The 57,671-nt window shown below is 40.3% G+C and carries 58 protein-coding genes, 3 tRNA genes, 2 riboswitches and 1 other annotated feature (1 of these 64 running past the window's edge); of the genes, 11 read left to right on the top strand and 50 right to left on the bottom strand.

Translation table 11 applies throughout. The features are described from left to right. The 8 genes from infC to murI form a co-directional block, all read right to left on the bottom strand. Nucleotides 1–470 carry the 5' portion of a translation initiation factor IF-3 gene (infC, locus tag HNQ43_RS07260; RefSeq protein WP_183376330.1) on the bottom strand. Its footprint begins 79 nt before the window's first position, so 470 of the gene's 549 nt are visible here — the first part of the coding sequence; it begins with the start codon at nt 468–470; the stop codon falls past the left edge of the window. Nucleotides 471–682: 212 nt separating this feature from the next. Further along, nucleotides 683–1,630 (bottom strand): sugar phosphate nucleotidyltransferase, encoded by a 948-nt coding sequence (locus HNQ43_RS07255; RefSeq protein ID WP_183376328.1) that lies wholly within the window; start codon nt 1,628–1,630, stop codon nt 683–685. 193 nt (nt 1,631–1,823) lie between these two features. Beyond that, a tRNA-Lys gene (locus HNQ43_RS07250) sits at nt 1,824–1,899 on the bottom strand. Nucleotides 1,900–2,031: 132 nt separating this feature from the next. Then, nucleotides 2,032–2,511, bottom strand: coding sequence for a dihydrofolate reductase (locus tag HNQ43_RS07245; protein ID WP_183376326.1), 480 nt, complete (start codon nt 2,509–2,511; stop codon nt 2,032–2,034). Nucleotides 2,512–2,520: 9 nt separating this feature from the next. After that, nucleotides 2,521–3,393, bottom strand: coding sequence for a thymidylate synthase (thyA, locus tag HNQ43_RS07240; protein ID WP_183376324.1), 873 nt, complete (start codon nt 3,391–3,393; stop codon nt 2,521–2,523). Between the two features lie 11 nt (nt 3,394–3,404). After that, nucleotides 3,405–4,217 carry a Cof-type HAD-IIB family hydrolase gene (locus HNQ43_RS07235; protein ID WP_183376322.1) on the bottom strand — a complete coding sequence of 271 codons (813 nt, stop codon included), beginning with the start codon at nt 4,215–4,217 and terminating at the stop codon, nt 3,405–3,407. Further along, nucleotides 4,217–5,593, bottom strand: a complete 1,377-nt coding sequence (locus HNQ43_RS07230; protein WP_183376320.1) for an aminopeptidase — start codon at nt 5,591–5,593, stop codon at nt 4,217–4,219. The genes HNQ43_RS07235 and HNQ43_RS07230 overlap by 1 nt, the downstream gene beginning before the upstream one ends. Continuing rightward, a complete protein-coding gene (gene murI, locus HNQ43_RS07225; protein WP_244957056.1) occupies nt 5,590–6,381 on the bottom strand; it encodes a glutamate racemase in 792 nt (263 codons plus the stop codon). Before murI ends, HNQ43_RS07230 begins: the two co-directional genes overlap by 4 nt. 98 nt (nt 6,382–6,479) lie before the next feature. Between murI and HNQ43_RS07220 the strand changes: the two genes are divergently transcribed. From HNQ43_RS07220 to HNQ43_RS07210, 3 genes are all read left to right on the top strand, one after another. Then, entirely contained in the window at nt 6,480–7,259 is a 780-nt protein-coding gene (locus HNQ43_RS07220) for a ZIP family metal transporter (RefSeq protein WP_183376318.1), read from the top strand. Nucleotides 7,260–7,703: 444 nt separating this feature from the next. Continuing rightward, entirely contained in the window at nt 7,704–8,693 is a 990-nt protein-coding gene (locus tag HNQ43_RS07215) for a nucleoside hydrolase (RefSeq protein WP_183376316.1), read from the top strand. Next, nucleotides 8,686–9,231, top strand: coding sequence for an ECF transporter S component (locus tag HNQ43_RS07210; RefSeq protein ID WP_183376314.1), 546 nt, complete (start codon nt 8,686–8,688; stop codon nt 9,229–9,231). Before HNQ43_RS07215 ends, HNQ43_RS07210 begins: the two co-directional genes overlap by 8 nt. A gap of 267 nt (nt 9,232–9,498) precedes the next feature. Here the strand turns inward: HNQ43_RS07210 and hisE are convergent, their stop codons facing one another. The 22 genes from hisE to HNQ43_RS07100 all read right to left on the bottom strand — a co-directional run bounded on the left by hisE (nt 9,499) and on the right by HNQ43_RS07100 (nt 27,835). Continuing rightward, nucleotides 9,499–9,822 carry a phosphoribosyl-ATP diphosphatase gene (gene hisE, locus HNQ43_RS07205; protein WP_183376312.1) on the bottom strand — a complete coding sequence of 108 codons (324 nt, stop codon included), beginning with the start codon at nt 9,820–9,822 and terminating at the stop codon, nt 9,499–9,501. Then, a complete protein-coding gene (hisI, locus tag HNQ43_RS07200) occupies nt 9,819–10,148 on the bottom strand; it encodes a phosphoribosyl-AMP cyclohydrolase (protein ID WP_183376310.1) in 330 nt (109 codons plus the stop codon). Before hisI ends, hisE begins: the two co-directional genes overlap by 4 nt. Next, nucleotides 10,145–10,906, bottom strand: coding sequence for an imidazole glycerol phosphate synthase subunit HisF (hisF, locus tag HNQ43_RS07195; protein ID WP_183376308.1), 762 nt, complete (start codon nt 10,904–10,906; stop codon nt 10,145–10,147). Before hisF ends, hisI begins: the two co-directional genes overlap by 4 nt. Further along, entirely contained in the window at nt 10,900–11,625 is a 726-nt protein-coding gene (gene hisA / locus HNQ43_RS07190; RefSeq protein ID WP_183376306.1) for a 1-(5-phosphoribosyl)-5-[(5-phosphoribosylamino)methylideneamino]imidazole-4-carboxamide isomerase, read from the bottom strand. The genes hisF and hisA overlap by 7 nt, the downstream gene beginning before the upstream one ends. Then, complete coding sequence (gene hisH / locus HNQ43_RS07185; RefSeq protein WP_183376304.1) at nt 11,626–12,225, bottom strand: imidazole glycerol phosphate synthase subunit HisH; 600 nt, start codon at nt 12,223–12,225, stop codon at nt 11,626–11,628. Next, nucleotides 12,222–12,806, bottom strand: a complete 585-nt coding sequence (gene hisB, locus HNQ43_RS07180) for an imidazoleglycerol-phosphate dehydratase HisB (protein WP_183376302.1) — start codon at nt 12,804–12,806, stop codon at nt 12,222–12,224. The genes hisH and hisB overlap by 4 nt, the downstream gene beginning before the upstream one ends. Continuing rightward, entirely contained in the window at nt 12,803–13,819 is a 1,017-nt protein-coding gene (gene hisC, locus HNQ43_RS07175; protein WP_183376300.1) for a histidinol-phosphate transaminase, read from the bottom strand. Before hisC ends, hisB begins: the two co-directional genes overlap by 4 nt. After that, on the bottom strand, nt 13,816–15,105 hold the full coding sequence (gene hisD, locus HNQ43_RS07170) for a histidinol dehydrogenase (RefSeq protein WP_183376298.1): 1,290 nt from the start codon (nt 15,103–15,105) through the stop codon (nt 13,816–13,818). The genes hisC and hisD overlap by 4 nt, the downstream gene beginning before the upstream one ends. Then, on the bottom strand, nt 15,077–15,733 hold the full coding sequence (gene hisG, locus HNQ43_RS07165) for an ATP phosphoribosyltransferase (protein WP_183376296.1): 657 nt from the start codon (nt 15,731–15,733) through the stop codon (nt 15,077–15,079). The genes hisD and hisG overlap by 29 nt, the downstream gene beginning before the upstream one ends. Further along, on the bottom strand, nt 15,730–16,842 hold the full coding sequence (gene hisZ / locus HNQ43_RS07160; protein ID WP_183376294.1) for an ATP phosphoribosyltransferase regulatory subunit: 1,113 nt from the start codon (nt 16,840–16,842) through the stop codon (nt 15,730–15,732). Before hisZ ends, hisG begins: the two co-directional genes overlap by 4 nt. Before the next feature lie 33 nt (nt 16,843–16,875). Further along, nucleotides 16,876–17,107, bottom strand: a binding site (T-box leader). A 51-nt stretch (nt 17,108–17,158) separates the two neighbouring features. After that, nucleotides 17,159–17,383, bottom strand: coding sequence for a DUF3791 domain-containing protein (locus HNQ43_RS07155; RefSeq protein ID WP_183376292.1), 225 nt, complete (start codon nt 17,381–17,383; stop codon nt 17,159–17,161). A gap of 50 nt (nt 17,384–17,433) precedes the next feature. Beyond that, nucleotides 17,434–18,291 carry a M15 family metallopeptidase gene (locus HNQ43_RS07150; RefSeq protein ID WP_183376291.1) on the bottom strand — a complete coding sequence of 286 codons (858 nt, stop codon included), beginning with the start codon at nt 18,289–18,291 and terminating at the stop codon, nt 17,434–17,436. A 2-nt stretch (nt 18,292–18,293) separates the two neighbouring features. Continuing rightward, nucleotides 18,294–18,932 carry a zinc-ribbon domain-containing protein gene (locus HNQ43_RS07145; protein ID WP_183376289.1) on the bottom strand — a complete coding sequence of 213 codons (639 nt, stop codon included), beginning with the start codon at nt 18,930–18,932 and terminating at the stop codon, nt 18,294–18,296. Between the two features lie 38 nt (nt 18,933–18,970). Continuing rightward, nucleotides 18,971–20,173 (bottom strand): DUF2130 domain-containing protein, encoded by a 1,203-nt coding sequence (locus HNQ43_RS07140; RefSeq protein ID WP_183376287.1) that lies wholly within the window; start codon nt 20,171–20,173, stop codon nt 18,971–18,973. 54 nt (nt 20,174–20,227) lie between these two features. Beyond that, entirely contained in the window at nt 20,228–20,944 is a 717-nt protein-coding gene (locus HNQ43_RS07135) for a hypothetical protein (protein ID WP_183376285.1), read from the bottom strand. A gap of 10 nt (nt 20,945–20,954) precedes the next feature. Further along, a complete protein-coding gene (locus tag HNQ43_RS07130; RefSeq protein WP_183376283.1) occupies nt 20,955–21,812 on the bottom strand; it encodes a YitT family protein in 858 nt (285 codons plus the stop codon). Further along, entirely contained in the window at nt 21,809–23,152 is a 1,344-nt protein-coding gene (locus HNQ43_RS07125) for an RsmB/NOP family class I SAM-dependent RNA methyltransferase (protein WP_183376281.1), read from the bottom strand. The genes HNQ43_RS07130 and HNQ43_RS07125 overlap by 4 nt, the downstream gene beginning before the upstream one ends. 13 nt (nt 23,153–23,165) lie before the next feature. Beyond that, nucleotides 23,166–24,362: a peptidoglycan DD-metalloendopeptidase family protein gene (locus HNQ43_RS07120; RefSeq protein WP_183376279.1), complete on the bottom strand. Its 1,197-nt coding sequence runs from the start codon at nt 24,360–24,362 to the stop codon at nt 23,166–23,168. Between the two features lie 33 nt (nt 24,363–24,395). Next, nucleotides 24,396–25,583, bottom strand: coding sequence for an O-antigen ligase family protein (locus HNQ43_RS07115; protein WP_183376277.1), 1,188 nt, complete (start codon nt 25,581–25,583; stop codon nt 24,396–24,398). Nucleotides 25,584–25,615: 32 nt separating this feature from the next. Next, nucleotides 25,616–26,308, bottom strand: coding sequence for a GDSL-type esterase/lipase family protein (locus HNQ43_RS07110; RefSeq protein ID WP_183376275.1), 693 nt, complete (start codon nt 26,306–26,308; stop codon nt 25,616–25,618). Nucleotides 26,309–26,361: 53 nt separating this feature from the next. Further along, a tRNA-Thr gene (locus HNQ43_RS07105) sits at nt 26,362–26,437 on the bottom strand. A gap of 105 nt (nt 26,438–26,542) precedes the next feature. After that, nucleotides 26,543–27,835: a hypothetical protein gene (locus HNQ43_RS07100; protein ID WP_183376273.1), complete on the bottom strand. Its 1,293-nt coding sequence runs from the start codon at nt 27,833–27,835 to the stop codon at nt 26,543–26,545. A gap of 101 nt (nt 27,836–27,936) precedes the next feature. On the opposite strand from HNQ43_RS07100, the gene HNQ43_RS07095 reads away from it, so the two are divergent. Together HNQ43_RS07095 and HNQ43_RS07090 are read left to right on the top strand one after the other, a co-directional pair. Beyond that, nucleotides 27,937–28,182 (top strand): hypothetical protein, encoded by a 246-nt coding sequence (locus HNQ43_RS07095; protein WP_183376271.1) that lies wholly within the window; start codon nt 27,937–27,939, stop codon nt 28,180–28,182. 39 nt (nt 28,183–28,221) lie between these two features. Continuing rightward, a tRNA-Leu gene (locus tag HNQ43_RS07090) sits at nt 28,222–28,305 on the top strand. Nucleotides 28,306–28,888: 583 nt separating this feature from the next. Here the strand turns inward: HNQ43_RS07090 and HNQ43_RS07085 are convergent. The 10 genes from HNQ43_RS07085 to HNQ43_RS07035 form a co-directional block, all read right to left on the bottom strand. After that, nucleotides 28,889–31,312, bottom strand: coding sequence for an ABC transporter permease family protein (locus HNQ43_RS07085; protein WP_183376269.1), 2,424 nt, complete (start codon nt 31,310–31,312; stop codon nt 28,889–28,891). Further along, complete coding sequence (locus tag HNQ43_RS07080) at nt 31,299–31,979, bottom strand: ABC transporter ATP-binding protein (protein ID WP_183376268.1); 681 nt, start codon at nt 31,977–31,979, stop codon at nt 31,299–31,301. The genes HNQ43_RS07085 and HNQ43_RS07080 overlap by 14 nt, the downstream gene beginning before the upstream one ends. A gap of 72 nt (nt 31,980–32,051) precedes the next feature. Beyond that, nucleotides 32,052–33,176 (bottom strand): ATP-binding protein, encoded by a 1,125-nt coding sequence (locus tag HNQ43_RS09295; protein ID WP_183376266.1) that lies wholly within the window; start codon nt 33,174–33,176, stop codon nt 32,052–32,054. Beyond that, complete coding sequence (locus tag HNQ43_RS07070) at nt 33,173–33,829, bottom strand: response regulator transcription factor (RefSeq protein ID WP_183376264.1); 657 nt, start codon at nt 33,827–33,829, stop codon at nt 33,173–33,175. The genes HNQ43_RS09295 and HNQ43_RS07070 overlap by 4 nt, the downstream gene beginning before the upstream one ends. Before the next feature lie 523 nt (nt 33,830–34,352). Next, nucleotides 34,353–34,883, bottom strand: a complete 531-nt coding sequence (locus HNQ43_RS07060; protein ID WP_183376260.1) for a DUF3991 domain-containing protein — start codon at nt 34,881–34,883, stop codon at nt 34,353–34,355. A 296-nt stretch (nt 34,884–35,179) separates the two neighbouring features. Then, nucleotides 35,180–35,464, bottom strand: a complete 285-nt coding sequence (locus tag HNQ43_RS07055; RefSeq protein WP_183376258.1) for an HU family DNA-binding protein — start codon at nt 35,462–35,464, stop codon at nt 35,180–35,182. A 77-nt stretch (nt 35,465–35,541) separates the two neighbouring features. Next, nucleotides 35,542–35,997: a pyridoxamine 5'-phosphate oxidase family protein gene (locus HNQ43_RS07050; protein ID WP_183376256.1), complete on the bottom strand. Its 456-nt coding sequence runs from the start codon at nt 35,995–35,997 to the stop codon at nt 35,542–35,544. Nucleotides 35,998–36,012: 15 nt separating this feature from the next. Next, nucleotides 36,013–36,660: an ECF transporter S component gene (locus HNQ43_RS07045; RefSeq protein ID WP_183376254.1), complete on the bottom strand. Its 648-nt coding sequence runs from the start codon at nt 36,658–36,660 to the stop codon at nt 36,013–36,015. Between the two features lie 87 nt (nt 36,661–36,747). Beyond that, nucleotides 36,748–36,861, bottom strand: a riboswitch (FMN riboswitch). A 297-nt stretch (nt 36,862–37,158) separates the two neighbouring features. Beyond that, nucleotides 37,159–37,467: a hypothetical protein gene (locus HNQ43_RS07040; RefSeq protein ID WP_183376252.1), complete on the bottom strand. Its 309-nt coding sequence runs from the start codon at nt 37,465–37,467 to the stop codon at nt 37,159–37,161. Between the two features lie 159 nt (nt 37,468–37,626). Continuing rightward, nucleotides 37,627–38,397 carry a Cof-type HAD-IIB family hydrolase gene (locus tag HNQ43_RS07035; RefSeq protein ID WP_183376250.1) on the bottom strand — a complete coding sequence of 257 codons (771 nt, stop codon included), beginning with the start codon at nt 38,395–38,397 and terminating at the stop codon, nt 37,627–37,629. 152 nt (nt 38,398–38,549) lie between these two features. Here HNQ43_RS07035 and HNQ43_RS07030 point away from each other — a divergent pair, with 152 nt between their 5' ends. From HNQ43_RS07030 to HNQ43_RS07010, 5 genes are all read left to right on the top strand, one after another. After that, nucleotides 38,550–39,191 carry an ASKHA domain-containing protein gene (locus tag HNQ43_RS07030; protein ID WP_342353967.1) on the top strand — a complete coding sequence of 214 codons (642 nt, stop codon included), beginning with the start codon at nt 38,550–38,552 and terminating at the stop codon, nt 39,189–39,191. A 13-nt stretch (nt 39,192–39,204) separates the two neighbouring features. Continuing rightward, complete coding sequence (locus HNQ43_RS07025) at nt 39,205–40,044, top strand: helix-turn-helix transcriptional regulator (protein WP_183376240.1); 840 nt, start codon at nt 39,205–39,207, stop codon at nt 40,042–40,044. Nucleotides 40,045–40,046: 2 nt separating this feature from the next. Then, nucleotides 40,047–40,202: riboswitch (cobalamin riboswitch) on the top strand. Nucleotides 40,203–40,275: 73 nt separating this feature from the next. Then, a complete protein-coding gene (locus HNQ43_RS07020) occupies nt 40,276–40,767 on the top strand; it encodes an ATP:cob(I)alamin adenosyltransferase (protein ID WP_244957055.1) in 492 nt (163 codons plus the stop codon). Beyond that, nucleotides 40,764–41,258 carry a cytochrome B gene (locus tag HNQ43_RS07015; RefSeq protein WP_183376236.1) on the top strand — a complete coding sequence of 165 codons (495 nt, stop codon included), beginning with the start codon at nt 40,764–40,766 and terminating at the stop codon, nt 41,256–41,258. Before HNQ43_RS07020 ends, HNQ43_RS07015 begins: the two co-directional genes overlap by 4 nt. Nucleotides 41,259–41,318: 60 nt before the next feature. After that, nucleotides 41,319–41,732: a DUF4430 domain-containing protein gene (locus HNQ43_RS07010; RefSeq protein WP_183376234.1), complete on the top strand. Its 414-nt coding sequence runs from the start codon at nt 41,319–41,321 to the stop codon at nt 41,730–41,732. 137 nt (nt 41,733–41,869) lie between these two features. Here the strand turns inward: HNQ43_RS07010 and HNQ43_RS07005 are convergent, their stop codons facing one another. The 7 genes from HNQ43_RS07005 to pulA all read right to left on the bottom strand — a co-directional run bounded on the left by HNQ43_RS07005 (nt 41,870) and on the right by pulA (nt 53,274). Beyond that, nucleotides 41,870–42,592, bottom strand: coding sequence for a Fic family protein (locus HNQ43_RS07005; RefSeq protein ID WP_183376232.1), 723 nt, complete (start codon nt 42,590–42,592; stop codon nt 41,870–41,872). Nucleotides 42,593–42,737: 145 nt separating this feature from the next. Beyond that, the gene (locus tag HNQ43_RS07000) at nt 42,738–44,528 is read right to left on the bottom strand and encodes an ABC transporter ATP-binding protein (protein WP_183376230.1); all 1,791 of its coding nucleotides are present in this window, start codon (nt 44,526–44,528) and stop codon (nt 42,738–42,740) included. After that, nucleotides 44,521–46,251: an ABC transporter ATP-binding protein gene (locus HNQ43_RS06995; protein WP_183376228.1), complete on the bottom strand. Its 1,731-nt coding sequence runs from the start codon at nt 46,249–46,251 to the stop codon at nt 44,521–44,523. Before HNQ43_RS06995 ends, HNQ43_RS07000 begins: the two co-directional genes overlap by 8 nt. 96 nt (nt 46,252–46,347) lie before the next feature. Beyond that, nucleotides 46,348–48,366, bottom strand: a complete 2,019-nt coding sequence (locus tag HNQ43_RS06990) for a ribonucleoside triphosphate reductase (protein WP_183376226.1) — start codon at nt 48,364–48,366, stop codon at nt 46,348–46,350. Next, the gene (locus HNQ43_RS06985; protein ID WP_183376224.1) at nt 48,363–49,511 is read right to left on the bottom strand and encodes an anaerobic ribonucleoside-triphosphate reductase activating protein; all 1,149 of its coding nucleotides are present in this window, start codon (nt 49,509–49,511) and stop codon (nt 48,363–48,365) included. The genes HNQ43_RS06990 and HNQ43_RS06985 overlap by 4 nt, the downstream gene beginning before the upstream one ends. A 70-nt stretch (nt 49,512–49,581) precedes the next feature. Further along, the gene (locus HNQ43_RS06980; protein WP_183376222.1) at nt 49,582–51,093 is read right to left on the bottom strand and encodes an IMP dehydrogenase; all 1,512 of its coding nucleotides are present in this window, start codon (nt 51,091–51,093) and stop codon (nt 49,582–49,584) included. A 57-nt stretch (nt 51,094–51,150) separates the two neighbouring features. Further along, complete coding sequence (gene pulA / locus HNQ43_RS06975) at nt 51,151–53,274, bottom strand: type I pullulanase (protein WP_244957054.1); 2,124 nt, start codon at nt 53,272–53,274, stop codon at nt 51,151–51,153. Nucleotides 53,275–53,360: 86 nt separating this feature from the next. Between pulA and fumC the strand changes: the two genes are divergently transcribed. Next, complete coding sequence (fumC, locus tag HNQ43_RS06970) at nt 53,361–54,728, top strand: class II fumarate hydratase (protein WP_183376220.1); 1,368 nt, start codon at nt 53,361–53,363, stop codon at nt 54,726–54,728. Between the two features lie 26 nt (nt 54,729–54,754). Here fumC and cls read toward each other — a convergent pair whose 3' ends face one another. The 3 genes from cls to HNQ43_RS06955 all read right to left on the bottom strand — a co-directional run bounded on the left by cls (nt 54,755) and on the right by HNQ43_RS06955 (nt 57,493). Then, nucleotides 54,755–56,287 carry a cardiolipin synthase gene (gene cls / locus HNQ43_RS06965; protein ID WP_183376218.1) on the bottom strand — a complete coding sequence of 511 codons (1,533 nt, stop codon included), beginning with the start codon at nt 56,285–56,287 and terminating at the stop codon, nt 54,755–54,757. Between the two features lie 62 nt (nt 56,288–56,349). Then, nucleotides 56,350–56,922 (bottom strand): hypothetical protein, encoded by a 573-nt coding sequence (locus HNQ43_RS06960; protein ID WP_183376216.1) that lies wholly within the window; start codon nt 56,920–56,922, stop codon nt 56,350–56,352. Nucleotides 56,923–56,938: 16 nt separating this feature from the next. After that, nucleotides 56,939–57,493, bottom strand: a complete 555-nt coding sequence (locus tag HNQ43_RS06955) for a hypothetical protein (RefSeq protein WP_183376214.1) — start codon at nt 57,491–57,493, stop codon at nt 56,939–56,941. Nucleotides 57,494–57,671: the final 178 nt, after the last annotated feature.

Raw genomic sequence — 57,671 nt, 5'->3', positions numbered from 1 at the left:
CTCATCTTTTCCAGGAACTGATTCATAATCTCTTTTCCCACTTCCTGACGAGAAATCATTCGACCACGGAATCGCATATCAATTTTGACCTTCATTCCAGCATTAATCCACTTCTGAGCATGTTTCAGCTTCGTTTCAAAATCATGCGTATCGATAATAGGCGACAGACGCAAAGCTTTAATTTCCACAACATGTTGTTTGCGTTTTGCTTCCTTAGCTTTCTTCTGTTGCTCAAAATGATAACGTCCATAATCCAGGATCTTGCATACTGCTGGTCTTGCCTTAGGGGCAACACACAACAAGTCTAAATTCTGACTATATGCTTTCTCCAACGCATCCCTTTTTGACATAACACCCAATTGATCACCATTTGCATCAATAACTAAAACTTCTTTGAAGGGGATCTTTTCGTTAAACAAATCCGTATTAACGTTGTTTGGGGCCACTTTCCGATTATTGATATTCGACACCTACCTTTTCTCTATAAAAAAATGGGCACACAAAGTACCCATTTAAAAAGACAAATTCATAACGAACTGGCTCTTGACCTATGCATCCAAATGCATCAGGTGAGAAGGGGTACTTCACTCTTTCCATTTCTTTGCCTATACATGATATCAAACCTTTTTCTGAAAGTAAAGGATTATTTATTGTAATTATAACAATTACAAGATTGAAAAATCTAAACCAAATCTGAATACAAGTCCTTGTTATAGATTCCCTGTTCAATCAAGTTTCTAAAACTATCCATCACAGCCGGTTTGTCTTCTTTATAAGTAACACCAAACCATTTATCATGCGTTTCCAGCACTTTGACAGTGCATTCATTCTCTTCCAACAAATGCCCAATCAATGTAGGAAGTAAATACTCTGCTTTTAATGGATTAGTCACTACATCTTTTTTAAAAAATTCAATAAAGTTTTTTTCTAAAACTTCTATAAAGGCCGGAGACTGTCCTTCTTTAGCCGGAAAGCCCCAAAAATTCATAGAAACATAAGAGTTCGGATCCAATTCCATCCCATCAGCTTCTACCTTGTTTCCATCCACTTTTACAATATTAGAAGTTTCTACTACATCCACGATATGCGTATGTCCCTCTTGCACTTTACATACACCACGAGTCACACCACCATTGTCTGATAATGTGTTTTTTAAAATAAAGCCCGCCATCGCATAGGCATTATCTTCATGGTCTAATACCAACCAATCATGTAATTGTCGAAAAGCCTCTTTGCCATAATAATCATCCGCATTGATGACCGCAAACGGTTCATGAAGAAATTCTTTGGCCGCTAATACCGCCTGCCCTGTTCCCCACGGTTTTGTTCTTCCATTTGGAACCACAAATCCTTCTGGCACATTGTTCAGATCCTGAAACGCATATTCGATAGATACATTTTGTTTTTGTGCCATGGCCTCGATACGATTTCCAATCCGTTCTCTAAAGTCATCCTCAATATCTTTTCGAATCACAAAAACGATTTTATTAAATCCTGCCTGAATAGCATCATGGATCGAATAATCCATAATGATCTCATCTTGAAGCCCTACGGGTTCCAGTTGTTTGATTCCTCCGCCAAATCGACTTCCTATTCCAGCAGCCATAATCACAAGCGTCGTATTTCTCATAAAATCCATTCCTTTCAAAATACTCTTACACACATTAAAAAAGCAGATACTACTGCCTTTTTGATTCTATCACGTTCCATTATAAAAATCATTAGAAATCATGCGATAAAACAGGATACAACCGCCATTATCCGTTTTCTTTCAACCACAAAAAAAGCCTACAAGCATTTCACTTATAGGCTATCTTTCATCATGGTGGACCCCTGGGGATTCGAACCCCAGACCCACTGATTAAGAGTCAGTTGCTCTGCCAGCTGAGCTAGGGGTCCATGACTAAGCTTAGTTATATTAGCACAATTACAAACAAAGTGCAACCAAGATTTAAAAACAGAATTGATCAAAAATACATTTTTTTGCGTTCTCTTTCTTAAGACGATCCAATAGAAATAAAAGGAAGCTGTTTACTTCCTCTTATACTCAATATGGTGATAATGGACGCCTTCTTCTGTAATGTCCGTTAAGATCGTCTTTGTATAATCCTCTTGGTCGAATTTTGGAAAAAAAGCATCGGCATCATAATCCTGGTCGATCTCCGTCAAGAGCAGACGATAAGCACAAGGCAAGAACTCCTTATAGATCATGGCTCCGCCAATCACAAAGATCTCTTCCTCTGTATCCTGATATGCTTCAATAAACGCATCCGGCGAATCAAAGATCTCCACTTCTTTGGGCAAGTCCGGATGGCTTCTCGAAATCACGATATGATGACGATGGGGCAGCAGGCCCGGCAAGGATTCAAATGTCTTCCGCCCCATGATAATGGTATGTCCCTTGGTCTGTTCTCGAAAAAATTTCATATCTTGCGGCAAATGCCAAAGAAGCTTGTTATCCTTTCCCAATTCGTTGTTTTTGCCAATAGCGGCTATCATCGTCAATTTCATCTGATTCTCCTATTGTGCTAATGGGAATTGGATCTTTCCCATATGTTGATAGTTTAGTAATTTGATATCTTTCAATTCCTTGGAATGATCAAAGTCATAAAAATCACGGATTTCCGGATTGAGCCATAACGTAGGGGCCGGAAGGCTTCCGTTTGTATGATAGCGTTCCAGCTGTTCCTTGATTCCATCCACCTGATTCACATAGATATGTGCATCTTTGATCGACCAGTTGATCGTTCCTGGTTTTAGATCCGTAACCTGAGCCAGCATCATCAATAAAACAGCATACTGCGTCACATTAAAAGGAAGACCCAAAGGGACATCGCAGCTTCTTTGATGGACCCACAGATTGAGCTTTCCATTTGTAACATCCCATTCACTCGACCAGACACAGCTTGGCAAGACGGCAGACTCTAAATAATCATCTTGCCAAAGAGAAATTACTCTTCTTCTGTCATTGACATCATTTTTTAAAGAATCGATCAGTTTATCCATCAATCCCATCTTTTTAACGATATAACCATAAGCGGTCCCGATCGTATGGGCAAAAGAAGGATCAAAATGCTTTAAGACCTTCCCTGTCTTTTCATCACACCAGTCTCCCGCTTCATTGATCTCCCATAGATCCCATATGTGTACATTTCTTTCCTGAAGCCAGCGTACATCATTCGATTGCGCCTGATAGATCCACAACATCTCCAAAACAGCTTGACGAATAAAAAGCTGTTTGGTTGTCAGAATCGGAAATTCTTCTTCCAAGTTCAACTCAAAGTGAGCAGCCGGGATCTTGATCGTATCCACTCCCGTTCGGTTGGAGACTCTCGTTCCTTCCTCTAAGATCTTCTGACACAGCTCACAATAAATTGTATCCCATTGAGACATATGCATACCTCCTATAAAAGATTTTCATTCAAATAATTTCCGATGGCACTTTCATCATTCGTGTAAGGACTGATCACATCACAAATGGCCTTGACATCATCGGTCGCATTTTGAACACAGACACCGATGCCCGCCGTGGACAACATCGGTATGTCATTGGTCGCATTGCCAAAAGCCAAGATATGCTCCATCGCAACACCATAGTGCTGACATAGCTTTTTAAGTCCATAGCCCTTATTGATTCTAGGATCCGAAAATTCAAAACGGTTGGGATCCACTAAAAATCCCATACAATCCGGATCTTTAAAAGTGATCATTTTTTCTAGTACCTCCGGCATCCTGTTGGACTCAGCATAAAGCGTAACCTTATTAAAAGACTCCGTTAGGATCAAAGATTCCACATCTGCCAAGACCTCAGTCTCTAAAAAAGAATCTGCCTGATTTCTGGTACGCTGCGTAGACTTGGATACATAACGAACATCCCCTTGATAAAACTGCAGAATGCAGTTGACATCTTGAAAATGATGAAAGATCCGTTGCAGAACATCACCCTTTAATTTATGATATTCTTCTATTTTCTGCGTTTGCGCATCGTATAACGTTCCCCCGTTCATCCCCAGAATAAAACTGGTTGAATCCTCAATTTTCCATTCTCTCAGCTTTTTTCGTGTAGATTCAACAGGGTGCCCGGAAATGACACCAAACAAGATCCCCTTGTCTTTTAACTGCTCAATGGCCCTGCGATCCGTTACTGAGATTTGTTTTTCTTCATTCAACAAAGTCTCATCCAGATCACAAACCACAAGCGTAATCATTGACTCCATTATTCCATAGCGCCTAAGAAAGCTTTATACCCCTTATACGCTTCATAGACATCCGCTTTAGAAGTCACCTCAAACGGTGAATGCATATTCAGTACCGGTACACCAAAGTCCACAACCTGCATTCCATAGTTGGCTAAGATATAGGAGATCGTTCCTCCGCCACCCAAGTCCACTTTTCCCAGTTCCACACATTGTACCTGGACTTTCTCTTTTTCCATGATCCGGCGAAGTTTTGCCAGATACTCTGCATTCGCATCATTGCTGCCAGATTTTCCTCTGGATCCGACATATTTTAAGATTGCCACACCAGCACCCAAATAAGCCTGATTATTTGGGGAACTTGCTTCCGGATAATTTGGATCATGCCCTGCCGTTACATCGCTGGACAACATACAAGAATTCATCAGAGCTCGACGCAACGTTCTCTCTTCCGTTTCTTGCATCGCATACAAAACTTCACGAACAAAGTTTTCAAAGAATTGCGAATGCATACCGGTAGCGCCCTGCGAGCCCACTTCCTCTTTATCCACCAACAAAGTCACACTGGTTCTTTCAACATTTTCACAATCCAGCTGGGCCATCAGCGAAGTATAGGCACAAACACGATCATCTTGTCCATAGCCAATGACCATGCTTTCATCCAGACCACAGCTTCGGGCAGCATCGGCCGGAACAAGCTCCAATTCCGCACTAAAGAAATCTTCTTCTGTAAATCCGTAACGCTTTTCTAAGATCTGTAAACAATTCTTTTTGATCGATTCTTTTTCTTCATTCTGTAAGGGAATATTTCCAAAAGTTAAATTTAAGTTTTCTCCCGGAATCACCTTTTCCGCATTCTCTTTCATACGCTCTTGCGACAGATGGATCAAAAGATCACTGACCACAAACACCGGTTCTCCAGGTTTGGTTCCGATCGAGATTTCCAAAGTCGTTCCATCCTTTAAACAAACCACGCCCAAAAGCGCCAAAGGAACTGTGACCCACTGGTACTTTTTGATTCCCCCGTAATAGTGCAGATCCAGCATAGCCAGATTTCCGTCTTCATAAAGGGGATTGGGTTTGACATCCAGACGCGGCGAATCAATATGCGCCCCCAGAATATTCATTCCCTGTTCGAGCGGTTTTGTTCCAATGTTCATCAAGACAAGCGATTTATTCATCTGATTCATATACACCTTGTCCCCAGGCTTCAAGGTTTTCTGTTGACAGATAACATCCTTAAGATCCTGATAGCCCTTCTGCTTAGCCAAGGCAAGTGCATCTTGGACAAAAAGACGCTCCGTCTTCGCTTTTGTGATCCAGTTCATATAGTCTTCATTGAAAGAAAAGACTTTTTGGACCTGTTCTTGATCATATTGGATCCATGCGTTTTTCATAACATACCTCCTATTTTTTGAAACAATCTCTTGGAAAGTTCGATTTTTTCTTCTAATGTATTTTCAAACAAGATCAAAGAACCCCCATGCTCATTCAAGAGTTCCTTTTCCTTTAACAATTCCTGCAGATGCATCGCTGTGCCCAGATTTCCATCAACCAAAGAGACAGAAGCCGGAAGAATCGACTGAAGCTGTTCTTTGAAAAACACAAAATGGGTACAGCCCAAAACGATACTGTTTAGTGAATCCATCGGCCCCTGTTCAATATAGCCTTGTAAAACTTTCTGGATCGTTTCTTTCTGATCCAGCCGATCCTCTTCCACAAGTTGAACCAGTTTAGGGCAAGCAACCTTGACAATCCGATGTTCCTGATCAAAGCGCTCCATCAAATGCGCAAACTTTTCTTCAACCAATGTAAAGTGCGTGGCCCAGACAGCAACCGTCTGATTTTCACCTAAAGAACAAGCTACTTTTAAGGCCGGCTCCATGCCGATGATATCCACCGGATACCGCTCTCTTAATAGCGGAACACAGGCACTGGTTGCCGTATTGCAGGCGATCACGATAGCCTTGCAGCCTCTTTCCATCAGATGATCACAGATTTCTATGCAACGCTTTGTGATCTCGCTTTTCGTCTTCGTTCCATACGGATTGTATTTAGAATCTCCAAAATAGATCAGATCCTCTTTAGGCATCAGGTTCTGGATCGTATGCAAGACACTGATACCGCCCAAGCCCGAATCGAAGACACCGATGGGATTTTCTTTAAACAAATTCATTTCTTTCATCGATATAGATTATACCACAGCTGTTCTATAGACAAAACGCTAATACAATCGAGAGCTTTCAACAAGCATTTTGAAACAAGATATGATAGATTGGTAATATGGAAACAATTGCGATAGGACTCTTATTGCCGTTTTTAGGAACTCTGCTAGGTTCAGCCATGGTCTTTTTCTTTAAACACCAGATGCATAAACGGCTTGAAAAATTATTATTAGGGTTTGCCTCCGGTGTCATGATAGCGGCATCGATCTGGTCTTTGATCGTTCCTTCCTTAGAAATGGCAAAGACCCAATCGGTCATCGCCTGGATTCCGGCAGCCGTCGGCTTTTTAGGCGGAATCTTCTTTTTATTGCTTTTAGATACCCTGATCCCTCACCTGCATTTGAACACCGATCAGCCCGAAGGTTTGCCCTCTTCTCTCAAAAACTCCACCAAGATGGTCTTGGCCATCACCTTGCACAACATCCCCGAAGGGATGGCAGTCGGGGTGGTCTTTGCGGGCATGCTTTCGCAAGAAGGCATCGTCACGCTGGCCGGAGCATTTGCGTTGTCTATTGGGATCATGATTCAAAACTTCCCGGAAGGAGCGATTGTCTCTTTACCATTAAAAACCCAAGGATGTTCCCGCCTGCGCGCTTTTGCGTATGGAACACTTTCGGGCATCGTGGAACCTTTAGGGGCCTTGTTGACGATGCGGCTGACAGCGGTCCTGACGCCGATTCTTCCCTATCTTTTATCCTTTGCGGCCGGAGCCATGATCTATGTCGTTGTCGAAGAACTGATCCCGGAGGCCCAAAGCGGTCAACATTCGAACATTTCCACAATCGGGGTCGGAATTGGCTTTGTGTTGATGATGATCTTGGATGTTGCCTTAGGATAAGCCAAAAGAAAAGAGCTCATCTTAATCGATCCCTTTCTAACCTTCTTTATTGTTTGCTTAGCGGGTCTTGATGAACTCTTTTCTTTTTCTGTTCCATAAGACCTTTTTTCTTCACCCTTTCCTCTAGGATGTCTTCTTTGTTTTTTTGATTTGCCTTCTTTGGTCTTATGGCTTTCTATCTAACTTAGATCTTCTCTAAGTTATCATCCCTTTGTTCGTTTACAGTATATCATAATATTTTTCAAAGGTTGGCTTCTGTGGAAAAAGCGGAAAGATATTTGGAAAAAATCGTCTATTGTCAAGATCTTCTTTCTATGTTATAACATGAACAACTGGTTTCTTGCTCTCCCAGTATAATAATAGGCAATGGATAACTTTTTTCTTTTATCGTGCTTTGTCTATGATCGGGCAAGGCACTTTTTTTATAGAAAGGAAAAGAAAGTTATGTCTCAAAAAATCATCATCGATTGTGATCCGGGGATTGACGATAGTCTGGCCATCCTCTTTTCTCTATTATCTTCCAAGATCGAAGTTTTAGGCATCACAATTGTGGCCGGCAATTCACCCGTAGAGATGGGTTTTGAAAACGCAAAAAAGATATTAGCTCATATTCATCGTCTAGATATCCCTGTCTATTGCGGAGCTTCTCAACCGCTAAAAAAAGAATTTGTCAATGCCCTCGATACCCATGGAAGCGACGGTTTAGGAGAAAGTTTTTTAGAGCCGATCCCCGACTACTTTCAAGAAGAAAGTGCTCTTTCTTTTCTATCACGAACCCTCAAAAAAGAAAAATGCTCGGTGATTGCGATTGGCCCTTTAACAAATCTTGCCCAGCTGATCCAACAAGATTTGGAGGCCTTTCGATCCATTGATCAGCTCATTTCCATGGGCGGCAGCTACAAAGCCCAAGGCAACTGTTCACCGGTTGCCGAATACAATTACTGGGAAGATCCCGAAGCCGCCAGGCTTGTCTTTGAGACTTGTGATCAAACCAATCGAATTCTTCATATGGTCGGCTTGGATGTCACCCGCAAAATCGTTCTGACTCCTGAAATACTAGCCTACATCACAGAATTAGATCCAAAAGAAGGAGATTTCATCGAAAAGATCACAAAGTTTTATTTTGAGTTCCATCTCAAACAAGAAAATCTGATCGGATGCGTCATCAACGATCCTTTGGCGATTGCTTATTTATTGAAACCCGATCTCTGTGAAGGATTTTTATCGTATGTCCAAATAGAGACAGATGGGCTGTGTCGCGGTCAAAGTGTGGTCGATGCCTATGATTTTTATCGCCACAAACCCAATGCCTATATCTTAACAAAAGTGAATGTTTTAGGATTCTTTGAACTCTTTCTTTCGACGATCCTAAACAAAAAAACGGAAGAACTACTGCGTTTACCGGCACTTCTCAAGGAGGATTCCCATGACTAAATTTCGCCCTTTTTCTATCTGCATGGTTGCACTGGCGATCGTGATCAATATCGTAGGAGCCAATATTGCCTTATGGCTACATCTTCCCCTCTATTTCGACAGCATCGGCACTTTCTTAACTGCCAGTTTATGCGGCCCGGTCTACGGAATGTTGCCCAATCTTCTCAGCGGATTGATCCTTGGAATGACAAGCGACATCTATGCTTTGTACTATGCTCCTGTTGGTATTTTATTGGGTCTGATCACTGGTCTGATCTTTGAAAAAAAGCCGCGCATGAACTTATTCTTATTTGCTCTTCTTGTTTCTTTGCCGACCTCGCTTGTCAGCGCCTGCATCACGGCTTTTCTTTTTGGAGGATTGACTTCTTCAGGAATGACGATTTTCGTACAGATCCTCGCCAAGACACCTTTAGGACTGATGCTGAGTTGTTTTATTGTACAGGGGATCACCGATTATGCCGACCGCTTGCTGGGGCTATGGATCACTCAACGCGTGACAGAACGTTTGCCATCCTCTTTCAAAAACCGTCTGCTTTAAGCACAAAAAAAGAATCCAATCTCCGAACCTTTCGCTTTTTCATTATTGTTTTTTCCAAGGTTCATCTTTGGATTCCTTTTTACCATAGCTTTTTCGATCTGCTTTTTTTCTTCTTTTATTTTCCTTTTTTTTCAGATCACCATGGATTTTCTATCAAACTTAGACCATCTCTAAGTTATCAACCCTTTGTTCACTTGTATCATAACACAAGATCTCACTTATACAAGCCATCTGGATTGTTCGGTCATGATACTGGCTTTTTTGGTTTTAATAGTTTGTGATTGGCTTTCTTTCTGCCTTTAAATTATGTTTTTTCTGCGAACGACGCGCCAATTCTTCCTGCACTTCGGAAAGTGTGACCCCTTTTTCCACCATCAAGACAAAGAGATGATAAAAAAGATCGCCCAGTTCATTGATGAGATCTTCATTCTTTTGGGATAAGGCCGCGATGATAACTTCTGTGTTTTCTTCCCCGACCTTTTTCAAGATCTTCTCCAGCCCTTTTTCATAAAGATAGCTGGTATAGCTTCCTTCTTCCGGATGTTCTTTACGCTCTAGTACTGTCTGGTAGAGCTGTTCAAATTCATTCATAGGATCTCCTTTCCCTGGATCGTGCGATAAAAACAAGAATGTTTTCCCGTATGGCAGGCGGCCCCTTCTTGTCGGACCTTGATCAAAAGCGTATCCTGATCACAATCCACCAAGATCTGACTTACGTGCTGGACGTGTCCGCTGGTTTCTCCTTTGACCCAGAGTTCATTTCGGGAACGAGACCAATATGTCGCCAACCCGGTCTCGATTGTTTTTTCCAGGCTTTCTTCATTCATATACGCCAACATTAAGACCTCATTGGTCTTTTCTTCTTGAACGATACAAGGAATTAAGCCTCCTTGTTTTAAAAAATCAAGTTTGATCATAAACGCACCGGGATCCCTTTCTGTTTTAAATACATCTTCACATCTTGTACGCGCAATTCTCCATAATGGAAAAGGCTGGCGGCAAGGGCTGCATCCGCACAATCTTTTTCAAAGACTTGGGCAAAATGGTCTAAGGAGCCGCAACCGCCCGAAGCGATGATAGGCACATTGACCACCTGGCGGACCGCCTCCAACATCTCCAGATCATAGCCTTGTTTCACCCCATCGGTATCCATCGATGTCAACAGGATTTCGCCAGCTCCCAGTTCTACTCCTTTTTGGACCCATTCTAACAGATCCATTCCGGTATCGATACGGCCACCGTGGATCACGACATTCCAGCCGGAGCCATCGTCGCGTTTTTTGGCATCAACCGCTAAAACAATACATTGATTTCCAAAGATCTGGGCTCCCTGGGCAATCAGATCGGGATCTTTGACGGCCGCCGAATTTAAACTGACTTTATCGGCTCCCGCCCGAAGCATCCGTTTGATATCTTCAATGGAGCGAAGTCCGCCGCCGACCGTAAAAGGCATATAGATCTCAGAGGCCACCTCCTGGACAACCTGGACCATCGTATCTCTTTGTTCATGCGTTGCCGTGATATCCAAAAAGACAAGTTCATCGGCTCCTTGTTCATAATACTCTTTGGCTAATGTGACTGGATCGCCCACTTCTTTGAGTCCGACAAAATTGATTCCTTTGACAACCTTGCCATCTTTGACATCTAAACAAGGAATGATTCGTTTGGTCAACATGAAGCTCGCTTCCCTTCTTGTATTGCCTCTTTGAGATCCAGTGTATGTGCATACATGGCCTTGCCGGTAATAGCACCATACACACCCAATTCTCTTAAAGCTTTGATATGACTTAGATCTTTGATGCCTCCGGAGGCAATGATCTGGATCGATACGGTTTCTTTGAGCTTTTTCAACATTTCTAAGTTGGGGCCTTCTAACGTGCCGTCTTTGGAGATGTCCGTAAAGATGATCGTCTGTACGCCGATTTCTTCCATTTCTTTCGCAAAATCCAAATAATCGATCGTACTCGTAGAAAGCCAGCCGGATCCGCAGACCTTTCCTTCTTTACAATCGATCCCAACCGCAATTTGATTGGAATACTGCTGAACGGCCTCTTTTAACAGATCCGGATCCGATAAGGCCACCGTTCCTAAGATCACGCGTGCTATTCCGGCTTCCAGATACATTTGAATATCTTTCAAAGTGCGTATGCCGCCCCCGACTTCGACAGGAATCGGGATCTCTTGGGCCACCTGACAGATCAGTTTGGCATTTTCTTTATTGCCCGATTTTGCCCCATCCAGATCGACCATATGAAGAAACTGGGCCCCTTCTTGTACAAAAGTCTTGGCGATCTCGAGCACACTTTGGCCAACCACTTCTTTTTGCCCATAGTCTCCCTGGTAAAGGCGTACGGGTTTTCCGTCAATGATATCAATGGCAGGTAGTATCAACATTTAAAATTCCTCCAAAAAGTAACGTAAGATCTCCAGTCCGTCTTTGCCGCTCTTTTCCGGATGAAATTGACATCCCATCCAATTATCTTTGATCACGAGGCCTGGAATTTTCATCCTTCCATACTCAGAAACTCCGACAAGATCCTGGGGATCCATGTCTTTGGCATAGTAAGAATGCACATAATAGACATAGACTTGCGAAGAACAATGGTTCCAAATCGGATGATCCTGATTTTTCTCCAAGGCATTCCAGCCAATATGCGGGATCCGCACATTTGGATCTTCGATAAATCGAATATGACCTTTCAAGAACCCGAATCCCTGATGGATCCCTTTTTCTTCACTCGTTTCATAAAACGACTGCATCCCTAAACAAATGCCCAATAAAGGTTTTTTCCATGTTTTGATAAAATTATGAAGTCCAGATGCCTGGATATTTTCCATCATATCGCCAAAAGCTCCAACCCCGGGCAAGATCAATTTATCACAGACTGCCAAAGCGTTAGGATCCGAACTCGTGATCGTTTCAAAACCTAATTTTTTGACGGCATTCTGGACACTGTACAGATTGCCCATGCCATAGTCGATGATCCCGATCATCCTTCGATCCTTCCTTTACTGGAAGGCAAGATATCCGATGTGATGGCGAAGGCTTGTTTCAAGGCGCGTGCAAACGCTTTAAAGATCGCTTCGATCTTGTGATGATCATTTTCGCCATAAGGAACATGGATATGCAAACTCAAACCGCTGGCCACCGCAAAAGCATAAAAGAATTCTTTGGTCATCTCTACACTGTAGTTGCCAATGGTCTCCCGCTTGAATGTCGCATCAAAGACTAGATACGGACGCCCGCTGATATCCAAGATCACATCGGCCAGCGCTTCATCCATGACAAGGCGAAAAGAGCCGTACCGTTCAATTCCTTTTTTATCGCCTAAAGCTTCCTTGAATGCAGCTCCTAAAGCGATGCCGCAGTCTTCAATCGTGTGGTGATCACAAACTTCCAGATCTCCTGCAGCACGCAAGCGAATATCCATCTGGGAATGAAACGCCAAAAGATCTAACATATGATCAAAAAATCCGATACCTGTCTCAATTTCGGCTCTTCCTTTTCCATCCAGATCGATCGAGCACGAGATCTTGGTTTCCTTTGTCGTTCTGTCACAAATTCCTGTTCTCATTGTTCCTCCTTATCAAAAGATATTAAAACATCTTTGACGATCTGATTTTCTTCTGGGGTCCCTATTGTTACCCGGCAATAATCTTTCCCTTTGTATTCACGAATCGTTAATCCATTCTCTTTAAAAGCTTGGGTCAGTGCCTGGATCGCCGGTGTCTGAATCAATATAAAGTTAGCCTGGGAAGGCTTGATCCGGCAGCGTTGCAGCGATAACATGGCAAACCGATCTCTTTCCTTTTTTATATTTTCGATCTGTTCATCGAATAAATCCGCATGCTTCAATACAATAGCGCCGATCTTGGCGGAAATCGAATTGACTGCATAAGGGACATGCAGCGGCCGCAAGGCATCCATATTGGCTTGGCTCGACAGTAAAAAACCGATTCGAACACCAGCCAATCCATAAGCCTTCGAGAGTGTTCTTGTCACATAGAGATGATCACAGCGATCTAACAATGACAGGGCCGACCCTTGAGCAAACTCAATATAAGCCTCATCGACCACAACTGGACAAGAAGCCGCATCACAGATTCTTTGGATCTCTGCCAGGTCCAAAAAATTACCGGTTGGATTATTCGGATTGCTGAACAAGACCATGTCCGGATCTTGATCTTGCATAAAATGAATAAAATCATCGACATCCATTTTTGAAAAAGGATCCACGGGATATTTTATAATACCGGCATCATAGCTGGAGGCGTAATAATCATACATGCCAAAGTCCAAAGAAAGCGTCAGCAGATTCTTGCCTTTGCCTAAGAATGTTCCAATCAAAAATCCCAAGTGCTGATCGGAACCATTTCCTGCCAGGATTTGACTGGCCGGAATATGAACGATTTGACTGTAGGCTTCACAAAGTTCCTGATAACTATCTTCTGGATAGCGATTGAACGCAATCGTATCCAAAGCATCTTTGATCTCTTGACGAATCGAATCAGGAAGATTCCATGGATTCTCATTGGCATTCAACAAGATCCCGCTTTGTGAATGGGTTTCATATACAAATTGACTCATCGGCATTCCTCCTTGCGAACCGATACCGCACGGGCATGCGCTTCGAGATCTTCCTGGCGAGCCATGACTTCAATCTGATCCGCAAAGTGGCATAAGGCTTCTTTGGAATAGTGCAAAAAGCTGCTCTTTTTAATAAAAGCATCTACGCCTAAGGCACTGGAAAAACGCGCTGTACCGGAAGTGGGTAAAACATGATTGGTTCCGCCAAAGTAGTCGCCAATCGACTCACAAGTGTAATACCCCATAAAGACAGAACCGGCATTGGTTACTTTCTCTAAGAGTTTTTCTGGATCTTTGACCATCAATTCCAAGTGTTCCGGTGCAATCGCATTAGACAGCTCTACACATTCTTCCAGTGAGTCGCAAAGCACGCTTTTTCCGTAATCACGCAAGGATGCCTTGACGATTTCCTGTTTAGGCAAGCGGACACTTTGTATGGCCAGCTCTTCATTGACAGACTCTAACATGCTTTCGCTGGTCGTAACCAAGATGGCACTGGCCATCGGGTCATGTTCAGCCTGGCTTAAAAGATCGGCCGCCACAAAAGATGGATTTGCTTCTTCATCGGCAATCACCAGAATCTCACTGGGGCCTGCAATCATATCGATATCGACCGTACCGAATACCAACTTTTTGGCCGCTGCCACAAAGATGTTGCCGGGTCCCACAATCTTATCCACCCTGGGGATCTGCCGGGTCCCATAAGCCAATGCTGCGATCGCTTGCGCCCCTCCAATTTTATAGATCTCATCCACGCCGGCAATCTGGGCTGCTGCCGCAATATTGGGATGGATCTTGCCTTGCGGATTCGGCGGTGTGACCATCACGATCTTGCGTACGCCGGCAATCTTGGCAGGAATCGTATTCATCAAAACAGAACTTGGGTATTGTGCTCTTCCGCCTGGCACATAGATCCCTATGCTCTGTAAAGGAAGAACGCGCTGTCCCAAATAGACTCCATCTTCTTTTTGAAGACAATACCCTTGTTGAAGCTGTGCCCGATGAAAGAATTCAATATTCTCTTTGGCTTTTTTCAATGCTTGGATAAATTCAGGATCGCAAGACTGTATAGCCTCTTTGACTTCTTCTGCACTGACCTTAAAAGTATCCATCTCGATTCCATCGAATTGTTTTGTATAGGCTTTGCACGCCTGGTCTTTCTGCTTGCGAACATCTTCTAAGATCTTTGAAACCTTGAATAAAACATCGGACGAAATCTCCTGATGCCGGCTGGCGACAAAATTTGCCAGCTGCTCTTTATCCTTCGAATCCATTCTTGTGAGCATCTTCCTTCACCACACTTTCCAGATCACGGACCACTGCCATGATTTCATTTCTTTTTAACTTAAAACTTGCTTTATTGACGATGACACGGGCGCTGATTTCGCACACTTCTTCTAAAATGACCAAACCATTTTCTTTGAGCGTTGTCCCTGTTTCCACGATATCAACGATGCCGTCTGCCAAACCGAGGATGGGAGCCAATTCCACAGACCCATCGATCTTGATCACTTCTACATCGATCCCGCGGCTCAAAAAATATTCGCGAGCGACTTGGGGATATTTGGTGCCGATCTTGACATGTCCGACTTTTTGAAACACATCTTGATCGGGTAATGAAGCAACACAGAATTTACACTTTCCGAATTCCAGATCGAGCAATTCATAATTTTGATTTCCTCTTTCCATCAGTGTATCTTTCCCCACAACACCAATATCTGCTACCCCATGATTGACATAAGTGATCACATCGTTGGATTTGACTAAAAAATAACGGATATCCTTCTTGGTATCTTCAAACACCAGCGCTCTACCTTTATCTTTCAGATTTTCTGTTCCGTAGCCCATTCTTTCCAGCATGGCCACGGTCTTCTTCTCTAAACGACCTTTGGTCAAGGCAATACTCAAACTCATAGCGAGACCTCCTCGATTCGAATCTCTTTGGATTCAGAAGGAATCAATGATACTTCATGATCTTGTCGCAAGATCTGTGCTTTTTGGTACGCTTCCAGTTGTTTGTTTGGCGGATAATATAACCGCAAGACTTTTTTTGAAGGAGCCTTCAAAGATTCAAGAAGATAATCCAGCTTTACACTAAACCCGCAGGCAGGAAGATCTCTTCCAAATTTTTTCAACAAAGAATCATAACGCCCGCCGCTTAACACACTGACTCCGACACCTTGAACAAATCCTTCAAACAAGATTCCCGTATAGTAGTCTAGATGCGGAACCTTCCCAAAATCAAAGCTGATATGATCCATATAACCTAATGTTTGAAGATTATCGTAGAGTTTCTGTAACTCACGCACGATTTTTTGAAGCTTGGGATCAAAACTGATGCGCCAGGCTTCTTCAAAGACTTCTGCTTCCCCATTCAACAAAGGAAGCTTTTCAAAAAACAAACAGATTTCCGGATCCAAATCCATTGAATCTAATAACGCTTTTAAATCCACCAGACTTTTTTGATCGATTTTCTGAGCCAGTTCTTCTCGTTTGTCTTCCGGGATCTTGGCACATTGACAAGCGACCTTGAAAAAGGAGCTGTTTCCAATTTCCAGTGTATAGTGATCCATCTCAAAAGCTGCCATAGTATCCAGAGCACATGCGATGACTTCCAGATCGCTTTGCTCATCCAAGCCAATCAATTCCACACCGCAATCGGTCACTTCACTGCGCCGGCCGGCAAAGCTTTCGCGAACTTTAAAGACGTTGGAACAATAGCGGAAACGATAAGGCGGCAATGCGTCTTTATACTTGGAAGCACAAATTCGGGCAATGGGAACGGTCATATCCATTCGCAATGCCAGAATCTGGCTTTGTGCATCAAAAAACTTATACATCTGTTCCACTTGCAGGTTTGAAAATGCCTTCTGATAAGTATCCAGGAATTCGATCGTAGGAGCGATCACTTCTTGATAGCCGTAAGCACAAAAAACATTTTCAACGCGCTCTTTGAGCGCTTCTTTTTTCTGGACTTCATCCTTGATCAGATCTCGCATGCCCAAGGGTGTATGGATCTGCATCTTGCCATCCCTCCTATACAAAAAAAACGTCCTGATAAGGACGTATTCAACGTGGTTCCACCTTACTTCATCCTGATCTCGCGATCAAGACCTCTTCAAGTACTGACATACTCTAACACGATAACGGGTGTACCCGATCCAGACTACTGCGATTTCGTCCGAGTGCTCCGGGATGTGTTCAAATAAGACCGCTCTTTCTTTTCACCAAACAGAAAGTCTCTTTGAAACGGGAACTTATCTTACTCTTTCCCATCGTTGCATCTGTCTTAAGCATAAGCAATGTGTGGCTAAATGTCAACATAAATGTAAATTAATTTCATAAATGTAAATTATTTTCATTTTGATTTAAGGTCGCCAACAATTCATTTTGAATCGTGATCGGGCTTTGATTTTTCAATATTGAGAAACACGGCAAGATATAGTTTTCAATCAGATGATGAGAGTTGAAAAGATCTAATGTCTGATCGATCGACAAATGTTGGATTTGAGCAATCCATCCAAGACAGAGAAGAATAAAGCGAATTTCATCCATAGGTTTCATGAGGTCCACCTCCTAATGGTAGGATAGACCTCATTTTGCCATTATTTATGTCATTTTTTATAAAAGATGTATTCTTCCAAACACCAGTTCTGATCCGCCATCTCTTGAGCAGCTTCCTTGCCTACATAGCGAAGATGCCAACTTTCTGGAGCAATCAAAGTATAATCTTGTTTATCATCGGGATATCGTAAAATAAAACCATAATCTGCCAAATGTTCTAAAAGCCAATCATACTGAGGATGGCTGCGGACCGCATCCAAATCACTGAGATCATTATCCATACGAATATCAACGCTCAGTCCGGTCTGATGCTCACTGCTTCCTGGTCTTGTCCAATAGGCATCGGCATAGTCTTGTCCATAATTGACTACCCCGTTGTTATAGAGTCCTTCCTGATAAGAATAACTGCGATAGGCAGAACAAGCATTCAAGATAAAACCTTGTTGGGCGCTGGCTTGGACAAGTTCTTCAAATGCGGCCGCTGCCTTCTGGCGCATCATAACCGTCCCGTTTTCGCCGCTGCTGGAAACGGGAACCAAATCCGCAGGCTCATAATCCGATGGCAAAGAATAATATTTATTGACCAGCTGAAGATCCGAATCCAGATCCTGAACCTCTTGAAGATTTGAATATGGTTCTTGATCTAAGTTCATCGCTACTCGTTTGATGACTTCCTCTTCGGATAATTCCGGGTGCGCATCGGCATAGGCTTTTTCTCTGTCGCTGAATTCAATCTTTTTTGTTTCTTCTTGAGCAACTTTTTCTTGTTCAGACGGCGCCTTCTCTTCTGGTTTTGTGAGCTGGATGACCAGCTGGCTGAGCAGAACACACAAGACCAAAAAGAGAATCCCGATCATTGTGATGAGCACTTTTCCAAAAACGGTCAGCTTTCTTTTGGATTTTGCCATCGTTAGTCACTCTTTCTTAAATATGTATAATCCGGATCCTGGATGCAGACAAAACTTCCCGAGCTTGTCTTTCCCCAATAGCTCTGCGAAGCCCCTTCTTGCACACTCTGGATCACTACTGATTCATCTTTCTTTAAAGACCCGACCCGATCTGCATCATAGTCTGGCCCTTTTCGCAAAACCATATTATAATTGGCCACATATGTTCCCGGATCAAAAGGAACGGAATCTTCCCATGGGTCTTCCTGATCCCATAAATCGTCTTCTTGCGCTTTTTCTTCGGCATCCTGTCGGGCTTCCCGCTCTTCCTGAAGGCTTTCCCAAGCTTGATCATTTTCTTCCATCAAGTCTTGGATCTGATCGTCTTTCTGATCCATCTGCTGCGAATATTGCAGACCAAAGAGCACGGCAAACCCGATCCCTAAAACGATCAGTCCACCCAGAACGATCGCAACGATCATTGGTGTTTTAGAGTGATTGGGCCGTGGAGCATCCGATGGCTGTTTCTCCATTTTTAAAACAACATCTTCCTCTTCCTTTGGCGGATGAAAAGCCGGCGGTGTATCATGGAGCGGTTTTCCGCAATGTACACAAACCTTGGCACTCTCAGGATTTTCTTTTTGACAATTTTGACACAACATAATCAAACCTACGCTTTCTTTATTTTTAGTATAGCATTCTATTTTTTATTTTTCTTAAACAATTTCGTCATTGTTTCATTTCTATATGTCAATGAGCGAATACTGAGATTATCGACCTTCTTATTTGCCAGATGCAGCTGTCTATCACTGGCTACCAGATTTTCACGAACTTTTTGAAGATGGCTGATCGTCTTATCGATCTCATCGATCGCCCCTTGGAATTTGCGACTTGCCAGTTCGACATTTTTGGTAAAACCATCCTTGAAATCCATCATTTTTTCTTCAAAGTGAGTCACGTCAATATTCTGCTGACGAATTTCTATCAGTTCCTTCTTGAGCTGTGCATTTTTTAAAGCCGCATTGCGAAGAATGGTGATCATCGGAATAAAGAATTGCGGACGAATCACATACATTTTCTCATAACGGTAAGAGACATCTACGATCCCTCCGTTATAGAGTTCACTCTCTGGCTCCAACAAAGAGACCAGGATCGCATATTCGCATTTCTTTTCTCGTCGATCCTTATCCAATTCCTTAAAGAAAGATTCATTTGTTTTTTTCGTAGTCGTCTGATCGGCTTCATTTTTCATCTCGAACATAATGGAGACCAGTTCATTGCCCTCTTCATCCAGCTCACGAAAGATATAATCGCCCTTGCTGCCGGAAGAGGCATCGTTATCTTTTTCAAAATAAGAGTTTTTAAAACCGGTCGCCCGCAACTGATTAAATTGATTTTCGCAGTGTTTCTCCAAAGTCTCTCCTAACATTTTAGTGGATAATCGAAGTTTCAGATCCTTATAATATTCGATCATCTCATCTTTATCCTTGAGCTTTTGGTTCATATTCAAAAGCAGTTCTTGTTTCTGCGTCTCGATTTGATTTTTTTGGTTTTCCAAATCTTGGATTTTTTCTTTAAATGCCAGTTCTGCTTTGGCAAGATCGATCGCTCGTTGACTTTTTAATTGTTCAATTTCCTGCTCTTTCTTTTGAAGAAGTGACTGTTGTTTTTGGACAAGCGTCAACTTTTCAAACTCCGCCTGTGAACTCAATTTCTCCAGTTTGGTCTGATATTCTTTCTCCATCAATGAAAGCTGGGCTTTTCGTTTTTCTTGATCCAACTTTTCTAACTTCTCTTTTTCCAGTTCGAATTGTTCGTCCCGAACTTGTTTCAAGATTTCAATATATAACGAGTCATCGATCGGTATGATCGTCTGGCAGTTGGGACAACGGATTTCTTTCATGCTCATTCCTCCTCATCTTATTATCTTGAAAAAAAGATCAGAGAAACACTCTGATCAAAATACGCGTTTTACTGTAATCTTATAACCAGAATCTGTTTTCGAAATCGGACCGACAAGAGTGATGGCTTGATTTCCTTGTTGGATCTGATGATCCGGGTCTTCAATCTGGATCATGACGGACTGATCCTCATTCCACAAGATCATGCCTTCTTTTTCATCACGGATCGTTTGCGGAAGCTGGCCACGCACCCAGACATCTTGATCCGTATTCACCAGCACATCTCCATATTGCCAAACTTCATCCACACGAAGCGGGTCATTTTGTGACCAGGAAACTAAATATTCATCATCACTCTCTTCTGGCGTAGAAGGTTGGGCTGCAGGGTTTGATTCTTCTTGGTCTTCTGATGCTTCCTGATTGGCTGTTTCTTCTGTTTCTTCCGGCTCTTTGGAAGATTCTGTATCTTCTTTCACACTTAAGATCAAAGTATTGCTGGAAATGCCATCCTGGCTGGCCGTAATCTGATAATCTCCTGCCTCGTCGGCTGTGAAGCGAAGAATTTCTCCGTCCCATTTCAAATCAGGATCCTTTGTCGCATGGAAAGCATCTTCGGAAAGTTCGATGGAATCTGGTTCCACTTGGACTTCGATCTGAATCGTTTCATCAGGTTCCACCTCTTTTTGATCACAAGACAGGCGGATTGATTCGATTTCTTGCGAACCACAGCCGCATAAGGCAAGAACCATAAATAAGCTTGCGATTTTTTTCATATTATCCTCCTTATAACCGCTTTTCAAATCCTCCATGAATCTTTTGTCCTTCGTTCAAAATCACAAAAGCCTTTGGATCTATTTCATGTATGATTTTCTCTAAACGGCGAATCTCATATTTATTCAAAGCAACCACTAAGATATCTTCGTGCTCTCCGGTATAAACTCCAGTTCCATCCCAGCGTGTCACACCACGATGGAGGCGCTGCAAGATCTCCATTTTTAAATCCGGGTTCTTTGTAAATATCATAGCCGAAATATTGATATTTTGATAGTGAACACGATCCGCTACCGTATACATCAGGGCAACAAAGATGATGGAGTAAAGAGCGCTTTGAACATCGACGATATAGGCGAAAATCACAAAAACAAAGATATTCAAGAGAATCGAAAGCTTCCCGACTGAAAAATCCGGCTTGGTCTTAGAAAAATAGACCCCCAAAATATCGATTCCTCCGGCACATGAACTGCTCTGAAGACAAAGGCCTACTCCAACACCGCTCATCAATGCCCCGAAAGCGCAATTGCTGAGCATATCGGGCATCACAGCTTCGTGAATCGGCGGCAACAAAGACAACGTGACCATCTGGATCAAAATGCTGATCAAGGTTCGGATACAAAAAGATTTCGAGATGGAACGCAGGGCCAAAATATAGAGAGGTACATTCAACAATAAGTTCATAAATCCGGTCAAATCTAAATTCTCAGGATTCGGATTTAACGGGCGCAAGACAAGGTTCAAGATCTGTGCCACCCCTACAACGCCTCCCGAGTTCAGACCGCTGGGTGTGATGAACAAATAGATTCCCAGAGAAAACAAGAAACTTCCAGCGATTACTTTGATATACTTCATGACTTCATCTTTCATGTTTTTTCGATCTCCTTTTTTACATGACTGCCTGGCAAAAGGCGCAATCCTTTGGGAATCTTATTATTGATGCGGTGTCCATCGCTTTTCCCAAAGCCAAAAGGCAATCCGTCAATACAATAAGCCACATACCCTTTTGAAACTTGCGATACGATCGGGGCTCCGTGCATCACTTCATCCATTTGCTCCAGGCTTAATTCCTGGGTGAGAACATAATTCTCTTTAGAAAATGCCTGAAACAAGGCATGCGCCGGTTCTAAACGGTTTTTGATCCAAGTCCCTGCCAAGACGCCCTGACGCAAAACACGAACTTGAGATAATTTCAAGAACGGATGATCCATGACATACACATGATCTTTTTGAACGAGGATCTGTTTTGGAATCGAACGGATCCATTGGCCTAAGGCTTCTTCTGTCTTCCTATCTCTCTTTTTAAGTTTTTGAATAGGCAGCGCTCTTTTTGTCCCTGCCGTCTTCTGCATCTTGCAGACAAAATGGCCTTCGCCTCCATCCATCGGATAAATTCGGACAACCTTTTGCGCATCCATTCCTAAAGTGGGAATTCCTCTTCGTCCAAACGAACAATCAGGATCGATCTGGATCATATCCGGATGCTCTTTTAAAAAGGCTGCGATCACTTCTTCATTTTCTTCTTTAGAATAGGTACAGGTGGAATAGACCAGGATTCCATCTTTTTTAAGAGCCCGATAAGCACAAGACAGGATCTCTTTTTGCCGGCGAGCACAAGCTTGAACATGTTCTAAAGACCATGACTGCATGGCCGCATCGTGTTTTTTCATCATCCCTTCACCAGAACAAGGCGCATCCACCAAAACTTTATCAAAGCAATCGTGAAGTTCTTCGCATAAAGGACCAACTTCGCCTTGGGTCAAGACAAAATTCTGGACCCCCATCCGTTCCAGATTTGACAATAGGACCATCGCTCGTTTCGAATCATATTCATTGCAGACCAGAATGCCGTCATCAAGGTGTGAAGCAATCTGGGTGCTCTTGCCGCCAGGGGCCGCACAAAGATCCAATACGATATCTTCCGGTTGAACATCCAAGATCTGTACGGCACTGGATGCACTGGGTTCTTGTAAATAAAAGGCTCCTGCCAAATGATACGGATGATTGCCCAGCGGGCGATCTACATAAAAGCTTTGCGAACAAAAAGGACTCGGTTTTCCTAAAGGCACGTTGGCTTCCAGCTTTTCCCTTGAGAGCTTGCGAGGATCATACCGCAGTCCTCGAAGCAAAGGAGAAGACAAACTGTCCACAAAGGCTTCATAGTCTTCTTTCAATTCATTTTTCATCCGTTCTAAAAAAAGTGTTTCCATATTCTCTCTCTTATTATAGTACAGTTTCTGGGCGAAGGCGTGTCGCAATTGCACTGGAAGTCGCCGGCGCATCCCATCCGCAGCCAAAAGCAAAATCAGCCTGATTCATAAAATAGGTTACCGCCTCTTCTAAAGAAACATGTATTTCAAAAACTTCAACATGGGTATGCGGCCCTGAACTGTTTCCACTGTTTCCCGATAGTGCCAATACATCCCCCTGATGCACTTGCTGGCCGGCTTGTACATAGAATTCATTGGAAAGATGTGCCAAAGAGATCGCATAAAGCTGCTCTTGGACAGAGACTATCATACAGATCGTGTTGCCGCCTCCATATGGCCACCCTTCCCAGTTGCCTAAATAGCCGCCAACAGAATCACAAGGAGTATCCGCATACAGGATGATTCCGTTAGCCGGTGCTGAAACTTCAGAATACAGATTCGATGCCAGGTCCATCCCCAGATGCAGTCCTCCTTGCGGATACTGCCAAGTACCAGCGGATATCGTACTGACTGAGATCATGTTTTGAAAAAATGGACTTGTCTGTGCAATTGAAGCTTGCGGACTCAAACAAGTATACGGAACTTGCCAGTCGTTGGCATGGACTCCGCCAAATACCGGAAGATCTTGCGTGCCTTGAATGATCTGAAAAGAATCAAATGTCTGTCCGGTTTTAAACTCTGGTGTTTGGCCTTTTCCAAAACGAAGCCACAAATCCTTTTGAGCTGATTCGACTCGCTTTTGGATCTTGTCCATATCTTGGCTAGTCGTTTGAAATGATTCCCATTGTTTTTCCAGCTTCTGAACCTGTTCTTGAAGCGATTGATATTGACCGCATTGTGTCACCAGACTTTGCAGCGGGTTTTGCAGATCATTTGAAAAAACAGGGTATGTCCTTTGATTCTTTAACAGCTCGATCGCAATCTGATCTTTTTGACGTTGTATTTTTTTCTTTTGTTGAAGCAAATCATTCTTTTGTTCTTGAAGCTGATCTTCGATTTGATCTTTTTGAATCTGGATCGTTTCTTTTTGAGATAGAATCTCTTGATATAACTTGGAAAGATCTTTGGAAACCGAAGATGCATGGTGTATATCACAAGTTTCTGCTTGCGTTTCAAGGGTATGAAGTCGTGCCCACCAATCCGTTTGTACGGGTGCGCTTCCAAAAGAAAAAGGCAAAAAAAAGCAGACCAAGAATTGAGAAATTCGCATAAAATCTCCTTCTACTGTCTGTTTTCTTCGCCCTTAGCTTATCATAGATTCTGATGGATTTTCAATCTTTTTATAGAGAGGGGCCGCATTTAAAATCATCAAGAAGACAAGCGATGTCGCAAGCACATTCATCGTCACATCCAAAAGCCCATGAATCAAAAAGATGCCGATCATCCCGACCATCAAGCCAAAGACAGCCGAATCTTTTTTTCGCATCGAAAAAATTTCTGGCAATAAGAATCGGAAAGCATAAACCACAAGTAGCACGACTCCCACGATTCCATAAGAAGCAAAGGCATCGATATAGATATTATGGCAATGAGGGGCTTTATGTCCGTCAAATATCCGATAATACAGGCCGTACGATTGTGGCCCTAAGCCAAACAAAGGGAAGGCACAAAAGCCGATCCAGGCGCACCGCCAGATCTTAAAACGTGATTCTAAAGTGCTCATGTCGGTAATCCGCGGAATCTTGGTCGGATCCAGACATACAAATAGGATACCTATCCCGATCACAATCATCGAAACCCAAAACCAGCCTTTTTCTTTAGCCAGCCATAAGAACAAAGGAATGACGATCACAAATGGCAAGATAGCTGTCCGACATCCTGTCAAAAGCAGCAGTCCAAAATTAAACAAAGAAACAAGTACGACAAAAATCCGATAAGAAATCCTCTTATTTTGCGTAAATCGATAGACCGCTAAAAAAATCCACATTTCCAACATCGTGGCATAAAGATTGGCATTTCCAAAAGTCGCCATGATTCTTCGTTTGGGAGAATTCTGAATATGAAATTCCCAAAAAGAATAGCCTTCGGCTTGCGAAAATGCCTGAAATTGAAAGAGGGCATAAATACCTGTCAAAATAGAAAGCACGAGCATCAAATCGATTCCCAGAATCAACGTCTTGGGATGGATCTTATCCCGATAAAGAGCCAGCCACACCATGACCAGCCCCATCCCCAAGGCATTGACGAGACCAACCATGTTCGAAGCCCAGGCCGAAACAACGATCTGCAGCCCAATAAAGCCGTAGATCCAAAGGGCTCCGGGTTGTTTGCGAAGAGCTGGGATCAATTCTTTCTTATAAAGTGAGATTCCTAAAACGATCATCAGATAAACTGCGGTGATTGCTTGGGTACAAAACAAGGAAACGATCAATCCTATAAAAAGAGCATCATAGCCTCTCAAAGATTTTATATTCAATATCCATTCTTTCATTGTTTTCATTCTATCCAATCTTATCTCTGACTTCAAGCATCCAAGTAGGGTTCGATGATGCCCAGAACCACTTGATATCCCGCATCGCTCAAATGCAGTCCATCGACTGTATATTCTGACTTGAGATTTCCTTGCTCATCTTTTAATTCTGAAAACAAATCAATATAATCTAATTCTTGTTCTTTGGCTATTTCCTGCAAACCTTGATTCACTTCCTGGATATGGTCATTGGAGCACAATCCGACTGTAGCTGGATTTACTTGCGCATTGACCGGGATCAAAGAGATCAAAGTGATTTTTGCCAACGAGCGTTCCGTCTGTATTTGACCAATGATTTCTTGAAGAGATTCTATTGTTTGCTGCGGTGTTTTTCCGTCTATTAAATCGTTGGTCCCTAACCAAACAAAGACTTGAGAGGGATTGTAGATCGTGACTCGATTGTTTAAATCTGCCAGGACATTATCTGTGGTGTTGCCCGCCACACCGCTGTTGACTACTGAATAATCTGGAAAGGCTGCATCCAAATCAAAATAGTCTGTCAAAGAGTCTCCTAAAAAAACATTATTTGCATCGATTTGTTTGATTTCTTTTGTCTTTGTGACAACTCTCTCTTTTACAAAGGCGCCGGAAGCCAGCCCTATCCCTAAAACAAAGCTCAAAAATGTTCCCGCACAAAGTAAAAGTGCCAAAGAAAGACGTATCTTCACCATTCTTTTCCGTTTCACAAAAAATTCTCCTATAAAAAAATGCCTGATTGCTCAGACATTCTTGATTCAACTGGTGCCGACAGCAAGACTCGAACTTGCGACCTACGCGTTACGAGTGCGTTGCACTACCAACTGTGCTATGTCGGCAACTGCTCAAATATAATATCATACTTTTTTAAAATGTACACATAAAATTAAAAAAATGAGAGTTTGAATCATTCATTATAAAAAAAGAGCGTCAAAACGCTCTTGTTATTGATTGAGTTGATTGATCTGGGCCTGAATTGTTTCGATTTGTTTTTCTAAATTGGAAATCGTATCGTTGTTTGATGCAATGGCCGTATTCAAATCCGCAATCGTCTCGCTGTCTCCGGACGCTTGTGCCGTCTGCAGTTCTGTTTCTAATGTGCTCGCATATTGTTGGTTGGTAGCCAACTGACTTTGCAGACTGGAAAGCTGAGACTGTAAACTAGAAAGTTGCTGCTGCTGTTGCTGAGCAGAAGCATCTCTGGATTCACGCAGCTGAGACACTAACTTTTCAAATTTCGTATTTGCATTGGATGAAGCCAGTTCATCAATCCGATCTTGTAAAACTTTCGGAAGATCCTGATATCCTGCTTCCAAGTCGATGATCTGATACTGTTGACTGGCTGTCAACGAACTCCACTTGCTTAAAAGATCAGAAATCGTTTTATAACTTTCGTTTTCAGGATCCGACACTTGTTCCTGGAATGTTTCTAACTCATCTACTAACTCTAGATAGGTCATCTTTGTTTGTTCCTGGAAATACTCATTGATTGCAGATTTTTGCGTCTCGTTGAGCATCTCGTAATCCTCTTTCATATTCAAGAGTTCCAAGCGCTCAGAATCAGACATCAGAGTAGCCGAGCTATCGAGATCACTGCCGTATTCATCCGCATAGGCAACTAATCGATCATATGCCTTTTCCATGTCTTCCGTTACAATATGAGCAGGATTCCATACATAGACTTTATAGGCATAGCCGCCTAAACATCCCAGTCCTAACACAATCACTAAAATGATCCAGGGTAATAGCTTTCGAGATTTCTTTTTTGAGCGTGATTTCTTTTTTGGCTTCTCTTCCTCTTTATGCGCAATTCCCTTCGCATTGGATTTATTCAAATCGACTTTGAGTTTAGCTTTTACTTCCTGGTTTTGGTCGTAATCGCTTAGAGCTTTGGCCACACTTTCCACATCAAAAGATTGTGTTTTAAGATCCTCAATAGAAGATGTGGTAAAATCGTCATCCTCTTCTTCCCAACCGTCATTTTCTTCCAGCTGTGAATAATAGAATCTTTTTTCTTCTTCCGCGATGGTAGACTGTCCTCTTTCTTTACGCAAAAGATCCAATGCCGAAGAAAGAGTCTGTTCAGCTTCTTTGCGATCAATTACACTTTGATCCTCATCCGCATCTTCCTTTTTTTGTTCATCGGCATAAATTGCCATATCTGTTTTTTTATTTAATAAAGCCTTGGCAAAATCATCGATTTCCCCTTTTTTTGGCTGTTGGTTTTTTTTGTCCATGGTATTCCTCCATTTGTGTATATCATAACAAATCCCTTTCACAAAATAAAGAAAAGAGTCACTGGCTTGTCAAAGGAAAAAGGGATGTTTATAATGAAATTATGAAAAATGATGAATTGATCAAACAAATTGCCCAACCCATTTTAGAACAGTTGGAAAAATATGAAAATCTTGTCGGAAATGATAAGATCCGCGCTTTACCTGAGATTCGCTTTGTGCTGGAGCGCAATCATGATGGCCCCATAATGATAGGCGACATCGAGCTGACAGACGAACTCTTGCATGAAGTAGAACTCTATTTACAAGAGCAGATCGAAATGAAACACAAACCGACAGTTTTACATTGATTTTTTTCGCAAGGTACGCTATTATATTAGGGCAGTCTTGCGGGCGTGGCGAAATTGGCAGACGCACCAGACTTAGGATCTGGCGCCTTTGGCGTGGGGGTTCGAGTCCCTTCGCCCGCACCAATCAGGAAAAAATGGACAGATATATTCTGTTCTTTTTTTATTTATGCTTTATATAAAGGCTTTTTGATAATATCTACTTTTGACTTTTTATTTTTTTACTTTTGCACTACTAGGACTATCGGTTGTTTTTCATCTTGAAAATACCTCCAACTTTCTCAAAAAAACGTTTCTAAAATACCTCTGACTTATAATTTTTAAGGTATCTTGAATATTTAAAAAGTTCATTTTCTTACATTTTTAACGTCTTTTTTTGATAAAACTTTTAGCTAAACAATATATTGATGACCGCTCATATAAAGTAATACAATATCCATATTGTCTATAATTAAAGGAGATATCTATGCATTCTTTCAAATAAGCCAGGTACTTCACACTGAATTACCTGGCTATTTTTTAAAAATTTGAAAATCATAACTAAATGGACGGTTCAAAATTAAATGAGTTTTAGTGAGTTTACTCTTTAAAACCATCAGAGGTAATTTTACTCCCCTAAAAATAAAATTTCTATCAACAGTTTAAATCTATTTCATATTTATTTATTCAGAAGTATATAACTAACAACATGACAAAAGTCTTACAGAACCTATTTTCGACCAATTTTAGCCAACAACACATAAATACCTACAAACAACAGAATCAACAATGGGTATGAAATCATATTTATTGAATTAAACGAAGAATCCATCCAAGGTACCACAGAATTCATTTGATAATGTGATCCAAAAAATAAGATGACATATAATAATATCGACAAGCATAATATACAGAAAAGATGGATACCGAGTTCATAATTGTCGATAGCACGAATTTTCCTTCTCTGAATACCTAACTGACTCAATATTTCATTTCTTTGCATCCTGACTAAATCATCTTGCTTAAAGAAATAATATAAAAACATCACAGACACAAACGTTAATAATGCAGTAATGATCGCATAGATCAACACCCTTCTTTCATATTTTTCTACCTCGATTCTCTTTTCAGTACTTTTATTGATCAGTTGTAATCCCTCATTAGAACAAATCGTGGAAATCGTTTCTTCTATCGGTGCCTTATTCATATCGGAATCCAGCCAAATAGAAATATGTGATACCGGATCCTCTAATTCAAAAAAGGAATCAGAAGCAATGACTGTATAAGGTAAGGTAAATGCCTGTAAAAGTAGTGAATCTGTATAATCATATTTAGAAGAATCATTGAGTGGCCTTCGTATGATCCCCTGTACCTTAGCTTGATGTTGTTGTCCGTCTCTATTTTGTATCGTTACTTCATCGCCAACTTTAATAGAGTTTTCTTCATATATTTCAGTACATACATTATTTGTTGAATCCTCCTTATTATCGAGAGGATATATTTGACTCGCATCTAATTCATTTTTTGCTTCACTATAACAAAATGCAGGAAGATATAAGATCACTTCTTCACCGCTGTTAAATGTATCTTCATTGAAGCTTCCTTCATCAATATCAGTAAATATTCTATCCTTAAATCTGGAAGAAGAAACATACAAAACATTAGGAAAGACTTGATTGATCCCTTTATCACCTATTTGAAAAATTGGATAGTCAATAAAATCTTTATTAAACACTGCCTGACTTTGATCGTTCCAGGCTACTGAAAATTGACCACTGCTCAAATATAAACTTTCAAAATAGTTTACTCCTTGTATAGAACTTAATTTTGTGACGATTGAAGGATCTATAGTTTTAATATTTCCCTGAGAATCATATTCTGCCTGGATCAAAAAATCCGAAAATCCATTATAGTAGTTTTCCATAAAACGACTTTCGTTAAAACTAGTTAGAGTCAATAATAGGCTAACTAAAAGAGAAGATGTCAAAAGAATTTGAACTATTTTTCTTTTTAAGTTCCAGCGAATATTTCGTATAGCCATTCTAAATGGTGACATTTTTTTATATTGTTTAACGGACAATCTCCTTGTGCGAATAAGAATAGCCTCCGTATACGTATTGATATTTTCTGGAATTCTAAAAACCTGAATCATTGATAATAAAATGGACAGCACTAAAGAAATCAAAAACAATATGACTGCAAATAAATACATCTGCCCTGGCAGTTTCATCCATAAACAACTGATAGGAAAAATAAAAAGTGGCAAAATCATGCTCTTACTGTAAAGGTGAAGTAGATCTTTAATCAAAATCTTATGATCCGCTCCAAGTGACTTCAGTATCTGAATCTCTTTATAATGCTTTCTGGTCCATTGAAAGAATGTATAAGACACCAACAAAATAGAACTGACGATGGCAAACAATCCAATAACTGTATAAGATAAGTTACTGGTAGAGAATGGATTATAGTTAACCTCAATTGCCGTATTTTCTAAAATCTCTTGATTCTTTTCTAAATGAATTTCATTTAAAATATTTTCATACCCTTTTTGAGGAATCAAGTAGATATTTTTTGATTGTTCTATTAAACCGGGACTTTGGGCAATAAAGGCATTCGGAAAATCTCTTTGAATGGCCCACGTTGAAGAGTAATTATCTATAATTCCACAAACAGTAAAATCTTTTGTAACATGTCCTTCTGTAGTTTGTACGGTCGCTGAAATTTTTAGTTGCAGATCATAGCTTTTTCGCAATTGATCCAAAATCTGAGATTCAACAACGATCTCACCCTCTTTCTTAGGCCAATGTCCTTTAACCAAATCTAAATTCGCCATGTCAAAGAATTGAGTATCCCCGTACCCAACTAAACCTATCGATCGATCATCGCTCAATATATTTCCATAAATTCCTGTAGTCCCTGTTTTTTCCATCAATTCATGTTCCTGTAGAAGATCCTCATTTTCAGATGAAACATCCACAACTACACCCTGCCATGAGCCATACCATTTCTCATTTTCATCTTTTGTGATCTCATAAATATGGTATTGTGAATATAATGTAAATAATAAAATGAGCACTGAAACCGCAAGAATGGCAGTAAGATAAAGAATCAACTTCTTATTACGGGAATAATAATGGAATTTATGTCGTTTCATAAGACATCACCTGCCCATCCTCCATATACTGCATCGTATCTGCTTTTTTAGCCAGATCCATATCATGAGTAACCATGATAATAGTTTGAGAATAGAGTCTTTGACATTCTCTCAAAAGGGAAACAACCTGTTTTGCGTTTTTTCTATCCAGATTCCCCGTTGGTTCATCGGCTAATATAATCGATGGCTTACGTATAATGGCCCGCGCAATAGAAACTCTTTGTTGCTCTCCTCCAGAAAGTTCATAAGGAAACTTTTTCAGTACATCCTGTAATTCCAAATATTGTAATACACCATCCATAAACTCTTTATCTACCCTTTGTTGATTTAAATCAAATGGGATCATCAAATTTTCTATAACGGTCAATTCTTGGAGAAGGTTAAAAAACTGAAAAATAAAACCTATATGATTTCGTCGAAAGGCAGCTCTTTCTCCTCGTGTCATTGTTGTTAATTCCGTACCTTTTACACAGATTGAACCAGAATCTACCTCTATCAATCCTCCGATCGCATTTAATAATGTTGATTTCCCACATCCACTTTTTCCAATGATCGAAGTAAAAGAAGAGGGTTTAACTTCCAGGGAACAATCTTTTAAAGCTTTTGTCCCCTTTGTAACTCCTTTATAAACTTTATTAACATTTTGAAGTTTGACAATGGCATCCATAAGTAGTCCTCCTTATATTCCTATCTTATCAATTCTTATATTACAAAATCTTTACAAAACAAAAACTGGAAACTAATATGTGAATGTTTCCAGTTGATGTAGAGGTAAATGGATAAAAAATTTAACTTGTTTGCCCTTTGATTCAACATGTATGGTACCAAAATGTTGTTCAATGATCTGCTTAGCCATGTGAAGTCCAATACCATAATGCTCCTTAGCGCAGCTTGCTGTTTCATACCTGGAAAAAATATCAACCGATGGATCTAAAGGTATTCCTGTATCAGAGATTTCTAACAGTATACGATTATCCACGTGATTTAAGATGATTTGGATATTGGAATTTTTATCTGCAAAATCAATACAGTTTTTTAAAATTGTTTCTATCACTTCCTGCATCCAAAAACTATCCATGGCTAAATAACAACTTTGGATATCTTTTACAAAGTGTATGTTTTTTGTCTTAGCATCTTCTCTAACACAGTCAACTGCTAAATGGATGACTTGCTGCAAATCAGATACCTGAAAACTTAAATATTTTTGATGATTACGAATTTTATAGCCACTCAAAAATTGGTTCAACAGTTTATTGGAACGCTCCAGTTCTTCAATGATTCGTTTCTTATATTTGATCGTATCTTCATCTTCTTTGATTAAATCTGTGTTTAATATAACAGTAGATAAAGAAGATTTAAGTTGATGCGCAATATTCTCATACTCTTCATTTTGTACCGCTATATCCTTTATAAGAGTTTCTATTTTATTTCTATATTGCTGGTGGATTTGAAATACGGAATACAGAATTTCATTGTCATAATCAAATCTTCCATTTTTGATAGATTGTAAAATCCATTCATTCTGCTTCTTCTCTTTTTTCTTCTTATATACATACAGAGCAATTCCAACGCCGATAAAACATAGTAAGAGAAGAAAAATCAATATGACATAAGTATTTCTGTACAAATGAGAATAAAGATATTGTTGCCCCGTTTCTCCATATCCATTTAAGACCAGTTGCCTCCATGCATGATCAATTTGCACACCATCGGCTTGATTAAAAAGATAGTGAATCGGATTATCTGATGTGGCCAAAACAACGGTTTGATTCAGAAATCCCTGAAACAGTTCATGAAATAAAAAAACAAAGGCTGCAAAAAAAGCACCAAATCCTATCAAAATATAAATTAAATTTTTTTTCACTGCTTCCACCTGAATCCTAATGTTCTAAAACTTTCTATATGATAAGCATCATGATCTAATTTTTTCTTTAATTCAGAAATACGCACGCTCAGCGTCGATAAAGAAGGATAATGAGAAGTATGACTGAAAATCAGGCGACAGCAATTCTCACGAGTGATAAAATCAGGATACACCTTAAACATTCCTTCCAAGATACTGAGCTCCACAGTGGAAAGTTCATAGATGTTTTGTTGAATCGTTAATAAGTGCTCTTTTAAATTTAAGGTTGCAGAGCCAATCTGGTATATTTCTTTATATTTTCCTGAACGATGCAAAATTGATTCTATTTTAGCTAAAAGAATGTTTAAGCGAACCGGCTTTTCAATATAATCATCCGCCTGTAAAGAATAACTTTTCAAGATGCTGGTTTCTGAAGTATCGGAAGAAATGAACAGTATTGGATTCTCTGATGTCTCCCGGATTCTTTCACATAAATCTAACCCATTTCCATCCGGTAATCGTACATCCAAAAGATACAGATCAAAAGCTTTTTCAATCTCATTAAGGGCTTGTCGAAAATTGAAACATACTGTTGTCTCAAACCCTTTAGGTTCGACAACTTCTTTCAATGTCAAAGCTAAGTTTTTATCATCCTCTACTATTAAAATACGCATACTGACCTTCCGTGTTTTTAGTGACTATATTATATCATTGAAAAAAATCTATCGATTATATATTTTTTTCTAGAGTAGTATGGATTACCGTTTTCTTAAAAAATATAGATACCTGTTTTATTTTTTATGTCTGATCATCTATTGCCATCAAAAATATTTTTTCTCACGTAATATTAGAACATAGTGGGTTCCAGGGATTCCCTGAGTGGGACGAGGCTATCCGAATCCATTGCTTGCTAAGATAGTGTATCGCTCCTGGTATCTTCTTTGAATTTATGATCTGTTTTCTTGACCTTCTCAAAAAAATCACCGTGTTTGAATTCTTTTTGGACAGGGATTACGAGGATATTTTTCAATCCCTAATCTTGTTTTCAGATCATCGTTTACATATTTTCCATACTTTGGTGGAGAATCCCTGATATGTTCTGAATCGTTTTCGTTGCTAATCGTCCGGCTCGATCATTATCCAAATGCAAAACTATAGAATTCACTTCCGGAAAATCTCTTAAAAACTGTTCCAACGCTATCGGTGTTTTACAGGAAATCTTTGAATCGTTTCATAATCTTTTTGATACAACTTCATCAAAGAAGCATAAGACAATACATCAATGGATGCTTCACAAACATGAACAGCATTCGTTGGATTTTTAGCCTGTAAAAGAAAAGAAAATGCCTTATTGCTTCCAAACGAATCACCTTTATAGTCGTTATGGATTCCTCGTAAATTGATATATTTTGGAATTGGTTTTTGATGATCAAAACCAACAAAGGCAACCTGTTTATATACATGGCCCGTGTCTATATTTTTAAAAACAGATTGAAAAATCAAATCTTTTTGGATACAGTTTTGGATCAATTCTTCATCAATCCCCCGTCTTTTTAAATAGACAACAGCTTCAAAATCGTTTTCATCTTTTTGTGGAAAAAGAAGGTTTCGTTCTTTTGGTTTTGGATGATCTTTTATATCTTCCCATACAATATCTTTTGAAAGATTTTGCAGATGTTTGACCGCTTCTTTAAAAGAAAACCCTTCGACCTTGATCAAAAAGTCCAATGCAGATCTTCCACCAATACCAACAGATTGCCAGTGCCAAAGTCCATTGGAAATATGAAGACTATCATGATCCCGAATACAAAACGTATTTCGAGAAATCTATTTTAATCGATCCGGATCTGTCTGAAGCAGGTAAGATAACAGATCAATTTTTTTCAGTTCTGCTAATTTCTCTGACTCAATAAACATTCCTTTCACCTCCTGGGTTACGATGATTTAGATAAACCATTTTCGCGAAAAAAAGGCCACAAGCTTTTCAACTTATGACCTTATTCATGAATTCTTTTAAACGATTTTTATTGAATTTGTTCTTTTAATTTTTTAGCTGATTTAAACTTCACAACCTTAGAAGCTGGAATATCAATCTCTTCTTTCGTCATTGGATTGATTCCTTTTCTGGCGGCTCTTTCTGTAATTTGGAAGATTCCAAAGTCAGAGATAGAAACTTTTTCACCTTCCGATAAGGCTTTGGTAATTTCTTCCAACACCGTATTTACTGCAACTGTAGCATCTGCAATAGTTGTAGCCTGTGCGTCTTTAACCGCTTCAATCAAATCTTTTTTTGTTAATATTTCTAACACTCCATTCCAAATTGGCTATAAATATCTTACTCTCAATCAATAGGAAAAGATAGCCTATGATAATTTACACTTCAACATTAATCATAAGGCTTATATTCGACACTGCGATTCCTAAAATCTATAAACAATTGAAATGCATTACGATTTTCATCTTCATCCCAGATTTCGACAAATTCTGGAGTCACTTCAATTAAAATTTCCGTATCCTCATGTGAATAGGCATTGTAACTCTGCCACAAAAATTCTTTATATTTCTTTTCAAAAACTTTTCCCGGTTCATCAACAACTAACCCTTTATTTATAGCTTTTCCTTCTACCTGTACACCATTAAAGCACATTGCAACTTGAGCATTTTTGAATAGCTGCTGTGTTTTTCTAAAATTTTTATCCGTTTTAAAATAGATCTTATCGTTGTAAAAAATACAACTAACATTTCGCACCATTGGATAGTTGTCTACGCAACTAGCCAGTGCCATGATTTTCCAATCTCCCAGTTTTTCATCCATGATTTTTTTAGCTTCTGTAAACTCCATAATGTTCCTCCTTCTTTAAATCACGCCTTGATATCCTAACATCAAAAAAATCAATGTTATTACAATAAATCCACCTAAAATAACCATTTCATTTGATTTCTCATGTACCGTCTCTGATGAAGTAACTAAATGAGAACTTCTTAATGCGGTTATGACCGGCTTATACAACAGCAAACTGGCACCAGCATTGATTCCATATTTGATCAAATTGAATGGCAGGATACCGGGAATTAACATAGCTGCTACAGCTTCTCTTGGAATTCCAAAATAGATCGGAGTAATTATATAATTCCATAAAAGCATGCTCAAGGTAGTCAATACAACTCCTGCTCCTAATCCAATCAAAGCACCTTTTTTCGTATGTTCTTTTTTGTATATCGCTCCTGCAACACAGGCAAACATACACGTTGATATCATATTCATCAAAATATCAAGAATCGTTCCTCCACGAAACATGATATCCAGCACGGCACAAATAGCACTCATGGCAAATGCACTGAAAGGCCCATAGATAAAACCAGCAATTACGATCACTATGTCCTTAGGATCGTAACTTAGAAATGATACCGAAGGAATGATGGGAAAATGAATCAGCAGATTCACAACCATTGCCATGGCACACATCATTCCGATGGTAGTAATTTTCTTTGTGCGACTATTCATGATATACACCTCCATAAACAAAGAAAACGCGCCTAAAATAACTCTTCCAGTTCAGGTGCGTCTTTTGTCTATAAAAATGTACAAAAAAAGCATCTTCTTCCATCCAGACTATACTGTCGGCTTCGGAGTTGCACCGAATCTGCCTTTCGGCTCGTGGGCTGTACCACCGGTCGAGAATTTCACTCTGCCCTGAAGATTTATTTTATGCAGTTATATGATACCATTAAAACAATGAATGTAAACGCTTTAATTTAAACTTTTACATGGGCGGTTTTAACCCAAGGGATAAAAATCGAAAAACTTTAAACCCTAAAAGCTCCAATTTCCGAAAAACTTTTGAACTATGCACCTCCATAATCATTGCACTAAAAAAACAGGTATATAAAAAAGTTTTTACTTATTTTCGATAAAAACTTTTTGAAAAGAAAAGGAATGATCCATCTATGAACCATTCCTCTTATATCGTTTTATACTATCTCTGTTTCCGGATATTTCTCGTCAATCAATTCTTCCATTATCCTGTATAACACCTCGCAGAAGATGATCCGTTCCGGTTTCTACTGTTTCATTGGGTTTTCCTGTATCTTCCATGATGACTTTCTGATCTTCACCAGTTGTCGCATCCGCTTTTGAAATCTTTACTTTTGTGATCTCATCTTTCTTAACTACCTTAGCTGGCTTGTCGCTATCATCAATAGTAAAAGTGATATCGGATGTCATAGTGTAATCAATAAAGGCAAAATCTTCATGCAGAGTATATTCTTCATCGCTCTTCAATCCCCGAATCATTTGAGCTTCTTCGATCAATTACCATGTTTCAATCCGATTTCCTTCTGCATCGAAAACCGATAACTAACCACCCGGAACAATCCGCATACAATTCAGTATTTTTGGCAAATTGTATACCCATAGTCATTTTATACGCAATCAAAGCTAATTCTCGAATACAATTTTTTCGTGTTCCTTCTATATAAGCTTATATTTTTTTAACGCATAAACGATTCCATCTTCTCCGGCACTCTTGGTCACAAAGTCCGCAACTTGACAAACGACAGGATCTGCATTTTGCATAGCTACACCGACTTTTGTATATTGGAGCATTTCCATATCATTTTGACCGTCACCAAATGACATTGTTTCTGAAACATCAATATCATAATACGCCAGCATCGCCTGAATCCCTTTAAATTTGCCGCCTTGGGCACTGATGATATCCACGCCATATGGATTCCATCGCGTGATCGTACAATCTTCTAATGTCTGTGAGAGTCTATGGGCCTGTTCTTCATCAATAAATGCCGTACATTGATAAAACGGATCATTGTTGTAAGAAGAAACAGGAGGTACTTTACTGGATATTGCCGTTTGGGCCTGTATCACTTGCGGCGTTACTGTATTGATATACAATCTATCTCTTTCAACAAGAACCATCGGGAATGCGCATGTAGAAAACAAAGAAGCTAGCTGTTTTTGATCGTGCCCTTCGATCGGATTGGCTAAGAGGATCTGTTTTTGTGCATTCAAGCATAATTGACCATTCAACAAGACATAGCCATCAAAAGGAAAATCAATCTGGAGTTCTTTTAATTCTGTAATGTGTCGCGCCGTTGCCAGAAACAGCCGAATTCCTTTTTCCTTTAAAGCATATAAAGCTTTAAGAGTGTTCTCTGAAATTCTTCCAAGATCATGACAAACCAAAGTTCCATCTACATCAAAAAAAATTCCTTTTATTTTCATATCGGCATCCTTCTTTTTTAATTCATGTATCAAAATAGCGTCCTCTTACATAATGAATGTTTACATATTGGTTTTAAAAAATCAAATTTCTTTTCATAAAATTTATGAACTGGCTAAATATGTTTTTTTAACAAAAAGAAAAAGAATTATTAATTGATTTAGGTACGAATGGAGAAATGGTCTATAGTGATCAGAATCACTATATCGTGACCAGCGCTGCTTGTGGACCGGCTTTTGAAGGGGGACACATGAAATGTGGAATCGGTGCTGTAGTTGGAGCTGTGGATAAAGTATGGTTTGATCAATGTCTGAAATACCATTCGCTTCAAGATCAACAAGCAGTTGGTGTTTGCGGAAATGGGTATATTTCCTGGCTTGCGACATTGTTAAAGAAAGGTGTCTTGCAGAAAAGCGGTTATATGGAGCATGATTCTTATTTATGCGGCGATATCGTATTAACTAAAAAGGATATTCGTGAATTTCAACTTTCAAAATCAGCCATCATTGCTACTCTTGATTGTCTTTTACAAGATAAAGAAGTTGACAGAGTTTATTTATCGGGTGGTTTTTCAAAAAGCATCGATATAGAAGACTGTATACGATTAGGTTTATTTAGTCATACCTGGAAGGATAAAAGTTCTATTTCCGGCAATACCGCTTTAAGAGGCATATGTCAATATGCGCTTTTGCAGAATAGAAAAAAGATCGAAGAAATTCAAGGAAAGTCTAAAACGATTTCTTTAATGGAGAATTCTTTTTTTTTGAATACTTTGTTGATAATATGTATTTTATAGAAAGAGAATGACTATGTTTGAGACAGAGTATGCAGAACATAAGAAACACTATCTATTAGAGTCTGAACATCCTTTAAGACATGCTCTTCATTTAGCTGTTGAGATTGGTCGAATTCGTACTAAAAAACATATTTTATACTCTATTGAATTAGGCAAAGAGGATTGTTTGGTCATTTCCTGGTATGAAAACTTAGGTATCGTTACGATAGATGATAAACGAATATCACCGGATATCAATACAACATTGATCTTGTTGAGAAGGCATAAGATTGAATTGAATCTTAATGATGTCGAGTTGGAATACTGCTTGATCAAGGGCAAGAAGATGTCCAGTGTTTTTGAGAAAGATTTTTATGTTCTGGATTCAACTGCGTATAAAAAAGTGAATTATTTCTTTAACTCGATCTATTCCAGCTTAACGAAATATAAAACTTGTGATATCTTTATGAACAGTTCCAGTGTGTATCGCTTCTATTCAGATGTGATCCATCTGAATATAGATAAAGACAATAAGAAATCTATATTGGTTAAAAAAGCTGTAGAGTATATTGAAGATCATTTCAAAGAAGATATTTGTCTGGATGATATTTGTAAATTTCTTGGTTACAGCAAATATTATGTTTTACATGTTTTCCAAGAAGTCATGGAACTTTCGGTGCATGATTTCATCGTTCGAAGAAGACTGACAGAAGTAAAGAGCTTGTTGTTAGAGGATCGATTGACAATTGAAGAAATTGCGCAAAGTTGCGGATTTAAGTCGGATATTGTGCTTTATAAGGCGTTTAAACGAATCTATTCTATAACACCTGGTCAATTCAAGAAGATGAATACCATGAAGATCGAAGAACAATAAAATTGAATCACTTATAAGGAAGTCAAGGGAATAAAGTAAAAGCTTTAACTGCCCCAGCAACCGTGATATGGACGATGATCAAAGCCACTGTGGAAATACGGGAAGGCGATCAGAGGATGAAATGAAGTCGGGAGACCTGCTTTCTTATAAACAGTTTTTTCTTCTGGGCTCAAGAAAAAGAGATTTCTTTTAATCTGCCCAAAAGGCAGATTTTTTTAGGAGGTGATGAAAATGGATTATTGTGCTTACAGTTTTCTAAAAGAAAGATCGAGTCAGTGCGATTATGAAATCATGACCGATCGTCTGGCAAGTTTTCTAGGTTTGTCTATGCACTATATCAAGCATATTGATCAAAAGGAACTCTTATTTTTATGTGAAACGATCTATCATGCCAATGGATCGATCCGTGGTAAAAATGCGATTGATGATAAAAGATTTCTACAAGTAGAACAGATCTATCAAAAGTATGAAAGACCATTTAAGGAATTCTATCTGCCGATTGGGTGCATTGGGGCAAGTTATCTTCATGTACTTAGAAGTGAATGTAAAAATATCGTTCGCTGGATCGTGAAGATCGAAGCTGAAAAACAGGTGGATAAAAAGATCTATGATCTATTTAATCTTTTGGCCAATCTGTTTTTCTATATGGCTCTGTATGAAAATGAACAAGAAGGATTTGAAGAAAAGGTGTTTGTCTCTAAGTCGTATGAGGTTGTTTCATGACAACACGTGACATGGTATTGTGTGCTATCCTGGGGGCGATTCAATTTATTGCCTTTACCTCCCTTTCTTTCGTGATGTATCTTGAGGTCATCACTTTATGTACTTTTGTGATCGCAATGAGCTTTTCAACCAGGCAAGCGGTAATCGGATCTTTGATCTTTACTGTGATAAATATGTTCATCAAAGGCGTAAATCCCTGGAATGCCATGTATGTTTTGGTGTATCCAAGCTATAGTTTGATCATAGGTCTGAATAAAAATAGACTCGTAAAAAGAAAGATCTATCCGATCTTGTTATGTGGATTTTTTTCCTTTTTAACCGGACAGCTCTTACAATTACCATTCCTATTGTTCTCTAAACAAGTTACAGTTTTATATTTGATCTTGGGGTTACAGGTTTCAATTCCACAGGGACTAATCAGCGGCGTTGAATATTCCTTGATTGGAAATAAATTAGTTGAATTTTTAGAAAAATTACAGAGGAGATATTGATGTCAACTCCTCATCCTCTAAAGGCAGCGGTTTTCTGCCGCAAACGAAAGGATTTTACTTATGAAAAAGAATATTTTATTAATGAGCTTGTGTGCCGGAATGATTTTAACCGGCTGTTCTTCACAAAGTGATACAGATTCTTCTGTAAAGGAAGTGTCTTTAGACATTGTCGTAAAAGATGAGGTCAACGACAAAGAATTGTTTAATGAAACATTGACCAAAGAAGGAAATATTGAAAACTTGTATGACTTTTTGTCTGAATGCGATGAATTAGAAGTTGTATTTGAAGACGGAAGCTATGGTGCATACATTGATTCCATGTTAGGTTTAAAACAAGATTTTGATAAAGGTCCATGGTGGCTGTACTCCAGTGAAACCAATGAAACTTGTAAAGAAGCAGGAATGTGTCCGGCTGTACAAGATTTAGAAATCAGCGATGGAGATCAGTTTGTATTCTCTTATACCAGTGAATAGACTGATCATGAAAAGGGTATAAGACTGCTATTGTGAATCGATCATGCGCGAACAGGTACTAAAAGCCAGGCCGCTCTGTCTCTGAGTTGCCTGGCTATTGTTTAGTGTTTTTTTATAAAAGTGAACCGGTCAACGAATTAAATTCGATCTTTGAATTTCTCATAGAAAGCGTCTTGTTCTTTTTTGAACAAGCAAACCAAATCTTCGATATCTCCTGTTTCTTTTCCTTTTTGCAGAGCAAAATGATAAACCGATTCATTTTCATTGTGAATCCAAAACGGTATTCTTTCATTCTTTAGACATTCTTTGAAGAGAACGATCCGACCGATCCGGCTGTTTCCTTGAAAAAATGGCAAAATCTTTTCCATTTGCACATGAAAGCGTGCCATATCTTCTAAAGAATGCGAATCTTTCTCATTATAATTCCGAATCAAAGACTCCATCGTCTTAACCAGTTCTTCTGGCAGCGAGTCCTCCTTTTGATTGATATTACTGTATTCCCCGGCAAAATTGAGCGTGCGGGTTACCCCGTTACGCAAACAAAGATGATACTTCTTTAACAGATTATGTGATAAAGAATTCGATATCGTCATCAACATTTCATCAAACATTTGAAAATGACCAGTGATCTCTTCAACATCCAATAGATGCACTGGTTTCACATCTGGTAAAATAAGTCCGTCTAAAAACAGCGAGCGCACTTGTTCTAGCGAGAGTCCTCCGCCTTCAAGACGGTTAGAATGATAGGCAAACTCAATCTGGATCTGACCATAGATTCCTTGCGTATAGTGCTGTTTGTATTCTTGAATCAAATTTTGCTTTATCACTTGAGAGAATTCTTTTGCTTGCATTCCGTTCATTCCTTTCTAAATCAGTTACTCTTATTATAAACCCCATTTTACCCACTTAACGAAATCTTAACCTAAAGATTTTCTTAAGAACATGAAACAGCATACTTTTATTGGTTGGAAACTAAAAAACGCAACACAAGTTGCGTTTCATAGTTTATGCGGATTCCTGATTGGCAAATTGGGAATGATAGAGCTTTTCATAGAATCCTTTTTTTGCCAATAAAGATTCATGCGTTCCTTGCTCGATGATATTTCCATGCTGCAGTACAAGGATAAGGTCAGCGTTTTTGATCGTCGATAACCGGTGTGCAATCACAAAGCTGGTACGATTGGCCATGACACGCTGCATCGCTTCCTGAAGCATCTTCTCTAAACGCGTATCCACAGAACTGGTCGCTTCATCTAAAATCAGGATCTGCGGATCTTTTAAAATAGCCCGGGCAATGGTTAATAACTGTTTCTCCCCTTGTGAGATATTGTTTGCTTCTTCGTTCAGCTGTGTATCATAGCCCTGACTCAATGTGCGAATGAAATGATGAACATTGGCCATCTTGGCGGCTTCGATCACTTCATCTTTCCGGGCATCTCTTCGCCCGTATCGGATGTTGTCATAGACCGAACCATTAAACAGCCAAGTATCCTGCAACACCAAAGAAAACAAAGAGCGCAAGCTTTCTCGAGGCATATCCCGAATATCTACACCATCGATCTTGATGGCTCCGCCTTTGACATCATAGAAGCGTAATAACAGATTCATCAATGTGGTCTTTCCTGCCCCTGTCGGGCCCACAATGGCCACCATCTGTCCCGGTTTGACATCAATATTGACATCGTGCATCAAAAGCTCTTCATCATAGCCAAACTGAACATGTTCAAATTTTACCATGCCTTTCACATCATGCAGTACGATTGGATTCGGATTTTCCAAAACCTCTTCTTCCTCTTCCAGCATACCGAAGATTCGCCCCATGCCCGCAAAAGCAGACTGCACTTGACCGGATAATTGCGAAATCGAAGAAAGCGGCTCATTGATCTGCCAGATATACCGGATAAATGCCTGCAAGTTTCCTACCGTGATGACTCCCTGTATCACAAAAATACAACCTAATACAGCTACCCCGCCAATCGCCAGATAAGTGCATAAAGAAATCAGCGGTGCAATCAAGCTCGAAACAAATTGGGCCTTAAAACTGGCATTGCACATTCTCTCATTGACATCCTCGAATCGTTTGATGGCATCTTCTTGCTTGCCATAAAGGATGATTTCGTTGAATCCGCCATACATTTCAGTAATCGTTCCATTCAGTTCTCCCAAGGTTGCCTGTTGTTTTTCAAAAAGACGCTGTGAATGACCGACAACAAACTTAGTTATGATCAATGAGAATGGAATGATCAACAAGGCAATGACACTCATCCATATATTGATCCGCAACATCATTGTGATCACAAAGATAAACGTCAATATACCGCCAAAAACGCGAGTCAGCGCTTGTTGAAGAGCATTGCTTAAGGCATCGACATCATTGGTCACCTTACTTAAAAGATCCCCAAACGGATGGTCATCAAAATAACGGACCGGCAATCGCTGGATCTTTTTCTGCAAAGCATTTCTTAAATCGTGCATCGTCCCCTGAATCGCATCGGTCAAAAAGAATGTCGTGATCAATTGAGAAACCGTCTTTAAAAGATAAAGCCCCATCAAGATCATCATGATGCGAAAAATCACATCAAAATGAACGTGTGCTCCAGGAACCTGGTCTAAGATCGCAATCGCATCCTCCGTCAATTGAGAAGTAATCATTCCTTCCACCATCGGATTGAGGGCAAAAGCCCCTTGTGTGATCACGATCATGACGAGGGCAATGATGGCTTTTGTGCGATACGGGCGCATAAAAGACAATAACCCCTTGATACAGTTTTTCGTGCTTGCTTTTCGATTAAGCATAGGCAAGCTCCTTTTCGCTCAACTGCGATAATGCGATCTCCCGATAGATCGAACAATTCTCTAATAACTCCTTATGCGTACCATATCCGGCCACTTTGCCCTCGTTTAAAACTAAAATATGGTCCGCATCCATAATCGTCGAAACTCGCTGTGCTACGATCATCATGACCGCATCCTTCACTTCTGGCTTTAAAGCCTTCCGCAAACGAGCATCTGTCGCAAAATCCAAAGCCGAAAACGAGTCATCATAAATATAGATCTGGGGATGGCGAACCAATGCCCTTGTAATCGATAAGCGCTGTTTTTGGCCCCCAGATACATTGGTTGCCCCTTCTACGATTCTTTCTTCAAACTGATCCGGCTTTTCCTGAATAAAATCATAAGCCTGAGCCACTTTAGAGGCATGTTCTATCTCTTCTTGACTGGCATCTTTTTTTCCGAAACGAATATTATCCGCAATCGATCCCCTGAACAAGAATGCCTTTTGCGAAACATAACCGATCTTGGATCGCAGATCCTGTAAAGAATATTCTCGTATATCTTTTCCATTGATTCGAATCGACCCATCCGACACATCATAAAAACGAGGAACCAGACCAATCAAGGTACTCTTCCCTGAACCGGTAGAACCAATAAACGCAATGGTCTCGCCTTTTTTCACTTCAAACGAAATATGTTCCAATACCGGTTCTTCTCCATCCGGATAGACAAAAGTCACATCATCAAAAACCAAAGATTCAATATCAGTTAAGTCTTGCGGATTTTCAGGATCCAGAATCATCGAAGAAGAATCAAATACTGCTTGAATCCTTCGCGCAGAAACCGCTGCTCGAGGATACATCATAAACACGGTACAAAACAACATCACGGACAACATCGCATGGAACAAATATTCCATAAATGCGATCAACATACCCACCTGTAAAGTATTGGCATTGATCATACCTGCTGCCACATAATAGATTGCCAAAGCTGCCAAATTCATCACAAAAAAGAAGATGGGTTCTGTACTGGACATCAGCTTAAACAACGACCGGGACTGCTTCATAAAGTAGCGGTTCTCTTTATCAAAGCGCTCACTTTCATATGCATCATTATTAAACGAACGAATGACACGGATACCGGTCAAGTTTTCGCGGAAGATACGATTCAAACGATCTAAAGATGCTTGCTGCCTTTCACTGATTGGCGAAGAAAACTTTCCGACTAGAAACACACCCAAAACAATGACAGGTACTGTCGAGGCAATGATCAAAGACAAATTGAAGTTTGAACGAATGGTCAAAGTAAAACTGACAAAGATCATCACCGGCGTCAATAAAGCCGTACGCAAGATCACATTCAAAAACGTCATGATTTGGAAAGCATCGTTATTAGTTCGGGTAATCAGACTAGAAACTCCAAACTCATTCATTTGGGCGTGCGAGAAACTCTGAATCTTTCGAAAGACATCATTGCGGATGTCACGTGTCACAGATGTAGAGATTCTAGCGCAACAATACCCTAATAAAATCGTTCCTAAGACGCCAATCACCGAAATCAAGGCAATGATCAGTCCGGTGTGGATCAGGTACGCACTGTCTTGGCGAAGCACCCCTTCATCGATCATGTTCGAAATCAGTGTAGGAATCCCAAGCTCTGCCAAGGCAAAGCCAAAAACGGATAAGATATTTAAAAATACAAGTATCTTATACGCTTTCATATAGTGTAAAATCAGTCGCATAAAACCTCCTTGGTTCACACAAGTATTCCTATCCTAACATAGGATAGAAGATACATCAACACTCATAAAAAGCACAAAAAAGAGGTCATTAGACCTCTAATCGATATCAAAAGGATTCTGTTTAAAAATCTCCGCATGATTTTGGATCTTTGATGCCGGAAACGGATGATAATATCCTGCCAAACGGGTCCAGATGGTACATTCTTTCTGGCATTGAGGACAACGAAGTACCTGCCCTTTCTGATAGCCATGTTCCGGACAGACCGAATAAACAGGAGAAAAAACAAAATCATATAATGAAAAGGATCGAATAATCGTTTGAACCAAAGAGCGAACCGCCTTCCAATCCTCAATTTCCTGCATTAAAACAATCGAAAAATAAGTGCCTCCATTGTAAAATTTTTGAATTTTTTGTTGGATCTCCAAAGATGTGAACAAATCTTCTTCATTTTCTAATGGGAGCTGGGTGGAATTCGTATAACGTTCGATGGAACTGGTCGGCATATCGGGATACAATTCATGGTCTTTAGCCGCAAAGCGGACCGAAACACTCTCAGCCGGCGTCGCCTCTAAATTATAAAGACAATGTGTCTTTTCTTGTTGAAGAATCAAATGTTGACGAATAAAATCCAGAACTCGGACCGCAAAAGCCTGTGTATCCGGATCAGACATATCTTTGCCCAGCCAGGCAGCATTGAGTCCCACCTCGTTCATGCCGACGATTCCAATCGTTGAAAAATGCGAATCTAAATTAGAGATGAACTGGGCGCTACAAGGATACAATCCACTTTTGAAAAGCTTATTCAAGACTTGTCTTTTTATTTGTAAAGACCGGCAAGAAAGCTCCAGGATTTCTTGCAGCTGTCTGAAAAAATCTGCTTCGTCTTTTGCGAGATAGGCCAAGCGCACCAAATTGATGGTGACGGTTCCAATGCTCCCTGAATTTTCCGTATAAGTATAAAATCCCGGCTTTTGATTCCATAGGTGTTCATCGACCTTTCGATGATCGTTTTCCAAATCTTGATGAACAAAATAAACGGAACCATATTTCCCGGCACAGCGAAAAATGTTTTGGTACCTTTCATTTTCAAAATCAAAGTCATCCTGAATCATCACAGTCGGAATCGGAAATGGAAATCCATTTCCCGCTTCATCTCCTTCACACAAGATTTCAAAGAAGACATCTTGCAGTAATTTCATCTCTTCCTGACAATCTCCATAAGTAAAGTCCAACTGCTGGTTGCCGATCCAAGCCTTTTTACTGACCAAATCCGCAGGAACTTTCATATCAAACAAAACATTGCCAAAGGGAGTTTGCGATCCCCATCGCGAAGGAATATTAACTCCATAAATAAAGGCTTCCAAAGCCTTTTTTACTTCCAGACGATCCAAGCAATCCTTGCGGATGTAAGGTGCCAAATACGTATCAAATCCTGAAAAGCTTTGAGCCCCCGCCCATTCATTCTGCAAGATTCCTAATACATTGACCATTTGGTTGCACAAGGTCATCAAGTGTTTGGCCGGACGAGAAACAATCTGTCCCGGCTGAGTCTTGATTCCTTTTTGGATCAGCGACAACAAGCTCCAGCTGGCACTGTCTCCTGTCAACATATCAAGATCGTGAATATGGATCATTCCGCTGTCGTGCGCTTTTTCAATGGGTTCATCATAGACTTCACTCATCCAGTAATTTCGCGTGATGGCTCCTGAATTCGATAAGATCAGTCCTCCGACGGAATACAAGGAAGGTTGATCACTTTGGTGCGTACGTTCAGTATCATTCAAATAACTATCGACGATGTTTTTATAATCTAGTGTAGTATTTTCAATACGCCGTACATTTTCCCGCTGTTTACGATACAAGATATAAGATTTGGCAACTTGTATGTAGCCGGATTGAGAAAGAATCCGTTCAACACTATCCTGAATATCCTCCACCGAGACGATCCCATTTTGGATCTTCGGCTGGAAATCTGCACTTACCCGCAAGACCAGTAATTCAAAGATCTGAGGATCCGATGTGATCTTACAAGAATCAAACGCTTTTTGGATCGCATGAATGATCTTGGTCATATCAAAATCAACGATCGTACCATCTCGTTTTTCAACTTTCACAAAGATCCCCCCTTTAGTTTGATATTAGGTGTAATTTCTTGAAGTTTCGGTAATAGACTTTGTAACTCTTGATAAGTATACCCATGCAAATCTTTTTGAATCGATTCCATAGATTCATGGTATGTCCGCAGCTCGATAGAAGCAGCATCTTTTAGCCAAGAAATCATTTCGATCAGATCCTTTTGCGAATGAAACTCTTTAATGGGAAGGATCGTAAAGCGCACATCCAAATCACAGTGCAATAAAATATCAACCGATCTTTGGATCTTTTGGATCTCCGTTTGACCTACCCCTATCGATTGTCCATATTTTTCTGGTGTGTTTTTTAAAGACATGACCACTTGATCGACCAATTTTGCTTTGATCAGATCTTGCAGATGTTGAGGATACGATCCGTTGGTCTCTATCCGGATTTGATACCCCATCTTTTTAGCTTCCCGCAAAAAAGGATCCAGCTGTGCATGCATCAAAGGCTCTCCGCCAGTGATCACCAACTGATCTAAAACGTTTTGTCGTTTTTTTAAATATTGGAGGATCTTTGCCCCGGTAATTACACGAGAATCTTCTTTCAAGAAAATAAACCGGCTGCGATCACAGAAAGGACAGCGAAAATTGCAGCCTCCAGTCCAGACGATCGTCGACATTTTTCCAGGATCGATCTCGACATTCAATTTCTGATGATCGAAAAAAACGATATCCTCCTGATCCTTTTGTGCAAATTCCCGAGCAGAAACCACCATAGTCTTATAAAAGGTCGAAAACTTCTGCATATCCTCTTCCGGGATCGAAGCACTGATATGTTGCCACCAGGATGCCCGTATGCCGTAGATCTTATTCATGATCGAACGCGCCTTCTGTGTTGTATAAAGCTCTTTGGCACGCTTATCCCGCTTCGAAGACTGGACACGGATATAGCCCGTTTCCTGCAGCTTCTGGACTTGTTTAGTGATCGTTCCTTTATCATAGCCGCCTTCATAAGCAATCTGTTGTAACGATATCCCTTCATGCTCATAGATCAGAATCAAGATCGGCAATTGTGCATAAGTCAAAGATAACGATTGAAGCATTTTATCATAATATTTTTGGGTACTTCGATAAAGAATACTGATGTCCAATAAAAGATCGGTACTGTTCGACTCATTCATGCCCCCATTATAACAAACTCCCCCTGAAAGTGCATCCATACAAAAAAAGGGCTCTCGCCCTTTTTTAGATCTAATGCGGTTTGGCATCAAAACTCTCGTCTCGAACTACAACATCGTGAGCTCCGCCCTCTACGATACTGGTGCTGGAGACAAGTGTGACTTTGGCATTTTTTTGCAGATCCGGAATGCTTAAGCACCCGCAGTTGCACATGGTATGCGAAATCTTCGACAAAGTCAAACCTACGTTTTCATGCAGTGTTCCTGCATATGGCACATAGGAATCCACCCCTTCGACAAAACTCATCTTGCCTTCGCCACCGACATCATAACGCTGCCAGTTACGAGCACGGGCACTTCCTTCGCCCCAATATTCTTTCATATAGTTTCCATTAATGGATACAAGGTTGTTTGGTGCTTCTTTAAAGCGCGCAAAATAACGCCCTAACATCACAAAATCCGCCCCGAAGGCCAAAGCCAATGTGATGTGGTAATCATGTACGATCCCCCCGTCACTGCAAATAGGGATATACACTCCAGTTTCCTCAAAATATTTATCGCGCGCACGAGCTACATCAAGGGTTGCAGTCGCTTGCCCGCGGCCAATTCCTTTTTGTTCACGAGTAATACAGATGGAACCGCCACCGATTCCGATCTTCACAAAATCCGCCCCGGCTTCTGCCAAGAAGCGGAATCCATCTTCATCAACAACATTCCCCGCTCCCACTTTGACTGTATCGCCATACTTTTCTCGGATCCATTGTAACGTCTTTGCTTGCCAGCAAGAATAGCCTTCGCTGGAATCGATGCAGAGAATGTCGACACCGGCTTCGACTAAGGCAGGAACACGCTGTTCATAGTCACGAGTATTGATCCCGGCTCCTACGATATAACGTTTTTGTTCATCTAACAATTCTTTCGGATTATCTTTATGGCTGGCATAGTCCTTACGGAACACAAACGCTTTCAGTCTTTGATTCTCATCGACGATGGGCAGCTGGTTGAGTTTATGATCCCAAATCAGGTCGTTGGCTTCACTCAATGAAATATCTTCTTTGCCTACGATCAATTTTTCAAATGGCGTCATAAATTCTTTTACCGGTGTAGAAAGATCCATACGGCTCACACGATAGTCGCGGCTTGTTACGATTCCCACCAGTTTTCCATCTGCTTCTCCATTTTCAGTCACAGCCATCGTAGAATGTCCTGTTTTCTCTTTCAAAGCCAAAACATCAGCCAATGTAGCATCTGGACTGACATTGGAATCGCTGCCTGTAAATCCGGATTTGGTCGCCTTGACTTTGCGGACCATGGCGGCCTGTGATTCAATGGACTGTGATCCATAGATGAAGCTCACGCCTCCTTCACGGGCCAAAGCGCAAGCCATCTCTTCACCGCTGACCGCCTGCATGACGGCAGAAACCATAGGGATGTTCAAATGCAGAGAAGGTTGCTCTCCTTTTTTATATTTGACTAACGGCGTCGACAGATCGACATTGTCCGGGATACAATCTTCGGATGTATAACCCGGAATCAATAAATACTCACTAAAAGTTCGAGATGGTTCTTTAAGAAACTTCGCCATAGTTATCCTCCTTATTTGAAGTTATTGAAAATATTTTATGGTCTAGAACAAGGAGTGTCAAGACCAAAACGCCATCGGTGCCTTGCAGACGACTACACAATAGGGGGCAATGTTGATAAAACAAGAGTATTGCGAATTAATATTCCCGTTATCAAACAAGATTTCCAATTCCTCAGAGCTTTGATATGTGTAATGCTGCATGGTCGGATTGAAAAAGCAGATACAGAAATCCTGATCCTTTTTGACCTTATAGACCAGCACTTTTTGATCAATTTCCTCAAATCGCACATTCTCTAAGATCTCTTCTTTGGTCCTTAAACGAAAACACGGATGTCCTTTGCGGATCTTGATCAGCAACTTTGTATCTACGACGACAGGCATATGTTTATTTCGCAAACTATAATCAATATGGTTGTAATGATCGCTGCGATTATAACTGTTATCCAAATTATACTTGGTTCTTCCAAATTCTTGTCCGCAATGTAAGAAAGGAACTCCTTGTGCCAGCAGAACCAATGCATTTGCCAAAGATTGGCGCAGCATTAAGATTCCCCGTGATTCATTTTGACAACAAACTTGATTTTTATCCCATAAAGTATGATTGTCATGGCATTCGACATAGTTGATGGCTTTTTGCGGCGAATCAAACAGATCATTCAAGACGCCTCCGCCTAAGCATGTTTCCATCATATTGATCAGTGAAGTTTCTCCGTTGGAATAGCCTTTGATTTCCAAATCGCCATTGGATCCGCGGCATGTTTCGCGAAAGCGATCGTTAAAATGCCCGACATTTGGCATTTTATACTGATTCTGCATGGAAGCCCGCAAATCTTCGGAAACAAAACTTGGCATGTTCCAGCCTTCTCCATAGATCATGAAATCTGGTTTTAAATTCCGGCATTCTTTCGCGATCTCATTAATGAAAGTATAATCTAAGATCCCCATCAAATCGAATCGAAAACCGTCCACATCATAGCGCTCTACGATCATTCTGCATGTATCCAAAAAAAACTGTCGAGCCATCGGCGGCTGCGTATCAATGTCATTACCGCAAAATGATCCATTACTGAAGTTTCCTTCGGTATCCATCAGAAAGTAATAATTTGGAACTAGAACTTCTAAAGGATAGGTTGCTTTATTGTAGACATGATTAAACACAAGATCCAAATTGACACGAAGGCCCGCCTGATGACAAGCCTGGACAAGTTTTGCAAATTCTTCGATGCGGCATGTCGCATTTGTACAATCGGTGCTATAGCTTCCCTCCAGACAACGATGATGAACAGGATCATACCCCCAGTTGTAGAAGATCTTGGTATGCATTTCATCCACACTTCCAAAATCAAAGACTGGCAACAGCTGGATATGTGTAACACCTAAGGATTTGATATAACTGAATCCCGTATTCAAAGAACGTGTTGTCAAGTTTTCCTCTACAAACCCGACAAATGTCTTTGGATGCTGAATACCGATTCCGGGATCGGCACTCAGATCACGAATGCTGGCTTCGTATAAGATCGCATCTGTATTGGAATCCAAGGGTGGCAAAGAGACTTTGGGCGGCAAAGAAACCTGATCGAAAGATTGAACAACACTATATTGCGTATTCGGCCCACAAAAACAGTTATAAGGGTCGACTGTTTCTTGCCAGGCACCATTCACACGAACCATCAGCGTATAATGTGCATTTAAAAGATCTTGATTCACTTCTAATGCAAAAATTCCTTTTGCTTGACGCAACATCTCATAAATAGTTTCTTGCCCGTTCATAGAAAGCTTCAACAAGATCTTATGTGCCACAGGAGACCAGACCTTAAAAGTGGTTCTGTCTGGTGTGTATTGACAACCCAGATCCGAATATAAATAGGTGAATTCATCGTTAAATCTCTGTGTTTTGACGATATGCCCATATTGACAAAACGCTCTTTGGCAATGCTCATCATAAACAACATATTCTTCCCCGATATCTAAATCACCTAAAATCGATAAAACATATTTAGTGTATCCGCCTGGAAGATCTTGTTTTGATTGAATACGTAAAGGAATGATTTGGTCTTTTGAATCTTTGATATGAAAAATTCGTGATTGTCCATTAAAAAAATTATTGGACATATACACTTTCAAACAATCATAATCATCAAAATATGCTTCATATACTGTCTGCATCCTCATGGGATTCATCTCTCCTTTGAAACCATCAAAAACTACTCATATTTTAACATAGAACCTCAAAAAAATGATACACTACAGTCAATGGAGGAATGAATATGTCAACTTATCGAATCGAAGAAGATGTCCTGGGAAAAGTGAAAGTTCCTTGTGATAAATATTGGAAGAGCCAGACTCAGCGAAGTTTGGAAAATTTCCCGATTGGGAAAGAAACGATGCCAGAAAGTCTGCTCTATGCTTTTGCGTTGCTGAAGCAAGCCTGTGCTAAAGCCAATCTTGAATACGGAAAGATCTCTGAAAAACAGTATCAGGCAATCGATCATGTCACTTCGCAAATATTGAAAGGACACTATTTAGACCAATTTCCTTTACATATTTGGCAAACCGGAAGCGGGACGCAAACCAATATGAATTTCAATGAAGTCATTACCACTTTAGGAAACCAGTGGGCCAATGAAACAATCTTGCACCCCAATGATATTGTCAATTGTTCACAAAGCTCAAACGATACATTCCCAACGGCCTTGCATATGATGATGGCAGACAAGACGATATCGGAACTGATCCCCAGCGCTGAAAAGATGATCGCTTGTTTGCGAGATCTTGAAAAAGAAAACGAGGGAATCATCAAAATTGGAAGAACTCATCTTCAAGATGCGACACCGCTTTATTTCTCCCAGGAACTTAGCGGATATCGTTCTATGATCGAACACAGCCTGCAGCAGATCCAGGACAGTTTAAAATATGTCTGTGAACTGGCCATTGGAGCCACTGCCGTAGGAACTGGAATCAACTGTCCGAAGGGATTTGATCAAAAAGTTTGTTCGATCCTCAAAGAAAAGAGCGGAATCGAGTTCGTGCCAGACCCGAATAAATTTCATGCCCTTACCAGCAAGGATGCCGCCGTTTTATTATCTGGCGCTTTAAAGGGATTGGCGGCCAACTGCATGAAGATCGCCAATGACATTCGCTGGCTGGCCTCGGGTCCACGTTGCGGAATCCATGAAATCGAGATCCCGTCCAATGAACCAGGCAGTTCGATCATGCCAGGAAAAGTCAATCCGACACAGTGCGAAGCCTTGACCATGGTATGCGTTCAAGTCATGGGTAACGATGCCGCAATCGGAATCGCTGCCAGTCAGGGAAATTTTGAGCTCAACGTCTTCATGCCTTTGATTGCTTATAATATCGATCAGAGCATCCAGCTCTTATCCGATGCGATGGATTCCTTCCGTGAACGCTGTTTAAAGGGACTAAAGGCAAACAAAGAAGTCATGGATCAAAACTTGCATCACTCCTTGATGCTGGTCACTTGTCTGAATCCGATCATCGGGTATGAAAAAGCTGGAAAAGCCAGTCAATATGCTTATCATCATAATCTATCTTTAAAGGAAGCTATTTTAGAATTGGGCTATTTGACAGAAGAGGAATTTGACCAGTATGTCGATCCTCAAAAAATGATTTAAGAGAAGTCAAACCGACTCCTCTTTTTTTATAACATTGGTCCAAAGATTTTTAAAACTTTACGGAATTGGCGAACGAAGAAATGGACTTGTTTGCATTCTTCCAAAGTCACTTCATGCGAAACTTTAAAGATTTCTTTGAAATCTTTTTTGATATCCGTTATACAGTGCGTATCTCGCAAGAAAACTCCACACTCATAATGTAAGTAATACGAGCGGAAATCCATATTGACCGTTCCGACGATGGCACTTCGATCATCGCTCAAGGCAACTTTTCCATGAATAAAACCTGGCGAATACTCGTAGATTCGTACGCCTTTTTGGATCAAGGCATCGTAATTGGCCTTTGTGACTTGATAAACAACTTTTTTATCTGGAATGGCCGGCACTACGATACGAACATCCACCCCGCTGCTGACGGCCAGCTGCAAGTTTGTCACCATCTCATCATCCAAGATCAAATATGGGGTCGTGATCCAGAAATAATCTCTAGACGAATTCAATAAATTCAAATGCATGAATTTTCCCGTATAATTATCATCCGTCGGAGAATCACTGAAAGGAAGTACATACCCAGGCTGATCATAATGATCCTGGCGGTTGCCCTTCAAGACAAAAGAATCATACTGTGTTGGATGTTCAGATTGATAATTCCAGATCTGTAAAAAAGATATGATAAAGGTTTCAACGGCAGGTCCCTTAATACAAACCCCCATATCTTTCCAATGTCCGAACCTTTCTTTTGTGTTGATATATTCATCCGATATATTACAGCCGCCTGTAAAAGCAACTTTGCCATCGACCACCAAGATCTTTCGATGATCCCGGTTATTCATTTGGATCGCAATTTGCGGTTTCATGGGGTTAAAACGATGCGCCTTGACACCACGTTCATTGAGCCAGCGATCATAGTGTGCCGGCAAGTATGTTATCGTTCCAAAATCATCATAGATCAAGCGAACATCGACACCTTCACTTGCCTTATCCAACAAGATCTGTAAAATCGTATTCCACATCACACTTTTATTGATGATAAAAAATTCCAGGAAAATAAAAGATTTGGCCTTGGAGAGTTCTTTAAGAAAAGCCTGGAACTGTTCCTCACCCGTTGGAAAATAACAGACATCGCAATGATCATAGATAGGAAAATACCCGTTGGACCATGCCAACGAAGCCATTTTGTCCAAAACGTAATCGTCTTTTTCGCGCATGATCACCCGCATGCTCTGTTTGGCATAGCGCTGGTAATCATAAGCTGCCTGACGGTCTTTGATCATCAGTTCTTTCGGGATCTTTCGCGCCCCGAACAAAATATATAACAAGCCTCCGAAAACAGGCATAAACATGATCACTAAAACCCACAGCAGTTTACTAGAAGAATCAGAATCTCGATTGATAACTTGAACACTGATGAAAAAACTCAACAGAACCAACAAGAAATAGATTCCGAAAAAGCGTCGCGAAAACCATGTGATCAACAAGATGAAAAGCCCCAGTTGAAACAGAAAAGAAGCTGCAATCAAAAAAGGCTTCGATTTGACGAAACGTAATAATTTATGCATAACTGGATTTTAGACCAGTAAAGAAAAAAACTCAAGGACTTGCCCTTGAGTTTAAGGAAATCTTAAGAGTTGTATGTATCCGAAACATATCCCGTAAAATAGAGGAAAGTGCCTTCGCCTTGATAAGATCCCGGTCCCGGATGAGACAAACTGCACGAATAAGAAGTAGAAGATTCGGTCATCGCAAAGGAAAAAAGTCGTTGGGATGAAGACTGGAGCTCAAAGGTCTCCGGATAACTGCCGCAGAAGGATCCGTCTTCAGGCACCAGCAAAATCGGCTCTCTTTCAAACTCATAATATGTAGACTGGTCTCCCTGAATCAAAAATGAAAACGTGGATGTATCCGGGTTTCTGCCAAATTTGATCAAAATCGTAGATCCAGGTACTTGAACCGTGCCACTAAAGAATAAAGAAAAGGCATCGTCATCATAGCGATAACCTTCAAAGTGGAAATAATCAAAGGTTTCCAATTTTGTCAGCTTCATCGTACCAATGACTTCATTGTCTTCATAAAACTGTTCTTCATCTTGGCGATACTGTTCCAAAATTTCAGGATCCGACTGCGAAGTTTGCGATGTACAGCCTACCAAAAAACAACCTAAAAGAAGACCCCAAAACATCGTTTTGATTTTCATGATGCTCCTCCCCTTTCTAAACTTGGGAAAAAGACAGACACAAAAAGGCATATCGCCCTGAAAAGTCCCCAAGATCTTTTTGGAAGTCCGTGAAGGAATAAGATTGATCTTCTTCATAAAAAGCCATAATAGGAACAAAAGAACTTTCTTCTACTTGAATAAAGGAGACTGGGGAATACGCCAATCCTGAAACGTCTAAATCATAATTAAAAGTAGTAGAACGTGGTTCTGGTCCTACAATTTCAATATATAATGCACAGTCTGACTCACTTATCCCAAAAAACAAATCAACAGGTTCATCATAAATTTGTATAGTATGCGATAAAGATTTTATCCATTGAGATTCCTTCCATTCAAACATGGTCACATCAAAAGAAACAAAGCTGGAAGGATCAGTGATTTCAAAATAGGAAATAGGACCATAGAAATCAGAAAAAGTCTGATAGCTCTCGCTGAATAGTGCATCAAAACTAGAAACGTTACGATGTTCAATAGAGACAGTAGTCACCGAAGAACAGGCTGTAAAAAGAAAGAGGAAAAAAAACAGAAAGGATCTTTTTAAAAAAGTCATGTCCTCACCTCCCTATCAACACCATGATAGCGGAAGGGGACAAGAAAAACAAACAACGGACCGATCCGACCATCCATAAGACCGAAAAAGCCAAAAAAAAAGGACCCGGCAACGAGCTATGTTCGCAGGGGCAAGCCCAACTATCTTCGCCGCGGAAGTGCTTAACTTCTGAGTTCGG

The sequence above is a fragment of the Faecalicoccus acidiformans genome, from assembly GCF_014202635.1.
Taxonomy (GTDB): domain Bacteria; phylum Bacillota_I; class Bacilli_A; order Erysipelotrichales; family Erysipelotrichaceae; genus Faecalicoccus; species Faecalicoccus acidiformans.
Note: the sequence above shows the minus strand (reverse complement) of the source record. Positions and strands in the feature narration are given on the sequence as shown.

Excerpts from the sequence above, each read along its gene's own strand:
- HNQ43_RS07255 (WP_183376328.1), bottom strand. The coding sequence starts at position 1,630 with ATGAGAAATACGACGCTTGTGATTATGGCTGCTGGAATAGGAAGTCGA.
- HNQ43_RS07245 (WP_183376326.1), bottom strand. The coding sequence starts at position 2,511 with ATGAAATTGACGATGATAGCCGCTATTGGCAAAAACAACGAATTGGGA.
- thyA (WP_183376324.1), bottom strand. The coding sequence starts at position 3,393 with ATGTCTCAATGGGATACAATTTATTGTGAGCTGTGTCAGAAGATCTTA.
- HNQ43_RS07235 (WP_183376322.1), bottom strand. The coding sequence starts at position 4,217 with ATGGAGTCAATGATTACGCTTGTGGTTTGTGATCTGGATGAGACTTTG.
- HNQ43_RS07230 (WP_183376320.1), bottom strand. The coding sequence starts at position 5,593 with ATGAAAAACGCATGGATCCAATATGATCAAGAACAGGTCCAAAAAGTC.
- murI (WP_244957056.1), bottom strand. The coding sequence starts at position 6,381 with ATGAAAGAAATGAATTTGTTTAAAGAAAATCCCATCGGTGTCTTCGAT.
- HNQ43_RS07220 (WP_183376318.1), top strand. The coding sequence starts at position 6,480 with ATGGAAACAATTGCGATAGGACTCTTATTGCCGTTTTTAGGAACTCTG.
- HNQ43_RS07215 (WP_183376316.1), top strand. The coding sequence starts at position 7,704 with ATGTCTCAAAAAATCATCATCGATTGTGATCCGGGGATTGACGATAGT.
- HNQ43_RS07210 (WP_183376314.1), top strand. The coding sequence starts at position 8,686 with ATGACTAAATTTCGCCCTTTTTCTATCTGCATGGTTGCACTGGCGATC.
- hisE (WP_183376312.1), bottom strand. The coding sequence starts at position 9,822 with ATGAATGAATTTGAACAGCTCTACCAGACAGTACTAGAGCGTAAAGAA.
- hisI (WP_183376310.1), bottom strand. The coding sequence starts at position 10,148 with ATGATCAAACTTGATTTTTTAAAACAAGGAGGCTTAATTCCTTGTATC.
- hisF (WP_183376308.1), bottom strand. The coding sequence starts at position 10,906 with ATGTTGACCAAACGAATCATTCCTTGTTTAGATGTCAAAGATGGCAAG.
- hisA (WP_183376306.1), bottom strand. The coding sequence starts at position 11,625 with ATGTTGATACTACCTGCCATTGATATCATTGACGGAAAACCCGTACGC.
- hisH (WP_183376304.1), bottom strand. The coding sequence starts at position 12,225 with ATGATCGGGATCATCGACTATGGCATGGGCAATCTGTACAGTGTCCAG.
- hisB (WP_183376302.1), bottom strand. The coding sequence starts at position 12,806 with ATGAGAACAGGAATTTGTGACAGAACGACAAAGGAAACCAAGATCTCG.
- hisC (WP_183376300.1), bottom strand. The coding sequence starts at position 13,819 with ATGAGTCAATTTGTATATGAAACCCATTCACAAAGCGGGATCTTGTTG.
- hisD (WP_183376298.1), bottom strand. The coding sequence starts at position 15,105 with ATGCTCACAAGAATGGATTCGAAGGATAAAGAGCAGCTGGCAAATTTT.
- hisG (WP_183376296.1), bottom strand. The coding sequence starts at position 15,733 with ATGAGTTTGAGTATTGCCTTGACCAAAGGTCGTTTAGAGAAGAAGACC.
- hisZ (WP_183376294.1), bottom strand. The coding sequence starts at position 16,842 with ATGCAGATCCATACACCCTTGGGCATGCGAGATCTGATCAAGGATGAA.
- HNQ43_RS07155 (WP_183376292.1), bottom strand. The coding sequence starts at position 17,383 with ATGAAACCTATGGATGAAATTCGCTTTATTCTTCTCTGTCTTGGATGG.
- HNQ43_RS07150 (WP_183376291.1), bottom strand. The coding sequence starts at position 18,291 with ATGGCAAAATCCAAAAGAAAGCTGACCGTTTTTGGAAAAGTGCTCATC.
- HNQ43_RS07145 (WP_183376289.1), bottom strand. The coding sequence starts at position 18,932 with ATGTTGTGTCAAAATTGTCAAAAAGAAAATCCTGAGAGTGCCAAGGTT.
- HNQ43_RS07140 (WP_183376287.1), bottom strand. The coding sequence starts at position 20,173 with ATGAAAGAAATCCGTTGTCCCAACTGCCAGACGATCATACCGATCGAT.
- HNQ43_RS07135 (WP_183376285.1), bottom strand. The coding sequence starts at position 20,944 with ATGAAAAAAATCGCAAGCTTATTTATGGTTCTTGCCTTATGCGGCTGT.
- HNQ43_RS07130 (WP_183376283.1), bottom strand. The coding sequence starts at position 21,812 with ATGAAAGATGAAGTCATGAAGTATATCAAAGTAATCGCTGGAAGTTTC.
- HNQ43_RS07125 (WP_183376281.1), bottom strand. The coding sequence starts at position 23,152 with ATGGAAACACTTTTTTTAGAACGGATGAAAAATGAATTGAAAGAAGAC.
- HNQ43_RS07120 (WP_183376279.1), bottom strand. The coding sequence starts at position 24,362 with ATGCGAATTTCTCAATTCTTGGTCTGCTTTTTTTTGCCTTTTTCTTTT.
- HNQ43_RS07115 (WP_183376277.1), bottom strand. The coding sequence starts at position 25,583 with ATGAAAGAATGGATATTGAATATAAAATCTTTGAGAGGCTATGATGCT.
- HNQ43_RS07100 (WP_183376273.1), bottom strand. The coding sequence starts at position 27,835 with ATGGACAAAAAAAACCAACAGCCAAAAAAAGGGGAAATCGATGATTTT.
- HNQ43_RS07095 (WP_183376271.1), top strand. The coding sequence starts at position 27,937 with ATGAAAAATGATGAATTGATCAAACAAATTGCCCAACCCATTTTAGAA.
- HNQ43_RS07085 (WP_183376269.1), bottom strand. The coding sequence starts at position 31,312 with ATGAAACGACATAAATTCCATTATTATTCCCGTAATAAGAAGTTGATT.
- HNQ43_RS07080 (WP_183376268.1), bottom strand. The coding sequence starts at position 31,979 with ATGGATGCCATTGTCAAACTTCAAAATGTTAATAAAGTTTATAAAGGA.
- HNQ43_RS07070 (WP_183376264.1), bottom strand. The coding sequence starts at position 33,829 with ATGCGTATTTTAATAGTAGAGGATGATAAAAACTTAGCTTTGACATTG.
- HNQ43_RS07050 (WP_183376256.1), bottom strand. The coding sequence starts at position 35,997 with ATGGAGTTTACAGAAGCTAAAAAAATCATGGATGAAAAACTGGGAGAT.
- HNQ43_RS07045 (WP_183376254.1), bottom strand. The coding sequence starts at position 36,660 with ATGAATAGTCGCACAAAGAAAATTACTACCATCGGAATGATGTGTGCC.
- HNQ43_RS07035 (WP_183376250.1), bottom strand. The coding sequence starts at position 38,397 with ATGAAAATAAAAGGAATTTTTTTTGATGTAGATGGAACTTTGGTTTGT.
- HNQ43_RS07025 (WP_183376240.1), top strand. The coding sequence starts at position 39,205 with ATGTTTGAGACAGAGTATGCAGAACATAAGAAACACTATCTATTAGAG.
- HNQ43_RS07020 (WP_244957055.1), top strand. The coding sequence starts at position 40,276 with ATGGATTATTGTGCTTACAGTTTTCTAAAAGAAAGATCGAGTCAGTGC.
- HNQ43_RS07015 (WP_183376236.1), top strand. The coding sequence starts at position 40,764 with ATGACAACACGTGACATGGTATTGTGTGCTATCCTGGGGGCGATTCAA.
- HNQ43_RS07010 (WP_183376234.1), top strand. The coding sequence starts at position 41,319 with ATGAAAAAGAATATTTTATTAATGAGCTTGTGTGCCGGAATGATTTTA.
- HNQ43_RS07005 (WP_183376232.1), bottom strand. The coding sequence starts at position 42,592 with ATGAACGGAATGCAAGCAAAAGAATTCTCTCAAGTGATAAAGCAAAAT.
- HNQ43_RS07000 (WP_183376230.1), bottom strand. The coding sequence starts at position 44,528 with ATGCTTAATCGAAAAGCAAGCACGAAAAACTGTATCAAGGGGTTATTG.
- HNQ43_RS06995 (WP_183376228.1), bottom strand. The coding sequence starts at position 46,251 with ATGCGACTGATTTTACACTATATGAAAGCGTATAAGATACTTGTATTT.
- HNQ43_RS06985 (WP_183376224.1), bottom strand. The coding sequence starts at position 49,511 with ATGAATGAGTCGAACAGTACCGATCTTTTATTGGACATCAGTATTCTT.
- HNQ43_RS06980 (WP_183376222.1), bottom strand. The coding sequence starts at position 51,093 with ATGGCGAAGTTTCTTAAAGAACCATCTCGAACTTTTAGTGAGTATTTA.
- pulA (WP_244957054.1), bottom strand. The coding sequence starts at position 53,274 with ATGAATCCCATGAGGATGCAGACAGTATATGAAGCATATTTTGATGAT.
- fumC (WP_183376220.1), top strand. The coding sequence starts at position 53,361 with ATGTCAACTTATCGAATCGAAGAAGATGTCCTGGGAAAAGTGAAAGTT.
- cls (WP_183376218.1), bottom strand. The coding sequence starts at position 56,287 with ATGCATAAATTATTACGTTTCGTCAAATCGAAGCCTTTTTTGATTGCA.
- HNQ43_RS06960 (WP_183376216.1), bottom strand. The coding sequence starts at position 56,922 with ATGAAAATCAAAACGATGTTTTGGGGTCTTCTTTTAGGTTGTTTTTTG.
- HNQ43_RS06955 (WP_183376214.1), bottom strand. The coding sequence starts at position 57,493 with ATGACTTTTTTAAAAAGATCCTTTCTGTTTTTTTTCCTCTTTCTTTTT.